The sequence below is a fragment of the Nonomuraea sp. NPDC050547 genome (genome assembly GCF_044457345.1).
Taxonomy (GTDB): Bacteria; Actinomycetota; Actinomycetes; order Streptosporangiales; family Streptosporangiaceae; genus Nonomuraea.
In genome coordinates, this window is the sequence record NZ_JBITGW010000023.1 from 57672 (window position 1) to 113862 (window position 56191).

The window sequence follows — 56191 nt, forward strand, 5'->3', positions numbered from 1 at the left end:
CCGCCTTCGCCGGTCGGGAACGCGGCGACCGAGAGCTTCGCGGCAATGCGGGCCTCATCGATTCGGTCCAGCGTCCAGTGGGCCCACGCCAGGTTGTACTGGGTCATCCCGAGGATGCGGGGGATCTCCACCTGCTTGCCCTCGTCGTTGGCCTGGCGGAGTGACGACAGAGCCGCCTCGACCTGGCCGAGGCCCAGTTGCGCGATGCCCAGGACGTTGCGCGCGTAGCCGAGAGCCTCCGGCACGCGGGCGGTCTGGTAATCGGCGATGCCGGCAGCCGCGCTTTCGGCGGCGGCGGCCCACCTGCAGGCCACGATGTAGGCGGCGCTGCGGGCATCATGCGCACGCGCCCGTGTCATGGGATCTCCGGTCTCGGTGGCCAGGGCGGTGAGACGGTCGGCGACCTCCAACGCGGGCTCGATCCGCTCCAGGTAGGAGTACGTCAGGCTCAGGCAGAGCAGGGCATGGTCCTCGTGGAAGCGTTCGCCGATCTCGTGGGCGACGGCGACGGCACGCTCCAGGAGCGTGGTGGCGTCGCGCAGCCGCCGTGACTGCCGGAAGAGGTCGCCGAGGGCGAACAGCGCGCGGGTGAGCTGCAGTTTGCGGCCGGGAGAGAGCTCGGCCAGCCGGATCGCGGTCTCCAGGATGGCGATGCTGTCGTCGGTGGGGCCGCCGACATGATGGGCGAGTCCCTTGCCGACCAGATGGGCGAGCAGCGCCTCCTCGTTGTCGAGCCGCCCGTCGATGGCCTCGTGCATGCCGAGGACTTCGCGCACCGAGCCCTGCCAGAGCAGGAACTCGCCGATCTCGTCCAGCAGGAACGCCGCGGCGTCATAGTCCTCCGCACGGACGCGGTGCTCGAACTCCAGACGGTGCTGGACCAGATCGTCGGCGGAGGTCCAGGGCTGGGGGGCACGTTGAGTGGCGTACCAGCCGGCCACGCGGCGCTCCAGTACGCGGCGGCCCCAGGGGTTCTGGTCGTCCAGCGCGGCGTAGGCGATGTCGGCGTCCAGCGGGTGGAGGGCGAAGGTCCGCGATCGAGGGTGGCGCGTGACCATGTAGATGTCGGCCAGCCTGGCCAGCGCCCGCGAAGGGTCCAGGCCGGGGGAGAGGGGCCGCATCACCCACTGCACGGCTTCGGGTGGTGCCGGGCTGCGGAAGACCGCGAGCACGTCGAGGGTCAGGCGCTCCTCCTCGCTCAGCTCGTTGAGGTTGTGCTGGGCGAGCTGCTCGACGATGTTGCCCCGCGCGGAGTAGTCGCTGATGACGTCCTCAAGCGTGGGCAGCGTCAGGTGGTCGTTGACGATCGCGCCGATCGCCAGTTCCAGCGCCCGGGGGACGCCATGCAGGCGCTGCGCTGCGGCTTCGAGGTCGGCGCGTGAGGCCGCGGACAGGCCGGCCGCGCCGTCGTGGTCGAGTTCGAGCAGCAGGTCGGCGCTGTCGGAGACCGGAAGCCCCTCCCGAAGGTGGACGCGGGACTCGAAGCGCAGCAGCGCGGGATCGAGGGCCAGCGGAATCTGGGAGGTGAGCAGCACCCGGGGCGCGTTGGGCACGCGGAACACGGTCTCGAAAAAAGGCACCAGGTCGTCGTCGCGCAGTTGCCCGTCGCTGCGCAGGTGGTCCTCAAAGTTGTCGAGCACGACCAGGACGCGTCGCTCGTGCCCGAGGACCTCGAACAAATCGATCAGCTTGTCGTATGCCGACTGCTGCCGCCCCCAGAGCGCCTGAAGCGCCTCCCGTTCGCCGGCCGGGACAAGCCGGCAGCAAGCGAAGAAGATGCGTTCGACGGTGATCGCGCCGTCGACCCTGCTGCTGAGGTTGACGAACCCGTGGAAGGTCGCGGCCTGCGCCGACAGGGTATCGACCACCTTCGCGCCAAGGGCGCTCTTTCCGATGCCCCGGCGGCCGAGGATGCTCACCATTCGGATACCAGGTCGCGCCAGTGCCTCGCACAGCCGGTCGAGTTGCTCGGTGCGGTCCTTGAACAAGTCAAGCCCATATCCGATGGGCGGTCCCACGACCGTGGGCGAAGGGGCCATAGATCCTTTTACCATGTCCCTGGACGTTCCCGTGGAAAAGGAGTTCGGGTTGGCCGAAAAGGAAATTCCGACCCGGCAAGAACGAGTTATGAAGACCGTCCGCGACAGAAGCGTACAGGTCCTCACCTGGGTGACCCTGTGTGGCGTTGCTTTCGTCGGTACTGGCTGGATCATGGACGGCGCGGCATACGTGCCAGGGCTTCTTCTGGAGCTCGGAGTTTCGCTCGTGTTGCTGGTTCCGTTGGCGCTTCTGGGTCTCATGCTGGAGAAACGGCTGCGCAAGACCGAAGAGCACATTCGCGATGCCACCGCGCGTCTTGACGCACTGAGCGCGGTGACGAGGGAGCGGCTGATCGAGCACCGTCGCCAGCGTGCCGACCTCTACCAGGACGCGGAGCGCAACCCCACGCAGGCTCTGCTGCGCGAGCTGCTCCAGGACGCGGTAGCGGTCGGCGCGGTCGCGAGGGAAGGGCCGCGGGTCCGTGTCGCGGGCACCACGTTACGGCTGCGCCTACGCATGCGGGCACAGGACCAGAACACACTCGAAGCCATTGTGGAAGAAGCCGGCGGCCGGGCAAGAAATCATCTCTCGTGGCCGGCGGGTGAAAGTGCCGAGGATTTCGCCGAACGACTGGCCGAGATATTGAGAACGGACCATCTTTATCCGGGTGACCAGGCCTACGACCCGTCCGACCTGCTCCTGCGGTTCGTAGAGCTTCTGCACACCGCCGTCGAGGCGAGGACCGGAGAAAGCGAGCACGACCTGGGAACCGTCCTGGAAATACCCAATACACAATGGGTGGTCAGTCGTGAGGGGCTTTACTGCCTGGATCGGCATTACCACATTCCGGCGGCACGGCTGACCGGCTTCACCGACTGGCCCACCTACATGGCAGGACAGGAATGGGCCGATCGTAGGCGGTTCGGCGAAGCGTTCCGGCTGGCCCGCTCACTGCTGAAGTGAGCGGGGGATGTGGACGAGGGTGGTGAGGAGGCGGTCGAGTTCGGTGTCCGGGTCGTCGGTGAGGCCGGCGTGGACGGGGCCCGTCTGGACGATGGTGCTTCTGGGGGCGGTCAGCCAGCGGAAGCGGGCGCCCAGGGGCTGGCTGGACAGGGGTCCGGAGGAGGCGTCGCAGGTGAGCTGGTAGGCGGCCAGTGCCTGGCGGAGCGCGGGGATGTCGGCGGACGGGTCCAGGGCGTGCAGGCGGGATTCGTCGAGGTCTATCCGGGCGCAGAGGTAGGAGCGGGGCTGGCAGTACAGGAGTACGCCGACGTTGATCTGCTCGCCGCGCTCCACGCGCGGGATCACGCGGATGAGGGCGTACTCGTAGGCGTCCCTGCTCATCGTTCGCTTCCTCGCCAGAACTCGCCGACCGAGGCCGGGCCGGGCTTCGTCCGGGGTTCCTCGCCGCGGATCAGCCAGGTGGCGGGGCCGTGGGCGCGCTGGAGGAGGTGGTCGACGTAGGCCTGGCGGACGTCGGCGGCCGAGTCGAAGCCGGGCTCGCCGTCCAGCCACTCGTCGGGGACGAGGGCGGTGACCTCGCGCAGGAGGGCGGGGGTGATGCGGGCCGACAGGTCGGCGGCGGCGGCGTCGAGCTGGGTGGCGTAGGCGGCCAGGACGTGGTCGCCCGCGTCGAAGCGCCGCTGCGGGTCGGCGGTGCGCCAGTTGTGGTGGAACCAGAGCGCGGCGCCGTGGTCGATCAGCCAGACGGTGTTGTGCCAGACCAGGAGGTTGGGGTTGCGCCAGCTGCGGTCGATGTTGTGGATCAGGCCGTCGAACCAGACCACGCGCGAGGCGAACCCGGGGTCCGGCGGCCAGGCCAGCGGCTCGAAGCCGAGCGCACCGGGCAGGAAGTCGACGGCCAGGTTGAGTCCGGCGCTCTTGCGCAGCAGTTCCTGGACCTCCTCGTCGGGCTCGCGGTCGCCGAACTGCGGGTCCAGGTCGATGAGCTTCAGCTCGGGGGTACGCAGCCCGAGCCGCCTGGCCAGCTCGGCACAGATGATCTCGGCCACCAGCACCCGCCTGCCCTGACCGGCTTCGCGGAACTTGACGGCGTATGTGCCGAGATCGTCGGCCTCCACGACCCCGGGCAGTGACCCGCCCTCCCTGAGCGGCGTCACATACCTCGTCGCCACGACCGTTTCCACGTGATCGAGGTTACCGCCCTTTCCCTCCGTTACGGCTCGCGCCCGCCCACCCGCACCGCCGCCCCCGGCGCGCGCCCGTCGAGCGATGGTCGTGAGGGCTCACGGACTTCTCGCCGTGACAACTCCGCTCCCGGCACGTGTGGGCGGAGCCCTTCACTCGCCCAGGAGTTCCGCCAGTGCCAGGTCGACCAGGGCGGCCGTGTCCTCGTGCATGATGCCCAGCCGCCGCAGCGCCGCCACCCCCAGGTAGCTCGCGTATCCGGCCAGTACGCGGCGCTCCGCGGCCTCCTCGCCGATTCCCGTCTGGGCGACCGTCGCCGTCATGAACGCCAGGCGGCGCTCGTTCACCCGTCTGGCCACTTCGGCCACGGCAGGGTCGTCGGCCTCGCTGATCAGGCGGAACGACACCGCCGCCTCCGCCGCGTCGGCGAACGCGAGCTCCAGCAGGGTCCGGAGTCGTTGGCGGGGATCGGGGATCTTCTCCAGGCCCTGGATGATCTGTTCGGTGCCGCGTTCCCAGAAGGCGAGGGCCGCCTCGACCAGGGCCCGCCGGTTGGCGAAGTGCCAGTAGAAGCTGCCTTTGGAGACGCCCAGCCGTACCGCCACAGGTTCCACGGCGACGGCGGCGAGGCCGCCTTCGGACAGGGCCGCGAGCGCGGCCCGCGCCCAGTCGTCGGCGTTCAACTTACCCACCCGCCAAGCCTGCCATACGGTGGCGTATAGTCGGACCATACGCAGCCGTATGGAGGTCGTGACATGGTCTACAACGTGCATGAACGGGTCATCGCCGGCTCGGTCGAGGAGGTGTGGGCGAAGCTCGCGGACGTCGGGCGGATCTACCCGGCGAGCAGTGGGACCTTCGAGCTGCCCGAGGGGCTCTTCGAGGGCGCGCCGGTCCGGCACGACCGTGCCCGCTACCGGGTCGCGGTCGTGGAGCCCGGCCGTAAGCTCTGGTTCGACCTCGGCAAGACGATCAGCGGCGGGCACGGCTTCGAGCTGTTCCCCGTCGAGGGCGGCACACTGGTGCGCCATCACCTCAAGGGGCGGCTGTCGGGGGTGTTCGCGCTGATGTGGCCGCTGATCATCCGGCGGCATCACGACAAGGCGCTCGAAGGGCTTCTCGACAACCTTGAGCGCGAGGTCGCACATGCCGACGCTGGCTGAGGGGTTCATCCCGGTCCCCGACGCGTCCGAACGGCACGCGATCGTGATCGCCGCGCCCCGCGAGCGGGTGTGGGAGGCCATCAGGCGGCCCGACCCCTCCGACATCCGCCTGGTGAAACCGCTGTTCGCGCTCCGGAACCTGATCTCCAGGCTGCTGAACGGGCACGAGCAGCGGGATATGCCCACCTTCACGCCGCTGGCGGAGGAGCCGGGCCGCGAGGTCGTGCTCGGCACCGTCGGCCAATGGTGGCGGCTCGGCCGGTCGAAAGGGGTCGACGCGGTCGGCACCGCCGAGCAGTTCACCGCCTTCGACCGCCCCGGATACGCCAAGGGCACCTTCAGCTTCGTGCTGGAAGAGGCCGGGCCGGGGCGGATCAGGCTGGTGACCGAGACCAGGGTGGCGGCCACCAGCCCTGACGCCCGCCGGGCCTTCCTGCGCTACTGGGCGGTGATCCGGCTGGGCAGCGGGCTGGTGCGCTGGGCCATCCTGTCGTCGATCAAGGCTAGAACTTCGCGATGACCTCCTCGGCGAAGCGCTCCATGGTGGCGATCTTGAGTTCCAGGGTGCCTTCGCCGTGCTCGGCCTTCTCCTCGGGCGTGGCCAGCCACCACGGGGCGGCCATGGTGGCGGTGACGCCCTTCGCGGCGAAGCGCCGGTAGACGGCGGCGTCCGGCATCACCGCCAGCGGCGCGACGACCTCGAACGGGCGATCCTTCGGCAGCTTGGCCAGGACGGGGTCGAGCTGTTCCTCGGTGTAGATCCGGTTGCCGATCCACCCGTCGCCGAGCCGGGAGGCGCGGGTGAGCGCGGCCTCGCTGTCCCCGCCGACGTAGATCGGGATGTCCCCGGACGGCGTCGGGCAGATGGACAGCTCGGGCAGGCCGTCCAGCTTGACCGCGGAGCCCGTCCACAGCTCCCGCAGGGCCGGGATCATCTCGTCCAGGCGCCGCCCCCGGGTGTGGAAGTCCTGGCCGGTCGCCTGGAACTCCTCCTTGCACCAGCCCACCCCGACCCCGAACGTCACGCGCTCGCCCGACAGCACCGCCGCCGTCGAGACCTGCTTGGCCACGGTGAACAGGTCGCGGGCCGGCGCGATGTAGACGTTGGGGGAGAAGCGCAGCGTGCTGGTCGCCGCCGCCATCGCGCCGATCGTGACCCACGTGTCCGGCCAGTGGGTGCCGGCGTTCCAGCGCGGCCTGCCGCTCTTGGAATAGGGGTACGGCGAGGCGAAGTCGGCGTAGAAGATGTGGTCGGAGAGCGTCAGCGTGTCGAACCCGCAGCGCTCGGCGGCCCGCGCCAGCTCCACGAACTGGTCGGTGGGGACGAACGAGGCCCCCAGCCAGAACCTCACTGGAACTCCGGGATGACCTTGGTGGCGAACATCTCCAGGTTGCGCTTGACCGTGTCGAGCGGCAGCACGCCCTGCTGGCCCTGCATGTACAGGCCGAACCACTCCAGGTCGGGCATTCGGTCGAGCATGCGCTGGATGCCGCGCTTGACGTCGTCGGGGGTGCCGAACAAGGCCATCTCGACGTCGTTCATGCGCTTGGCGTCGCCCTTCTCCGGGGAGATGGGCTTGTGCTTCTCGTCCTCCTTCTTGCGCAGCACCTCCAGGTAGCCGAAGGGGCCGAAGAAGGCGGCGAAGTCCTTGGGGATGCTGCGGCCGAAGGTGTTGATGGCCTCCTCGGTCGTGTCCGCGATGCCGACGATCTTGAGGATTCCGGTGTGCTCGCCCAGCTTGTAGTCGCGGCCCTGCCGGGCCGACTCCTCCTGGTAGAGCTTGGCCTTGGCGGCGTGGTCGTCGGGGTTGGGGGTGAACATCCAGGGCAGGATGTTCTCCTGCGCGGCGCGGATGACCGAGCGGTCGGAGATCGTGAACGGCTGCCACAGCTCCGGGTGGGGGTTCTGGTACGGCCGCGGGCAGACGGAGACGGCCTGGACCTTCCCGTCCTCGTCGAGTTCCCCGGGCGCGCCGAACGTCTTCGTCCACTCCTGCGCCGGCCAGCCCTCGATGCCGTCGAAGGGGAAGGGCACCTCGTAGTCCAGCACGTCGGACTTGTAGCGCAGCGTCTCCTGGGTCCAGGCCATCTTCATGATCTTCAGGACCTCGCCGAACACGTCGAAGTTGCGCGTGTCCGACGCCGAGCCGTCCGAGCGGGCCGCGGCGGCGTGCCAGCGCTGGCCCAGGACGTTCATCCAGCGGTTCTGGTAGCCGCGGGCGACGCCCAGGCGCAGCCGTCCCTTGGAGAACTGGTCGAGCAGCGCCACGTCCTCGGCGGCCCTGATCGGGTCCCAGGCGGGCAGCACCATGCCGAGCGGGGCCAGCAGGATGCGTTCCGTGCGGGCCGCGAGGTCGGTGAGGAACATCAGCGGGTTGACCGAGAACTCCATCCCCTCCGAGTGGAAGTGGTGCTCGGTCATCATGAGCGCGTCGAAGCCGATCTGGTCGGCGTGGACGGCGATCTCCCGCACCTCGTGCAGCAGTCGCTGGTATGACTCGGTGTCCCGTCCGATGGGCCGCTTGGCTTTGGCGTTCTCCTCGGCGGCATATCCGGAGCCTGGAATCTGCGGGTTCAGGAAGATGGAAAACTTCACCGGGAGTCCTCTTTCCGCGGGGCGTTTCTCTGACCGGCAAGCTACTCTAAGAATCTTAGCCGAGCAATCGCTTGGTTGACATGGGAGGTCGGCAATGCGGCTGGGCGTCACGATGTTCTCCACCGATCTGGCGATGCCGGTGCCGGAGCTGGCGCGGGCCGCCGAGGAGCGCGGCTTCTCCTCGCTGCTCCTGCCCGAGCACACGCACATCCCCGTCTCCCGTCGTACGCCGCCGGCCGGCGGGCAGGCCGTGCTGCCGGAGGAATACAAGCGCACCGTGGACCCGCTCGTCGCCCTCGGGGCCGCGGCCGCGGTGACCACGCGGATCCGGCTCGGCACCGCCATCCTGCTGGCCGCACAGCGCGAGCCGATCGTCACCGCCAAAGCCGTGGCCACACTCGACCACCTGTCCGGCGGGCGGGTGATGCTCGGCATCGGGTTCGGGTGGAACGTCGAGGAGATCGAGAACCACGGCGTGCCGTACCGGGAGAGGCGGGAGGTCGCGCGGCGCAACGTGCTGGCGATGCGCGCGCTGTGGAGCGAGGAGGTGGCCTCCTTCGAGGGGGTCGAGGCGTCGTGGTCGTGGCCCAAGCCCGTCTCCGCGCCGCCCGTGTACGTGGGCGGCGCGGCGGGGCCCAAGATGTTCGCGCACGTCGCCGAGTACGCCGAGGGGTGGATGCCGATCGGCGGCAAGGGCATCAAGGCGGCCCTGCCCGCGCTGCGCGAGGCCTGCGAGAAGGCCGAGCGCCCCATGGCCGAGGTCATCCCGATCGGGACCCTGCCCACCCGGGAGAAGCTCGACTACTTCGCCGGGCTGGGCATCGAGGAGGTCGTGGCCACTCTGCCGAGCGGGCCGGCCGGCCGGGTGCTGCCGGTGCTCGACTCCTACGCGGAACGCTTCCTGTCATAATTACGCGCTATGTCGCGATTGGCGGAGCTTCGGGCGGGCGATCCGCGCCGGCTGGGCTCCTACCTGCTGGCGGGCCGCCTCGGCCAGGGCGGGCAGGGCGTCGTCTTCCTCGGCCGGACCCCGGCGGGCGCGCAGGTCGCGATCAAGCTGCTGCACGCCAGCGTGGCCGCCGACCCCGAGGTGCGCCGGCGCTTTCTCGGCGAGGTGGAGGCGGTGCGCCGGGTGGCGCCGTTCTGCACGGCGCAGGTGCTCGACGCCTCCCTTGAGGACGACCGCCCGTACATCGTCAGCGAGTACGTGGACGGCGTCTCCCTGCGCGACCACGTCGTGGCCAAGGGGCCGAGGACCGGCGGCTCGCTCGACCGGCTGGCCATCGGCACCGCCACCGCCCTGAGCGCCATCCACCGCGCCGGGGTCGTGCACCGCGACTTCAAGCCGGGCAACGTCCTGCTCAGCCTGGACGGGCCGAGAGTCATCGACTTCGGCGTCTCCCGCCTCATGGACAGCGCCGCCACCACCAACCAGATGCCCGTCGGCACCCCCGCGTACCTGGCGCCCGAGCGCATCGAGGGCGAGTCCGCCGGCCCGCCCGCCGACATGTACGCCTGGGCCCTCACCCTCGCCTACACCGCCAACGGCCGCCACGCCTACCGCGCCGACACCTACCAGGAGATCCTCGCCCGCATCCTGTACGGCCGGCCCGACCTGGGCACGCTGACCGGCCGGCTGCGCGAGATCGTGGAGGCGTGCCTGGCCCGATCGCCCGGCGAGCGGCCCCGGGCTGAGGAGGTCCTGAGCCTGCTGCTCGGCCACGAAGGCCACGAAGGCCACGAAGGCCGGGACGACCGGGACGTCCTGACCTCGGGGGCCAGGGCCGCCGTCGACACCACCGACCCGAGAGCCGGCATGCCGGCGGGGAACGTCCCGGCCTCGGGCGAGGGCGACACCCTCCCCATCGGGCCGGAGGACTCCACCCCGACGGCACCCGGACCAGAGGATGCGCCCCAGCCCGGCCCCGGGGCGGGCCGCCCGGGGCGTGGCCGGCGGCGGGTGGCGAAGTGGCAGATCGCCGTGGCCGTCCTGGGGGTGCTGGCCGGGGCCGCGGGGTTCGGGTTGTGGCTGCGTGGCGCGCAGAGCCCCGGGCTGGCGGGGACCTGGACCGGGTCGGCCGATCACCCCAGCGCCGGCCGCGTGTTCCCGGTGGAGATCAAGCTGGTGGGCGAGGGCGACTCCGCCATGCGGTGGGGCGCCGACCTGCGCTGCTCCGGCCGCCTGGCCAGGACCTCCAGCGCGATGGTCTACACCCTCGACCACGTACGCGGCGCGGAGTGCTACCCCGGCACCCTCCGGATGTTCCCCAGCGGCGGCGACGCCGACCAGGCGGTGATCAGAGTGACCCGCCGAGGTGACACCGATGTCACCTACTCGGGCAAGGTGAGCCGCCCGTCCTGACCGGATGTGTCACGGTCGTGTGCCGATTGGGCGGCCCGCGTTGACTGCCCGGCATTGGTTGCTTTCAGTGGAATGAGTACCGGGTGGCGGCGAGGGGAGGCCCTTGTGCCTGACACGCAGCCGCTCAAATCGGGGGACCCGCGGCAACTGGGCGACTACACACTGTCCGGCCGGCTGGGCGAAGGTGGCCAGGGCGTGGTGTTCCTCGGGATGAGGGGCGAGGAACGATACGCGATCAAACTGCTCCACGGGCCGGTGGGGGACGAGCAGGCGGCGTTCTTACGCGAGGTGGAGCTGGCCAAGCACGTCGCGCGATTCTGCACCGCCCAGGTGGCGGACGCCGGGTTCGACGACGGCCGGCCGTACATCGTGAGTGAGTTCGTCGACGGTCCTTCGCTTTATCGGGAGGTCGCGCTCACCGGGCCCAGGAGCGGCGGCGCGCTGGAGCGGCTCGCGGTCGGGACCGCGACCGCGCTGGCGGCCATCCACCGCGCCGGGATCGTGCACCGCGACTTCAAGCCGCAGAACGTGCTGCTCGGCCCGGACGGGCCCCGGGTGATCGACTTCGGGCTGGCGCGGGTGCTGGACGCCGCGGCCACGCAGAGCGGGCGCGGGGTGGGCACGCCCGCCTACATGGCGCCGGAGCAGATCACCGCCGCGCTGGTCACCGGCGCGGCCGACGTGTTCTCGTGGGGCGCGACCATGTGCTTCGCGGCCAACGCCAGCGCGCCGTTCGGGCAGGACTCCGTGGCGCCGGTGCTGCACCGCATCCTCACCGCGCCGCCGGAGCTCGGGCGGCTGGACGGGTACCTGCGCGACCTGGTGGCGGCCTGCCTCGACAAGGACGCGCGCAACCGGCCGTCGAGCCGCGACCTGCTGTACGCGCTGCTGGGCGACTCCGACGGGGTGCCGGCGGAGGTGCTGCGCTCACCTCCGCCGCACCTGCTGCGCTCGGGGGCGGCCCCGATGGCCGAGCCCGAGACGACAGGGGCGGCCCCGGACGTCTACCACCTGCCCGCCGCGCCGGTCGCCGCCGCCGCGAGCGGCCCGGCAGCGGTGAGCCAGGACACGCAGGACGTACGCGCCGGTCAGCGGGCCAGCGCCGCCAACCGCGCGGGCCTCGCGGTCTCCTGCGCGCTGCTGGTGAGCGCGGCGGTGCTGGTGACGCTGCTGGTTCCGGCCTTCCGCTCCGGCGACGGCCCGGCGCCCCAGGCGGCCGCGCAGCCCAGCGGCTCCGCGCCCGCGCTGCTTCTGCCGCAGCTCGCCGAGCCCTCCCCCTCGCGTGAGCGGCAGGAGTCGAAGGTACGCGGGGGCGCCACCGAACCGGCTCCGCCACCGCCGAGGGTGGAGCCGGCGGGGGTGGGGGTGCCGAGCCTGGTGGGGCTGGATCGTTCCGCGGCGGTGAAGGCGCTCAGGCGGGCCGGGCTCAGCGCGGGGACGTTCAACGAGGTGGACTCCAAGCTGCGGATCGGCCGCGTGCTGGCCAGCCGTCCCGCCGCCGGGGCGCTGCTGGCCAAGGGGGCGGAGGTCGATCTGGACGTGTCGGCGGGGCTGGCCGTACCGGAGCTGAAGGGGCTGGGCAGGAAGGCGGCGGAGCTCGCGCTCGGGCGGGCCGGGCTGGAGACCGGTGTGGTGAGCCGGGCCTGCTCGGCGCAGCCGGGCGGGCGGGTGCTGTCCTCGGAGCCCGCCGCGGGTACCCGGGTGGCGGGCGGGAGCGCGGTGGCGCTGGTCGTCACGCAGCACGGGGCCGAGGTTCCGGCGGTGATCGGCAAGGGCAGGGAGAGCGCGGTCACGGCGCTGAAGGCGGCGGGGTTCGCCGTGGAACAGCGGGTACAGATCGTGACCGAGCCCGGCGAGGTGGACACGGTGCTCGCGCAGAACGTGCCGGCGGGCCGGTGCGCCCAGCCCGGCAGGACGATCGTCATCACCGTCGGCGTCGAGGGACAGACCGGCCCGGACCCCGGTGAACCCGAGCCGGATCCCACCCCCACCCCGTCATAGCGCCCGCTTCTCACGCGGCGGGCGCCTCGACGGCGGGGTGCTCGGTGTTGCCGCCGCGTACGCGCGCGGCGTTGACGAACACGGCGACGAAGGAGTAGAGGCGGTCGGCGTAGACCTGCCGCATGGCGCTGAGCTGGAGTCCGGCCTCGTCCGCGCGGGCGCCGACGGCGAGCGGCGGCACGGCCCGGGTACGGAGCCCGACCTTGGCGCCGCTGGTGGACGTGGCCTGGTAGAGCGGGTGGGCCTCGGTGTAGCCGGGGTCGATGTCGCAGACGATCAGCGTTCCGCCCGGCGCGAGCAGGCCGGCCAGACGCCCGAAGTCTGGCATCTCCGGCATCGAGGACAGGACGAGGTTGAGCAGGATCACATCCTGCGACCGGGGCGCGATGCGGTCGCGGACCCGGTTGATGTCCTCGACAAGGATCTTCGTGCGCTCGTAGAGCGGCTGACCCGCCAGATGACGCTGGAACTGCTCGGCCATGCCCGGACAGAAGTCCACGTAGGTCCAGCGCATCGAGGTGTCGAGGAAGAAGTGCGTCGCGACGTTCTTGCCGGAACCGCCGCCCAGGTCGAGGACGCGGAGGCTGGGCTTGGCGTCGCGGAGGCTGACCAGCAGCCTGATGACCGCCCGATGGGTCTCCAGCAGGTTGGCGGAGTTGCGCTGGTCGTAGTTGGGGGCGATCGCCTGGTAGAAGTCGCGCGCCTGCGTGGTGTCGAAGAGCTGGACGGCCTCGTCGTCGTTCGCCGCCGCCGGGGCGAGCGCCTCCTCGCGCGGTCCCACCCGCGGCGGCCAGAACTCGATCGACCTGCCCTGCCGGTACGCGCCGACGAGGACGACCAGAACGATGGCGGCCACCCCGGCCACCAGATATCCCGAGCTGCTGCCCAGGGCGTCGAACACGTGCTTCAGATCCATCCCGGAACCTCCTTACCTGCGTCCATGAACGCTCGCGCGCGCCTGTCCCGCCAGAGCGGTGGACAAGATCGTGCTGGATCCGCGCCACGCGCGGATGGGACAGGACACGCGGGGACGCGGCCGCGGAGAATAGGTCAGGCTTTTCCCCGCGATAGCGGTCACATAAATGCGGAGTGGGTGCTAAGGGACGGACAATTCGCGTACTGTTGCGGACAAGCTTGGACAATCGCGGACAGCTCAATGAGGCGTTATGGGAGAAGAGTCGGTTGACCTTGTCTCTGCGGTGACAAAGGTCGCGACAAAGGAAGACTTGGCGCGACTTATGCGGATACTGCGGGCTCGCGCGGATATGCCGGCCTATCGCGATCTGGAGAAACGCGCGGTCTCCGCCGGTGGCTCGCTGCCCCGCACCACGCTGGGGGAAGTGCTCAACGGGCGTAAGTTCCCAACGAAGGCCTTTCTGATTACCTTTCTCAACGTCTGTGAAGTGCCGCCCACCGAGCAGATGACCTGGCTCGAGGTGTGGAATCGGCTGGCCGCCGAGTACAACGCCGGCGCCGTCACGGACGGCGCCCGCGCGGCCGACGGAGAGCTGCCGCTGAGGGAGGCCAGAGAGCTGGCCGACCGCCTGGGCGAGGACCTGGTCCGGGAACGGCGCCGGTTGTCCGAGCACGGCGCGCGGCTGGAGGAGATTGTCCCGATCTTGCATCAGGCGGTGTCCGTCCTCGCCGAGTCCGGACAACACGAACTGGCCGAGCAGATCTCCAGCGGCGTCGTGGAACTGTGCCGGGGCGCCGCCCGCGACAAGTCGCCCGCGTGCCTGAGCCTGCGCCACGAGCGGGCGATGATCCTTGCCCAGCGCGGCGCCCCCTCCGCCCCGTCGCTGCTGGGGGAACTGCTGGCCGACTGCAGGGAGACGCTCGGCGACGCCGATCCGCTCACCGCCACGGTCGAGGCCGCGCTCGCCCGCTACGCCACCGGTGCTCCGCCCGCGACCGGCATGCTGCCCACCGTCTGGAACGTCGAGCCGCGCAACCCCGAGTTCACCGGCAGGGAAGAGGTCATCGCCGAACTGGGCCGCCGCTTCCGCACCGGCGGCCTGGCCAAGGTCCAGGTGCTGCGCGGATGGGGCGGCGTGGGCAAGACGCAGATCGCGATCGAGTACGCCCACCAGTTCGCCGCCGACTACTCCGTCGTGTGGTGGATCGACGCCGAGGACCCGATGCTGATCGGCAAGCAACTGGCGGAGCTGTCGGTCCAGTTACGGCTGGCGATCCCCGACGTCGACTCCGGCAGCGCCGTCGCCCTGCTCAAGGCACACCTGCGCCAGCACTCCGGCTGGCTGCTGCTGATCGACAACGCCGAGGACCCCGGGCTGGTCCGCCGGTGGCTGCCAGGAGGCCCCGGCCACGTGGTGATCACCTCCCGGGTGGGCGGCTGGGAGCACCTGGCCGTCACCGTCCCGGTGAACGTGATGGAACGTGCCGAGTCGGTCCAGCTGATCCGCAGCCACGGCCCGGACCTGCGGGGTTCCGAGGCGGCGGCGCTGGCCGCCGAGCTCGGCGACCTCCCGCTCGCGCTGGTGCAGGCCGGTACCTTTCTCGCCGAGACCGCGACCGCCCCGGCCGACTACCTGGGGCTGCTGCGCTCACGGCCGAAGGAGGTGCTGAGCGAGGGCGCGGCGGGCGAGTACCCGCACTCACTGGCCGCGGCCGTGGGCCTGACCATCGAACGGCTGGCCAGGCACGAACCGGTCGGCCTGGCGCTGGCCCGGATCTGCTCCTTCCTCGCGCCGGACACGATTCCCGTCGAATGGCTGGTCGGCGCGCACCCGGCCGCGGCCGGGAAGGGCCCGCTGGACGGCTTGACGGCGGCCGAGGACGACGCGCTCGCCCTGCGCCGGGGCGTCGGCTCGCTGAGCCGCTTCGGCCTGGCGGTCGGCGCGCGCGGCGGGCTCCGGCTGCACCGGCTGACCCAGAGCATCATCCGCGATCACCTGCCGCCGGCCGAGCAGGAGATCGTCCTGGAGCACGCCAGGGCGCTGCTGGCCCGCTACCGGCCCGACGACCCGGAGGACCCCGCCGGCTGGGCCGCCTGGTCCCGTATGGTTCCGCACCTGTTCGCCGTCGCCCCGGACGCCTCCGGTGACCACGACCTGCGGGAGATGGCCTGCGACGCCGGCTGGTACCTGATCGAGCGGGGCGAGGCCCAGGCCAGCGCCAGGTTCTCCGCCCAGTTGTACGCCCAATGGCAGAAGACCCTGGGACCCCGGCACGCGCAGACCCTCGCCGCCGCCCGCGACCTGGCCAGGGCGCTGCGCGAACAGGGCGACTACGCGGACGCGGCCCGGCTCTACGAGCGGGCGACGGGCGAGGCGGAGGCGGGGCTGGGCCCCGACGACCCCCTGGCCCTGCGGCTCAAGCACGGATCCGCGATCAATCTGCACCTGCTCGGCCGCGACCGGGAGGCCTACGCGTTACAGAAGGACGCCTTCGAGCGCTACGAGCGCGTGCTCGGCCCGAGGCACCCGCACACGCTTCACTCCGCCAACCACATGGCGGTGGCGCTCCACGCGCTCGGCCGCTTCGAGGAAGCCCGCGACCTGCACGAAGAGACCTACGCCCGGTACCGGGAGGTGCTGGGCGACGATCACCCCGACACCCTCCGCTCGGCCAACAACCTCGCGGTCGACCTGCGGACCCTGGGTGACCACGACCGGGCCCACACCCTGCAGATCGAGGCGCTGAGCCGCCGGAGGCGGACCCTCGGCGAAGATCACCCGCACACGCTGCAGTCGGCCACGAGCCTGGCCGAGACCCTGCACACGATGGGACGTTCCGAGGAGGCCTTCCGCCTGCAGAAGGAAACCCGCGACCGCAGCATCAAGGTTTTGGGCGCGCATCATCCGGACTCCCTGCACGCGAGCCGAAACCTTACTAACATCCAGGAGTCCCTCCGCCATTCCTCATAGACATCTGCCCTAGAGAATCGTTGCCCGCGCCCAAGTGTCATGGTTCTATAAGGGCGGCCGATTTCCAAAGGACGGATGCACATGGCTCATGCGCGCATTGCCTTGGTGACCGCCAGACCGCGACCAGAAGTCAATCCGGATTTGGATATGCCGCTGCTGCACGCGGCCTTCGACGAGGTCGAAGCCGAAGCGGAAATCACCCATTGGGACGATCCAGAAATCGATTGGTCCTGTTTCGATCTCGCCGTCGTCCGCTCTCCGTGGGACTACTCCTGGCGTTCGGCCGAGTTCCTGGCATGGGTCGACCGCTGCGCGGAGCGCACCCGCGTGGCCAACCCACCGGAGATCATCCACTGGAACGCCCGCAAGGAGTACCTGCTCGAACTGCGGGAGCAGAAGGTTCCCGTGGTGCCGACCACCTACCTGCTTCCCGGTTCGGCCGCCGACCTGCCCGCCGGGCACGACTTCGTCGTCAAGCCGGCCGTGGGGGCGGGAGCGCGCTTCGCGGCCCGCTACACCCCCGCCGATCGCGACCGGGCCGCCGCCCACGTCGAACGCATCCATGCCGACGGAGTCACCGCGATGGTCCAGCCGTACCTCTCGCGGATCGACGTGAGCGGGGAGCGGGCGCTGGTCTTCGTCCGCAACCGCTTCCTTCACGCCATCCGCAAGCGGGCGGTCCTCGCGCCCGGCCTGCGCTACGACGAGCCCAGGGACGCGCACCCCGGCACCGAGCCCTGGCAGCCGACCGCCGCCGAACGGGACCTCGCCGATCGGGTGCTGAGCACCGTGCCCGACGCGGACAAGCTCCTGTACGCCCGGGTCGACATGGCCGACGACGCGGCGGGAAACCCCATCCTGACCGAGCTCGAACTGGTCGAGCCCGGCCTGTACCTGCGCTTCCACCAGGACTCGATTCCCGCGTTCGTCGAAGCGATCGTGAACGTCGCCGAGGCGCTCCGGCCGGCGGGGAGCGGCCGTACGAGCTGAGCGGCACCGCCAGAGAACCTTCCAGCCAGGGGGCCGCGCCGTGTCAGAGGAGTTCGGGCCGATGCCCTTCACGGCGCCCACTCCCTTCGCCGAGCCTCCCGAGTTCGAGTGCCTTCGCGCTCGGGAGGGTCCCGTCCGCGTGCGCACCGCCGCGGGGGACGCCGGCTGGCTGGTGACCCGCTACTCCGACGTGCGAGCGCTCTGCGCCGACCGGCGCATCGGCCGGTCCCACCCCGATCCCGCGTACGCGCCGCGCCTGTGGCCGGCGCGGCTGTTCGATCCGCCGGGCGACGTCGACGGCGAGATGGCCGACCACCGGCGCCTGCGCGCGCTCCTGGTGCCGGCGTACGGCAGGCGCCGGGTGGTCGCGGAGCGGGCGCGGGCCCAGGCGGTGCTCGACGAGATCCTTTCGACGCTCGTGGCCCGAGGCTCGGCCGCCGACCTGTATGCCGAGCTGGCCCTGCCGTACGCCATGCGGGCGGTCTTCGGCTTCGTGGGCGTGCCGGAAGCGGAGTGGGAGCTCTACCGGTGGCGTTCCCGCTGGTTACGCGCGCCGGGGCGGATGGCGGAACAGCCGGGCGGGATGCGCGCGGCGATGAGCCGGATGGTCGAGCGGGAGCGGGGCAGGGCGGGGGAGGACATGATCACCCGGCTGGCCGCGCTCGGCACCGAGGCGGCCACCGATGTCCTGTGCGGCCCTGTGGGTCTGGTGGAGTACGAGACGGTCGCGGCGCGGATCGGCTACGGGCTGCTGTACCTGCTGGCCGATCAGGAGCAGCGGCGGCGGCTGGTGGCCGACCCCGGCCTGGTTCCCTCCGCGGTCGAGGAGATCATGCGGGTGGCGGTGCCGGGGGGCAGCTGGATCCCCCGGTACGCGCTGGCAGGCATCGACCTGGGCGCGGCCAGGATCCGCGCGGGGGACCTGGTGGTCCTGTCGATGCAGGCCGCCAACCGGGACGCGCGCCGGTTCCGCGATCCCGGCGCGTTCCTCATCGACCGCGTGCCGAACCCGCACCTCGGCTTCGGGCACGGCAAGTTCTTCTGCCTGGGCGCGCATCTGACCCGGATGCTGCTGCACCAGGTGCTCACGACGGTGTTCCTTCGCCTGCCGGCGTTGCGGCCGGCCGTACCGGTGGAGGAGGTCGAGTGCGATCGTTCGTCGGTGACCGGCGGGGTGCGGGCGTTGCCGGTCAGCTGGTGAGGTCTACTTCAGGGCGCCTGCCGTCAGGCCGGCGACGATGCGGCGCTGGAAGAACAGGACCAGCACGACCAGCGGGATCGTCACCAGGACGCCGGCGGCCATCTGCGTGCCGAACGGGGTGTCGAACTTCGCCGCCCCGGTGAACTGGGCGATGCGGACCGTGGCGGTCTGCGTCGCCTGGTCGTTGACCATGGTCACGGCGATGATGAACTCGTTCCACGTGCAGATGAAGGCGATGATCGCGGTGGTGAAGACGCCGGGGGCGGCCAGGGGGAGCAGGACGCGGCGGAAGGCGGCGAAGGCCGTGCAGCCGTCGATCATGGCGGCCTGCTCCAGTTCCAGGGGGAGCTGGCGGAAGAAGACGGTCAGGTTCCACACGGTCAGCGGCAGGGCGAACGACATCGAAGGGACGATCATCGCCTGATAGGTGTTGATCCAGCCGATCGTGGTGAACAGCTTCAGCAGCGGCACGATCAGCAGCGCACCGGGGAACATGGACACGGCGATGATCAGGGCGAGGATGAGGTTCTTGCCGCGGAAGGTCAGGCGGGCCAGGGCGTACGCGGTCATCGTGCCCACGAGCAGCGTCACCGCGGTCGTGACGGCGGCGACCAGCAGGCTGTTGCCCAGCGCGCGGCCGAAGCCCATGCCCTCGGCGAAGACGGCGGCGTAGTTCTCCAGCGACCACGGCATCGGAACCGGCGACTTGTCGTAGATGTCGGAGGTACGCCGGAAGCTGGAGACCACCATCCAGTAGAAGGGCACCAGGCAGTACAGGGCGATGCCGGCCAGGCCCGCTCTACGCAGCAGCATCGCGCGACTCCTTCTTGCGGGCCCGGACGTCGCTCAGCAGGTCGGCGCCCAGCAGCTTCACGAACACGAACGCGATCACCGCGATGTAGACGAACAGGGCGGTGCCGTAGGCGGAGGCGGGGCCGTAGTGGACGCGGGTGGCCTCGTCCCAGATCAGCCCGGACAGCGTCTCGACCGACGCCTTGCGCGGTCCGATGAGCACGTACGGCAGGTCGAAGACCCGCAAGGCGTCCATGAGCCGGAACAACACCGCCACCAGCAGCGCCGGTTTGACCAGCGGGAGCGTGATCCGCCAGAACCGCTGCCCGGCCGACGCGCCGTCCACGCGGGCGGCCTCGTACACCTCGGCGGGGATGATCTGCAGCCCGGCCAGCACGAGCAGGCCGACGAACGGCGACGTCTTCCACACGTCGGCGATGATCACGGCCAGCTTGGCCCACACGCCGTCGGCGGTCCAGAGGATCTGGGTGCCGAGGATCGCGTTGGCGACGCCGTCCGCCTGGAAGATCCACTTCCACATGAGGCCGGAGACCGCGGTCGGCACCGCCCACGGCACCAGGATGCTGGCCCGAAGGAACGCCCGCCCGCGGAAGGCGCGGTGCATGACCAGCGCCATCGCGACGCCGAGCACGACCTCCATCGCCACCGTCGCCACGGTGAACAGCGTGGTGTTGAGCGTGGCGTTGAGGAAGCGCTCGCCGAGGACGCCGGCGTAGTTGGCCGCGCCGGCGAACCGCTCGCCCTCGACCACGAAGCCGTCGGCGTCGAGCGTCTGACCGCTGGTGTAGAAGGATTCGCGCATCGCCGCGACCAGGGGATAGAACACCACCAGCGCCAGGACGACCAGCGTCGGCGAGACCATCCCCCAGCCGAGGAGATTCTGCCTGGTGCGGATCACTTGAGCAGGGGGCCCAGAGCGGACTGCATCTCGGCGAGCGCCTGCTCGACGGGCTTGGTCCCGGAGACGATCGCGTACGCCGACTCCTGGATGGCCGCGGTGACGTCACCGTACTTGACCGCCGAAGGCCGCGGCTTGGCGGCCAGGATGCCCTCCTTGAGCGCGGGCAGGTACGGGTACTTCTTGATCAGCTCGGGGTCGTCGTAGAGCGAGGCCCTGGCCATGGGCGTGGAGTTGATGAGCGCGAACGCCTTCTCCTGTTCGGCCGAGGTGACGAAGGCGATGAAGTCCTTGGCCGTCTCCTTGTGCTTGGAGAAGGCCGACAGGGCCAGGTTGTTGCCGCCGAGCGTGCCGGCGCCCGGCCCGTTCAGTCCCGGGATCGGCGCCACGTCGAACTTGCCGGCGACCTTGCTGGAGCCGTCGGTCTTGTTGGCGGCCTCGTACATGTAGGCCCAGTTGCGGTAGAAGAGCAGCTTGCCCTCCTGGAAGGCGACGCGCCCCTCTTCCTCCTTGTACGTGACCGCCTCCTTGGGGATCATCCCGGAGGTGAAGCCGTCGGCCAGGAACCGCGCGGCCTGCTTGGCCGAATCGCTGCTGACCTCGGGGAACCGGCCGCCGGCCGAGTTGACCGCCTCGGCGAAGTTGACGGTCAGGCCCTCGTACTTGTCGAACTGCCCGCCGTAGCAGGACATGCCCTTCTGCTTCGGCAGCACCTCGGCGCAGATCTTCTTCATCTCGTCCCAGGTCTTGGGCGGCGTCTTGACCAGGTCCTTGCGGTAGTAGAGCAGCCCGGTGCCGGTGAACAGCGGCATCGCGTAGAGCTTGCCCCGGTACTTGCCGGTCTCGACGGACGGGGGCAAGAAGCCGGTGACGTCGAAACGCGGCCCGGTCAGCTCGTCGGCCCAGCGGTTGGCGGCGAACTCGCCGGTCCACACGGCGTCGATGAGCAGGACGTCGAAGGCGTCGGACTTGGTCTGGGCGTTCTGGATGAGCTTGCGGCGCTGCTCGTCGGCGCTCTCCGGCAGCAGGACCGAGGTGACCTTCTCGTTCGGGTGGGCGGCGTTCCAGGTGTCGACGATCTTCTGCGTGGCCTCGGCCTCGAACTTGCCGCTGGCGAAGGTGAGCGGGCCGCGCCCGCCGTCGGCCGGCTTCTGCGTGCTGGGGGATCCGGCGTCCTGCCCGCCGCAGGCCGCCAGGCCGAGGCCCAGCAGTCCCGCGACCAGAGCGGCCGGGATCTTCTTACCGTGCATTATCGGGGGGTTCCTTCCAAGGTGACGGTGGTGCCGTCGAGGCGGGACCTCTCGGCCGCCCAGGCGATCAGGTGGCTGTGCAGGCTCTCGCCGGGCGAGGACAGCACGGCCGAACGGTCTCCGGTCTCGACCGCGCTCAGGAACGCCGCCATCAGACCCTCGTCGCCGCCGCCGTGACCGCCGTCGGCCGTACCGTCGCCGGTGGCGGAGCTGTCGACGACGGACGTCTCGCCCGTGACGAAGTCGGTCACCTTCAGCAGCACGCCGTCGCCCTCGATGGAGCCGTGCGTGCCGAAGATCCGGGTCTGGCGGTGCTGCTGGGGGGTGAAGGCGGTCATGGTGAACGCCGCGCTCGCGCCGCCCTCGAACTCCATGTTGACGACCTGGTGGTCGACGACGTCGTTGTCGCAGGCGTAGACGCATCTGCCGTACGGGCCGGTGCGCAGCGCCTCGCGCACGCCCGCCGCCGAGACGTCCTCGGTGATCACGGTCAGCGGCCAGCTCTCGCGCCCGGCGAGCGGCAGGTAGAGGCGGGGCGCGGAGTAGGGGCAGGTGCTCTCGACCGCGCAGTCCAGGCAGCGGTCGGCGGCGCCCTCGGGACGGTTCTCCGGGCGGAAGTGCTTGAGGCCGCCGAAGGAGGAGACCCGGGTGACCTGCCTGCCCATGATGTGCACGAGCCAGTCGAGGTCGTGGCAGGACTTGGCGAGCAGCATGAAGGTCGACTCGTCGGTACGCCGCCAGTTGCCGCGCACGTAGGAGTGGGCCTGGTGCCACCAGCCGACCGGTTCCAGGTGCTGCACGCTGACGATCTCGCCGATGGCGCCCGCGTCGAGCAGTTGCTTGAGCGTCCGGGTGTAGGGCGTGTAGCGCAGCACGTGGCAGACGGCGAAGACGGTTCCGGCCTTCTCGGCGGCGGCCACGATCGTGCGGCAGTCCTGCTCGGAGACGGCCATCGGCTTCTCCAGCAGGATGTGGTAGCCGAGCTCGGCGAAGCGGACCGCGGGCTCGACGTGGTCGGCGTCCATGGTGGCGATGATCACGGCGTCGGCCTGGCGGGGGAGGGCGGCCAGCTCGCGCCAGTCGGCGTAGTGGGCGGCCTCGGGGAAACGTTCGCGGCGGGCCGCCAGCGGGTCGGCGACGGCCACCACGCGTGCCCTGCCCTCGGCGCGGCGGGCGTACCCGGACCCGCGTGAACCCGCGCCGACGACGGCGAGAGTGACCATCAGTCCTCCAGATATGTAACCAATTCACGTATGTCGGCTGATGCTAGGATTCGAGGTCAAACAGGTCAATAGGTGGAGTCGGTCACAGTTATGAAACGGAGTCACATAAGTGGCGGGTGACGCTTCGCTCCTGCGACGGGTGAACACCCAGGTCACGCTGAACGCGCTACGCCGCGAAGGCGTGGCCACGCTCACCCGGCTCGGCCGGATCACCGGGCTGTCCCGGCAGACCGTCGAGACCGTTCTGGACGAACTGGCCGAGCGCGGCTGGGTCAGGGAGATCCCGCCGGACGAAGGCGTCATGGGCCGGCCAGCCCGCAGGTTCGGCTTCCGCGCCGACGCCGGATACGTGCTCGGCGTCGACATCGGCGCCAACAAGATCCTCGCAGCGCTCGCCGACCTCAACGGCGAGGTCGTCAGCTGGCACCGCGTGGCCGTCTCCGACGGCGCCCCCGCTCCCGAACGCCTGGAGGCCGCCCGCCAGGCCGCGCTGGCCTGCGTCGACGTCGCGGGCGTGGCCCGTACCCGGGTGTGGGCGGTCTGCGCGGGCACCTCGGGCGTCGTGGACCGCTCGGGCCGCGTCTCCCTGTCGACCGTGCTGCCCGGCTGGACGGGCGTGGACCTCGCGGGGCTGGCCGGGGGCTGGTTCGGGTGCAAGGGCCTGGCCGCCAACGACGCCAACCTCGCCGCCCTGGCCGAGCACTGGCGCGGCAGCGCGCAGCACGCCGCCGACGTCGTCTACGTCCTGGTCGGCCATCGCGTCGGCGCGGGCATGCTGATCGGCGGCCGGCTCCACGGCGGCAGGACCGGCGCGGCCGGCGAGATCGGCGCGCTGCGCCAGGTCGGCTGGGAGGACGCCGCCGCGGAACTCGACACGCACGGCGAGGCGGCCGCCGTCTTCAAGGCCGCCGGCGACGGCGACCCCGGCGCCGCCCGCGCGGTGGAGCGCTTCGCGGAGAAGCTCGCGATCGGGGCCGCCGCCCTCGTGCTGGCCGTCGACCCCGACCTGCTGGTGGTCGGCGGGGGCTACTCCCGCGCGGGCGACGTCCTGCTCATGCCGTTCCGCCGCCATCTGACCGACCTGTGCCTCGGCGTGCCCGAGGTGGTCACCTCCACGTTCGGCGACGAGAGCGTCGCCCTGGGCGGGGTACGGCTGGCCCTCGACCACGTGGAAAGGGAGATCCTCGGGCTCTAGACCATGTACTGGTCGTGCTGCTGATAGAGCTCTGTCCACTCCTCGTCGCTCAGCTTGCGGCCGGAGGTGGCGAGCTCGGCCAGCGCCTCGAAGTACGCCTCCCGCGGCGCGCCGGGCGTGAACAGGATCAGCATGGTCACCCGCTCGCCCGACTCGTTGCGGAAGCCGTGGTGGCCGCCGGGCGGCACGTACAGGAAGTCGCCGGGCCGGCCGTCCACCCACGTGTCGCCGCTGTAGAGCTTGACCGAACCGGAGATCACGTAGAACGACTCGGAGATCGTCCGGTGGAAGTGCGGGGTGGCGCCGCCGGGCCGCACGCCCATCTCCCACCGGTACAGCCCGAACTGCCCGTCGGTGGTGGCGCCGGTACCGAGGTAGTGCACCTCGGTGCCACCGGCGCCCATGACCAGGTCGGGGGCTTGATCGCCCGGGCGGAGCACACCGCTGTGCTCTCCCGAGTCGCCTTTGTACCTAACTTCGGGATACGACATGGGGCTCACTCTTCCAGACCCGCGGCTCCTCGTCGTCCTCGTGACCTTCGACGGAGAGGTTGGGCAGCAGCCGGTCCAGCCAGCGCGGGCACCACCAGTTGAGGCGTCCGAGCAGCACCATGGTGGCGGGGACGAGGAAGCCGCGGATGATCGTGGCGTCCACGGCGATGGCCACCGCCAGCCCCACGCCGAACGTCTTCACCAGCGGGTCCGGATAGGCGATGAAGGCGACGAACACCGCGACCATGATCAGGGCGGCGGAGGTGATGACCCGGCCGGTCGAGCCCAGCCCCTCCGCCACCGCCCGCCGGTTGTCGCCGTGTTTGAGGTACGCCTGCCGTACAGCCGTGAGAAGGAACACCTCATAGTCCATCGAGAGCCCGAACAGCACCGCGAACAGCATCAACGGCACATAGGGCTCAATGGGCACGGTGAAGAAGAGGGTCTGCAGGTAGGAGGCGTCGGCCGGTGGGTCCATGCCGACCAGCTGGCTGCCCAGGCCGTAGGAGAAGACGATCGCGAGCGCGCCGAACGCGGCCCCCAGCGACACCAGGTTCATCAGCGCCGCCTTCAGCGCGACCACCGGCGCGCGGAACGCCAGCAGCAGGAGCATCGCGCTGAGCAGCACCACTACGCCGATGACCAGCGGAGTGTTGCCCGAAATGCGGTCCGCTGCGTCGGCGAGCGCGGCCACCTCTCCGCCGACGTGCACGTTCACGCCCGGTCTGTCCAGCGCCCTGACCGCCTCGACGACGGCGGGCGCGCGCTCGTCACTGGGCGCGTAGTCGGGAATCGCCTGGATCAGCACGGTACGGCCGGCGTCGTTGAGCTTGGGCGGGCTCACGTGGGCAATGCCGTCGATGTCGCCCACATCCCTGGCCAGGCCTTCGACGATCGGGTCGGTGGCCTTGGCGACCTTGCCGCCCAGTTCCGCCACGACGACCAGCGGGCCGTTGCTGCCGGGGCCGAAGCCGGTGGCCATCAGCTCGTAGGCGCGGCGGGGGGCCGAGCCCTGCGTGCCGTACCCGTCGTCGAGCGGCCCGAGCTTGAGCGCGAGCGCGGGCGCGGCGAGCGCGCCGAGCGCCAGGACGCTGGCGAGCAGGACGCTCCACGGGCGCTTGGCGACCCACGCGCCGAGCCCGGCCCAGCCGCCGGAACCTTCCTTGCGGCGGCCCAGGAACGGCACCTTGAGCGCGTTGACCTTCTCGCCAAGGACGCCGAGCAGCGCCGGGACCAGCGTGATCGAGGTGAGCACGGCGAAGACGACCGAGATGCCGGTGATCCAGCCGAGCGTGCGCAGCAGCGGGAAGCCGCCGAGCACGAGCGCGCTGAGCGCGATGATGACCGTGCCGCCCGCGAACACGACCGCGCCACCGGAACTGGACACCGTCCGCCGCACCGACTCCAGCACCGGCACCCCGTCGGCCAGCAGCTTGCGGTGCCGCGAGAGCAGGAACAACGCGTAGTCGATGCCCACGCCGAGCCCGATCATCGTGGCCATGATGCCCGCCTGCTTCGGCACGTCGACCACATGCCCGAGCAGCCCGATCACGCCCAGGCCCGCGGCCACGCTGACCAGCGCCGTGAAGATCGGGATCAGGGCGGCCACGAGCGTGCCGAAGGCCAGCACCAGGACGAGCAACGCGCACGTGACGCCGATGATCTCACTGGGGCCGGTCTTGATCTCCTTGTCGGCCGGCGTCGAACTGTCGGCCGGAACCACCTCGATGCCCATCGCCCGCGCCGGATCCGCGGCCTTCGACAGCGCCTGCGTGGTCTCGGCGACCTTGGCGCTGTCGTGGCCCTCCATGCGGACCACGATCAGGCCGATCTGCAGGTTGGAGGCTATGCCGCCGCGCCGGTAGGGCGTCTCGACCTGCTCGACGTGGGGGAGGTCGCGGAGCTTGTCCATGGACCTTTCGACGGCCTGCTTCTTCGGCTCGTCCGTGAGCGGTCCCTTGTCCGAATAGAGCACCAGTTGCACCGTGCCGCCCGGCGCGTACCCCGGGCCGAACCCGTCGCGCATCAGGTCGTGCGCGCGCTGCGCGTCGGTGCCGGGAATGGTCACGTCATTGCTGACCGGCCGGCCGGAGACCAGGCTGCCGACCATGAGGCCGGCGGCCGCGATCACCCATAACGCCAGTACCAGCCGCCCGTGCCGTGCACACCAGCTACCGAGCCGCCCGAGAAACCTCGTCATTGTTTACGCCCGTCCTGTACGCTCGTACAGCGTCTACGATGCCGAGATTAGACGGGAAATTTCCGGAAATCCCGTGCTAGACCGGAAATGAGATGATGACCACAATCGACCCCGGGAACGACACCCGCAGCCGCATCCTCGCCGCCGCCCAGCGCCTGTTCGCCGAGCGCGGCTACGCGGCCACGTCGCTGGCCGACATCGCCGCCGAAGTGGGACTCACCAAAACCGCGGTCGCCTACCACTTCCACCCCAAGGACCGCCTGGCCGCCGAACTGCTCGCGCCCGCCGCCGACGACGTGTTCGCCCTGCTCGGCACCCGCGACGACTTCGTACCGGCGCTGGTGGACTGCGTGGTGCGCAACCGGGCGGTGATCCGGCTCCTCATGGAAGACTTCGGCACCGCCGACTCCGCCCCACCCGGCACCCCTGGCGAGGCCATCCGCACCTTCCGTGACGCCATCCACGAACGCCTGGTCGGCCCCAACCCCTCAGAACGGGACCGGATCCGTGGATGGGCCGTGCTGGGGGCGTTGCAGTGGGGCGTCGTCCACACGATGGACCTGCCGGAGGACCTCGTCCGCACCGAACTCCTCCACCTCGCCCAACCCCCTGAGCCATCGCATCCCAGCTAGCCTCCCCACCTCTTCCGCGCCGCCACCCCTCCCGGGCCGCCAACACCCCGGCCTACCGACGCCCCAGGTTGCTGATGCCCCGGCCCACTGATACCCCGGGTAGCCGACACTCCCGGGCTGCCAACACCCTTAGCCGCGGGCACCCAGGGCCGCCGACGCACTGAGCGCCACTCGCCCCCTGAGCCACTGGCGCCCTGAGCTCCCGATCTCTGGGCCGCTGCCGTCCTGGTCGGCTGCCGCCTGGGCCGCTGAACCCGGCCGCCCTATGGATTCGCGCTTATCCACAGGCTCTCGACCGAGCGTCGCCGTTATCCACAGAACCGCGTTCTGCTCCCCATCGCCCACCCCGGCTGAGCGATGCTAGGCCCTCCAACCCGCAGCACCCCTTGGAGCCGCCACATGCACGCCCGCCTCCACTACCTCAGCGTCATCGCCGGGGCACTCACCGGAGTCGCCGCCCTCACCGCCACGCTCGCCTCCCCGGCCGCCGCCACCCTCGCACCCGCCACCCAACCCACGGCTGCCTCCCAGGTCACGACCCAAGCCAAGCCGGCACCCCGGACCACGACCAGCCCCACGCCTTCGCCTTTGCCCGCCGCACGAGCACCCCTGGCCTCAGCTCCCGAGAACGCAACACCTCAGCGAACCCCCGAGCCACCCATCGACGGCCACACCCACCGCGACGCCGACCCTGACGAGTACCGCCCCCGCTCGGCCTGAACCACCCTCGCCCTCCCGGCCAGGCCTGGGCCTGGAACAGCGGTGGACCAGGTCGGCCGTCTGGACCAGGCCGGGCCGGGCAAGGTGGTGGACGGGCCTGGCCCAGGTAAGCCGTTTGGACCAGGCCGGGCCGGGCACGGCGGTGGGCCGGGTCAGCCCAGGTAAGCCGCTCGGACCACCGGGTTCTCCCGGATCTCCGCCGGCGTGCCGAGGGCGATGACCTTGCCCAGGTCGAGGACGACCAGCCGGTCACAGGTGCCCATGACGAAGCCCATGTCGTGCTCGACCAGCAGGATCGTGGTGTCCAGCGCGGCGACGACCTGGCGCAGCCGTACCGTCTGGTCGTGGTCGAGACCCGAGGTGGGCTCGTCGAGCAACAACAGGCGCGGACGGTCGGCGATCGCCCGCGCCAGCTCGACCAGCCGCCGCTGACCGACGGGGAGAGCCGCGGCGTAGGCGTCACGAAGCTCAGTAAGCCCGCACAACTCCAGAACCTCCGCCACCCGCCCGGCTCGTTCGCGTTCCAACCGCCGCCGAGTCGGCCACCCGACCAGATCGGCAGGCAGCCCACCACCACCCCCACGCCAATCAAGCGCAGCCAGCACATTGCCCGCGACAGTGAGCCGCCCGAACACCTGCGTACGCTGAAAAGTACGGCGCAACCCCGCCCTTGCCCGCCGAAGCGGCGACAGCGCGGTCACATCAGTGCCATCCACCCCGACCCGCCCGCTCAGCGGCCTGCGCAAACCGCACACGACATCGAACAGCGTCGTCTTCCCCGCACCATTCGGCCCGATGACGCCACAGATCTGGCCCTCCGGCACCTCGAACGTCACCTCCGACAACGCCCGCACCCCGCCAAAGGCAACCGACACGTCCTCGATCGCAAGCATCACAACACCCCCGAGCAGACACCGACGAACCGATCGCGGTGCGCTCTGGCCGTGGTGAGCGGTAGGTCAATGGTTGTGAGCATCAACACCCCCAGGCAGGCTGGTGGTTGGGCATCAGGGGGCTCCCAGGTAGGTGGCGGTGAGGCGGGTTGGGTCTACCTCGGAGCGAGGGCCGGTCCAGGTGATGCGGCCCAGGCTCATGAACGCGACCCTGTCGGCCACCGCCAGGACCTCGGTCGCCTTCTCCTCGACCAGGAGCAGTGCCACGCCGCGTTCGCTGAGTTCGACGAAGATCTCGAAGACCTGCTGCACGATCAGCGGTGCCAGGCCGAGCGAGGGTTCGTCGGCGATCAGTACTGCCGGGGGTTTGATGAGGGCTGGGGCGAGTGTGAGCAGTTGCTGTTCGCCGCCGGACAGGGCTCCCGCGGCCAGCGTACGGCGGGCCGCGAGCTGTGGCATCCGGTCGTAGACCGCCTCCGGGTCGGGGAGCCAGGTGCGCAGGTTCTCCTCAACGGTGAGGCCGGGGAAAACGCCGCGGCCCTCCGGCGCCAGCAGGATGCCCTCGCCGACCCGCCGGTGCGCGGGCCATCGGGTGACGTCGATGCCGTTGAGCAGCACCCGGCCCGTGCCGACGGGCAGGTCTCCGGCTGCCACGGCGCAGGCGGTGGACTTGCCGGCCCCGTTCGCGCCGAGCAGGGCGACGACCTCGCCCTCGTGCACCTCCAGGTCCACGCCGCGCAGCACGGTCGTGTCGGCATACCCGGCCACCACGTTGTCCAGCCGGAACAACGGCGTGGCATCCCATTCCCCCGCCCCACCCACCGGCCCACCCGGACTCCGCGGCCCCGGCACCGCCACAGCCCCGGCCGCAGCGGGTCCGGGCCTGGCCGCGGGCGTTTCCGCTCCGGCCGTGGTGCGCGCCGACGCGGGTGAGCTGCCTGCGGTCGTCCCATGAGTCCCATGCGTCCCATGCGCGCCTGTGCCGGAACCCGCCGCTGCTGCAGCCGACGGTGCCGGTGCCGTTGCTGGTGCTGGTGTGGGCGCGGTGGGTTCTGACGTGGTGTCGGGTGCGGTTTGGGGGTGGGGGAGAGCCGAGGCAGAGGTGGCCGGGGTGGGCGTGTGAGCCGGGTCAAGGGCGGTTGGGGTGGGCGTGTGAGCCGGGTCAAGGGCGGTTGGGCTGAGGCTGGAAGTCGGGGTGATCTGGATGTGGGGGAGAGGTGGGGTGAGTGCGGGCGGGGTGGGTGTGGAGGGGAGAAGGTCTGAGGTGGAGGGGAGGTGGGCTGGGGTGGGATGGGTGGGGTTTGGGGTGGGATGGGTGGGGTCTGGGGGGTGGGTGAGGAGGTGGGCTGGGGTGGGATGGGTTGGGAGGTGGGCTGGGGTGAGGTGGGCTGGGGTGGGGTGGGTTGGGAGGTGGGCTGGGGTGAGGTGGGCTGGGGTGGGGTGGGAATGGTGGCGGTGGTGGTGGCGGGTTTGGGCTAGTTGGGTGAGGATGCCGTCCGGGTGTTTGGCGAGGATTACGCCGCCTGCTCCGAACAAGATGGCGCCTACGTGGGCGGAGATTTCCCAGGCTGAGAGGATTTCTGGGAAGGCGGCGGCGATTAGGCCGCCCAGTACGGCCCCGCCGATCCGCCGGACGCCCTGGAGGACCACCACGGCCAGCCATACGAACCCGGCGAACGCCGGCAGGTCGGTGGCGGTGATGGAGCCCTTGGAGACGGCGAACAGCACTCCGCCGAGCCCGGCGATCCCCGAGGCCAGGGCGAAGAGCATGATCTTGGTTCGGGGGCCGGAGATGCCCGAGGTGGTGGCGGCGGCCGGGGCGGAGCGGACGGCGAGGATGGCGCGGCCGGAGGCGGAGCGTTCGAGATTGCGCACCAGCAGGGCGACCAGGCCGATGAGGAGCAGGAGGACGACGACGCGTACGCGGGGATCGGAGGTGTCGGCGAAGCCGAAGCCGAGGGCGGGCAGTTGCCAGCCGATGGTGCCGTTGCTGAACGCGTCCACCTGGAAGAGCACCTGGTCGGCCAGCAAGGCGAGGGCGAGCGTGGCCAAGGTCAGGATGCGGCCGCCCAGGCGCAGGGCGGGCAGTGCCACCAGCATGCCGACGGCTGTCGCCGCCAGGACTCCGAGCACGATCGCCACCGCGAACGGCAGGCCGGAGGCGAAGGCCCAGCCACAGGTCAGCGCTGCCATCGAGGCGAACGCGGCCTGGGCCAGGTTGACCATGCCGCCGATCCCGGTCACCACGACGAAGGAGCAGAAGATCAGCGCCAGGACGAGCCCGTGGGCGGCGATGCCGACGTAGTACTCCTGGGCGGTGAAGGTGAAGACGACCAGTACGGCCAGCGAAACGGCCCACGGCAGGCGGCGCCGCCAGGCCGGGATGCCCGCGAGGTAGTCGGGTGGCGGCGCGTCCTCGGCCGCGCTGCCGGCGACGCGTTCGCGGGATCGGTTCAGCAGGATCAGGCCGGCGAAGAGCAGCAGGACCGGCACCGCCGTACGCAGGCCGGTGATCTCCGACAGGAAGTCGGTGTATCCGGCGACCAGGTTCTGCACGACGCCCAGCCCGAGCCCGGCCGCGAACGTCCACGGGATCGAGCGCAGCCGCCCGAAGACCGCGGCGGTCGCCGAGGCGAACAGCAGCACGGTGTACGCGGTCGCGTCCAGCCCGATGATCGAGACGGCCAGGACTCCGGCCAGCCCGGCCAGGCCGGAGCCGAGCATCCAGGCCAGGCCGGAGGTGGCGTCGGCGTCGATGCCGCGCAGGGTGGCCAGGCGCCGCCGGTCGACGCTGGCGCGCATCCGCAGGCCGTACGGCGTGTGCCGCATGAACGCCCACAGCCCGAGCGCGGCGACGGCGGCGAAGGCGAACGTGATGAGCTGCCCGGAGTCGAGCGGCACGCCGAGCACGGTGAAGGAGGTGGCCGGGAAGGGGCCGAGGCCGCGGGGGAGGGAGGTGGCGTCGGCGCTGGGGAGTTCGAGGAGGTCAACGAGGAGCAGCCCGGTGGCGGGCAGCGCGATCGTCAGCCCGATCGTGCCGACAATCTGCGCGGTTTCCCCCGCCTGCGCCAAACCCCGAAACATCACCCGGTGCAGGAAATATCCGAGCAAAGGCGCAAAAATCCCAACAGCCACCACCGCACACACCCACGTCGGCAGCCCCAACGCCACATTGAGCTCGTAGTACACCAGAGCCGTCAGAAAGCCGACCGCCCCGTGCGCGAAGTTGAAGACCCCGGTGGCCGCATAGGACAGGGTCAGCCCCGAGCCCATCACCGCGAAGATCGCGCCCGTGACCAGGCCGCTGAGAACGTAGCCCAGGATCATTTGAGCGGCACGTTGTCGAAGCACTTCATGTTCTTGGCCACCTGGAACGCGCCGCCCTCAAGCTTGACCAGCGCGCCGCAGCCGTTCGGCTCGGCATGATCCTTGGGGTACCGGACCCTGCCGAAGCCCGCGTTCTCGTAGCTGTAGGAGCCGTTGCCCACGTCGAGCACCTTCTGCCGGGTGAGGTCCTTGCCGGCTTTGCCGGCCATGTCGAGGAAGATGTCGGCCGACCAGTAGCCGATGGCCAGGTGCTGGGTGAGCGGGGTGCCGGGGGCGACCTTCTCTACGTCCTGCCGCAATTGGGCGATCTCCGGCGCGGTCGACTCGAAGGGCTCGAACATGGGCGCGGCGATCACGCCCTCCATCGCCTGCGCGGTGGCCGGGTCCTTGAGGATGGCCACGTCGTAGCTGGTGGCGTCGCTGAGTGTGCCCTTGTAGCCGGCCTTCTTCAACGCCGTGTAGAGCCCGACGTTGAATTTGGTCCCGGCGATGATCGAGACCACGATGTCGGGCGCCTGGCCCCCGTCGGAGGTCATGATCTTGTTGACGTACGGCAGCCAGTCGGGTGGTGGCGCGGCGGCGGGCAGCGCCGAGTTGAGGCCGACGAGCGTGAACCCGGCCGCCTCGAAGGACTGGGAGATGGTCTTGCCGCCGTACTTGCTGCCGCTGGAGTCGGAGGTCTGCACGTAGACGGTCTTGCCGTCGGCGCCGCCGAGCAGGTCGGCCATCTGCCGTCCCCACCAGGTCTGGGAGCCCGCGCCCGTTTTGGGGGCCAGGCAGCCGCTGTAGCCGAAGCCGGTCTTGGTGCCGCACCACTGGGGTCCGGTGGCCCAGCCGTACCAGGGGACGCCCTGTTGTTCGAGGAAGGCGGCGCCGCCGAAGTTGGGCGCGTGCACCGGCAGGACGGCGAAGACCTGGTCCTTCTGGACGAGCTTCTTGGCCGCCGCATCGCCCTTGGCCGCGTCCTGGCCGTCGTCCTCGGCGCCGACGAACTCGATCTTCCGGCCGTGGACGCCGCCCGCGGCGTTGGCGCGCTCGAAGCGCGCCTTCGCGCCGATCTCGGCGTCCTTGGTGGAGTAGCCGCTGGCGCTGGTCTTGGTCAGCACGCCGCCGATTCTGATCGTCGTGTCCGTCACTCCGGGTACGGCGCCGCCCGCCGCACCGGGGGCCTTCTGCTGGGCGGCGCACCCCGCGAGCGCCACCAGCACGGCCACCATGATCCCGAGTTCCCGCCGCAACAGGGCCATCACCGCTCCATTTGGCCTAGCGCTCGCTTGGTTTCGGACAGCGTAAGCAGCGGTTTCCTGCACGTCAATGTTCAAGCAAGCAATTGCTTGATACGGTCGGCGCATGCTGATGCGAGCGGCCGTCCTGACCGAGTACGGCAAGCCCATGGAGATCCACGAGGTGGACATCTCCGACCCCGGACCAGGCGAGGTACGCGTCCAGGTCAAGGCCTCCGGCGTCTGCGGCTCCGACCTCAAGGCCATCGACGGGAAGAGCCCGGTCGTCTCGCGACTGCCGTTCATCCTCGGCCACGAGAGCGCCGGAATCGTCGAGAGCGTGGGCGCGGGCGTGAGCGCGGTGAAGCCCGGCGACCACGTGGTCGTCTCGATGAGCGGCCCCTGCGGCAGATGCCCGGCCTGCGGCGCCGGCCGCTTCCACCTGTGCTCGGGCCCGGACCGCCTCGCCACGATCATGGGCGGTCCGCCCCGCGTGCGTCTGGACGGCGCGGAGACCCGCCGCTTCATCGGCATCGGCTCCTTCGCCGAGTACGCGGTCGTGCGCGAGCCCGCCTGCGTGAAGATCGCGAAGGACGCCCCCTTCGACGCGATGTGCCTGCTCGCGTGCGGCGTCATCACCGGCGTCGGCGCCGTGCTCAACGTCGCCCGGGTACGGCACGGCGCCACCGTCCTGGTCGTCGGCTGCGGCGGCGTCGGCCTGAACGTCATCCAGGGCGCCGTCCTCGCCGGAGCCACCACGATCATCGCCGCCGACGTGGCCGAGCGGAAGCTCAAGCTCGCCCAGCGCTTCGGCGCCACCCACACCCTGATTCCCGCGGACCTGCCCGCGCAGGTCGCCGAGATCGTCCGCGGCGGTGTGGACTACGCCTTCGACGTCACCGGCGTCCCCGGCGTCCTGGCCTCCGCCTTCGCCGCCACCGCACCCGGCGGGACCACCGTGATGGTCGGGAGCCCGCCCCAGGGGCAGCCCGCGCAGATCGAGCCCGGCCTGCTGTTCGCCTCCCGCCGCCTCATGGGCACCCAGGGCGGCGACAGCGCGCCCCACCGCGACCTGCCCATGCTCGCCGCCCTCGCCCAGCAGGGCCGCCTCGACCTGTCCGGCCTGATCAGCGAACGGCTCCCGCTGGAGCGGATCAATGAGGCCGTCGAGCACACCCGTCAGGGCGCCGTGGCCCGTACCGTGATCAGCTTCTAGAGCACTTTGCCCGGGTTGAAGATGCCCGCCGGGTCGAGCGCCCCCTTGACCGAACGGTGCAGGGCCAGCACCTCGGGGCCGAGTTCGGCGTGCATGCCGCGCATCTTCAGCAGCCCGACGCCGTGCTCGCCGGTGACCGTGCCGCCCAGCGCGATCGCGTCGTCGAGTATCGACTCGAACGCCCGCTGCGCGCGGGCCCGCGCGGCGTCGTCGCCGGCGGGCACCACGATCAGCGGGTGCAGGTTGCCGTCTCCGGCGTGGGCGATGTTGGCGATGTGCACGTCGTTCGCCTTGGCGTGGCCCTCGATCCTGGCCAGCATCTCGGGCACCAGGCCGCGGGGGACGCAGACGTCCTCGGTGAGCACCGGGCCGAGCCGTTCCAGCGCGGGGTAGGCGAGCCGGCGCGCGGCGAACAGCGCTTCGGCCTCCTCCGCGTCGGTGGAGCGGGTGCTCCAGCCCGCGCCGGCCGTGTCGAAACAGCGCTGCAGCTCGGCGGCCTCACGCTCGTTCCCGCTGTCGATGCGGCCCAGCAGCAGGACGTCGCCGAGGTCGGCCAGGCCCATGTTCTTCCAGTCGTCCACCGCGCGCAGGCAGTAGCGGTCCACCAGCTCCAGCGCGGCGGGGGTGACGCCGCTCGCGGCCACGCCGGCGACGGCCCGGCCCGCGGCGACCAGCGAGTCGAACGCGCCCACGACGGTCGTGGGCGCGCCGGAAGGCGGGCGCAGCAGCCTGACGGTGATCTCGGTGATGACGCCGAGCGTGCCCTCGGAGCCCACGAACAGCGCCGTCAGGTCGTAGCCCGCCACGCCCTTCCTGGTCCTGCGGCCGAGCCTGACCAGCTCGCCGGTGCCGGTCACGACCTGAAGGCCGAGCACGTAGTCGCGGGTCACGCCGTACTTGACGCAGCAGACGCCGCCCGCGTTGGTCGCGGCGTTGCCGCCGATCGTGGACCACGGGGAGCTGGCCGGGTCCGGCGGGTACCACATGCCGTGCCCGGCCACCTCCGCGCGCAGCCGGTCGTTGACCACGCCGGGCTGCACGACCGCGATCTGCTCGGCGGCGTCGATGTCCAGGATGCGGTCCATGCCGTCCATGGCCAGGATGACGCAGCCGTCGACGGCGTTGGCGCCGCCGGACAGGCCGGTGCCGGCGCCGCGGGTCACCACCGGGACCCGGTGCTCGGCGCAGACGGCCACGACCGCGCGTACCTGCTCGGGGTCCTGGGGCCGCACGAGCGCGGCCGCGCGCCCCTGCGGCGCCCAGGCGGCCTGGTCGCGGGAGGAGGCGGCGATCACGTCGGGGTCGCGGACGATCCGGCCGGCGGGCAGGACGGCGGACAGGGCATCGAAGAACGGCACGTCCCGCACGTTACGTGAACAACTGCCCGGAGTTCACGTCGACCGTGGCGCCGGTGATGGCGCCGGCTTGGTCGGAGGCGAGGAAGATGACGGCCCGCGCCACGTCCTCCTCCGTCGCGATGCGGCGCAGGGCCATGGCCCGCAGGTCTCGCTCGCGGATCTCGTCGAAGGTCACACCCTCGGATGCGGCTCTGGTACGCATCCAGTCGTCCAGCACGTCACTGGCGATCCAGCCCGGCGCCACGCAGTTGACCCGGACCCCCGAGGGCCCGAGCTCGTCGGCCAGGCAGTGGGACAGGAGATGGGCGCCCGCTTTGCCCACGGCGAAGTCGGAACGGCCGGCGTAGCCCTTGCGCGAGGACATGGAGGTGACGTTGACGATCGAGCCCGATCCCTGGGCCACCATGTGCGGAGCGATGTAGCGACAAGCCACTAAAGTCCCATAAGTCCCGATATCTACGGCTTCACGCCACGACCTGAGGTCATCTGGGGACATGTCCAGGACGTTGCGGCGATGCGTGCCCGGGAAGGCCGCGTTCACCAGCACGTCGATGCGCCCGAATCGGGCCAGCGTCCTGGCCGCCAGCCCGCGCATGTCGGCGGGCACGGTGACGTCGGCGGCCACCGCGATCGCCCCGGGGACCGGCCGCCCGGTCCTGGCCGCCGCGACGACCTCGGCGCCCTCCTCCCTCATCAGCCCGGCCAGCGTGGCGCCCAGGCCGGGCCCGGCGCCGGTGATGATCGCGATCTTGCCGTCGAGCAGCATGGCCGGATCGTAACAAGCGCTTGGCTCTCTGTCGCGCCTGCCTGGCCGGGAAACCAAGCGTGCGCTAGGTTGGGTAGCGTGGATCTCGACTTCACCCGGGCCGAGCAGGACTTCCGCACCGAGATACGCGGCTGGCTGGCCGATCACGTGCCCGCCCCGCTGCCGTCCATGGACACCGCCGACGGCTTCGCCGCCCACCGCGCGTGGGAGGCCGAACTGGCCGCCGCACGGCTGTCGGTCGTCTCCTGGCCCATCGAGTACGGCGGGCGCGCCGCCTCACTGATCGAATGGCTGATCTTCGAGGAGGAGTACTGGGCCGCCGGCGCTCCCGGCCGCGTCACCCAGAACGGAATCTTCCTCCTCGCCCCCACCCTGATGCGCTTCGGCACGGAAGCGCAGCGCACCCGCTGGCTGCCCGGCATGGCCACCGCCGAACACGTCTGGGCCCAGGCCTGGTCAGAACCCGAGGCGGGCAGCGACCTGGCCGCCCTGACCTCCCGGGCGGAACGCGCCGACGGCGGCTGGCGCCTGTTCGGCCACAAGACCTGGAGCTCCCGCGCCGCCTACGCCTCCCACGGCTTCGGCCTCTTCCGCACCTCCGGCGAACGCCACCGCGGCCTCACCTACTTCCTCTTCCCGCTCGACGAGGTCGAGGTCCGCCCGATCGCCCAGCTCGACGGCGAGCACGGCTTCGCCGAACTCCACTTCGACGGCGTGTTCGTGCCCGACGACATGGTCCTCGGCGAGCCCGGCGAGGGCTGGCGCATCGCCATGGCCACCACGTCCTCCGAACGCGGCCTCGCCCTGCGCAGTCCCGGCCGCTTCCTTGCCACCGCCGACCGCCTCCTGCGGCTCGCCGCGCCCGACCCCGTCCTCGCCGACCGGGCCGCACGCTGCTGGATCGACGCCGAGGCCTACCGCCTGCACACCTTCGCCACCGCCCGCCGCCTGTCCGAAGGCGCGGAGACCGGCTCGGCCACCAGCATGGGCAAGGTCTTCTGGTCCGAGCTCGACCTGCGCATGCACACGCTCGCCATGGAGCTGCTCGGCGAGCGCGCCGCGGCCACCACCTGGCACGACGGCTTCCTGTTCGCCCTGGCCGGGCCCATCTACGCCGGCACCAACGAGATCCAGCGCTCCATCATCGCCGAACGAGTCCTGGGGCTGCCCCGATGAACTTCGCCTTCACCGACGACCAGCTCGCCCTGGCCGCCACGGTCCGGGACGTCCTGCGCGCCCACTGCCCGCCCCACGCCCTGCGCGCCGAGCGCGCCCCGGGCTGGGCCGAACTGGCCGCCACCGGCTTCTTCGCCGCGCTGGTGCCGGACGCGGCCGGCGGGCTAGGGCTGGAGCTCATCGACCTGGTCCCGGCGCTGGAGGAGACCGGGCGCGCGTGCCTGCCCGGCCCGGTGGTGGAGACCGCCGTGGCGGCGCCGTACCTGCTGGAGGGTCGTTCCGAGCTGACCAAGCTCGGCGCGCTCACGGTGAGCGCCGCCCGCGACGGACTCGCGCCCGACGCCGACCTCGCCGACCTCGTCGTGGCCGGGCCCCGCGTGGCCACCCGTGATCGGGTACGGCTGGCGCCGGCCCCGGGCGCCGACCCCTGCCGCAGGATGTTCGAGGTGAGCCTGACCGGCTCGGAGGAACTGCCAGGATCCTGGGCCGCCGCCCTGCCCAGGGCGACCGTCGCGACCGCCGCCCAGCTCATCGGGGTGGCCCGCCACCTGCTGGACACCTCGGTCGGCTACGCCCGCGCCCGCACCCAGTTCGGCGGCCCGATCGGCGCCTTCCAGGCGGTCAAGCACATGCTGGCCGACGTGGCGATCGCGATCGAGTTCGCCGCGCCGCTGGTGAGCCGGGCGGCGCTCACCCTGGAGCGGCCCAGCGCCGTCCGGGACGTCAGCGCGGCCAAGGCGGCGGCCGGTGAGGCCGCGGCGCTCGCCGCGCGCACCGCGCTGCAGGTCCACGGCGCCATCGGTTACACCTACGAGCTGGACCTGCGATTCTGGCTCGCGCGGGCCTGGTCGCTGTCGGCCGCGTACGGCGGCGCGGCCGAGCACCGCGCGATCGTGCGCGCCGAACTGCCCGGCGCGGCGAGGTTCCCATGAGGTACGGCGTGCCGCTCGGCCTCATCCACCCCGCCGCCTGGAAGGACGTGGCGGTGGCCGCCGACGAGCTCGGGTTCGAGTCGGTGTGGCTGCCCGAGCACCTCGTGTTCACCACCGACCTGTCCATGGCGGCCTATCCGGGCGGCGCGAACCCCGGGATCAAGCCGGCGACGCCGTTGTTCGACGCGCCCGCGTATCTGTGCTTCCTGGCCGCCTGCACGCGGCACGTGCGGCTGGGGACGGCGGTGCACCTGTTCGCGCTGCGGCACCCGCTGGTCTCGGCGCGCGCCTTCGCCACGCTCGACGTCGTCTCGGGCGGGCGGGCCATCTGCGGGGTGGGCGCCGGATGGTACCGGGGGGAGTGGGAGGCGGCGGGGGTGCCGTTCGCGGCACGCGGGGCCCGGCTGGACGAGGCCCTTCTGGTGGCGCGGCGGTTGTGGAGCGAGCCTGTCGTGCGTCACTCCGGGCGCTTCTACGACCTTCCCGAGGTGGCCTTCGAGCCCAAGCCCGTGCAGGCGCGGCTGCCGGTGTTGTGCGGCGGCGAGTCGGCGGCGGCGCTGCGGCGGGCGCGCACGCTGGGGGACGGGTGGATCAGCATGCCGCACACCCTGGAGTCGGTCCGGCCCCAGCTCAAGGTGCTGCGGCCGCCCGCTGACCGGGACTTCTCCGTGACCGTGCACGCCTACCGCCTGGCCTCGCCCGAGGAGGTGCCCGCCTGGGCGGCCCTGGGCGTGGACCGGCTGATCGTGCGGCCGTGGTCGCGTACGCGCGACGCCGTGAGCGGGCTGACGGCCTTCGCCGCCGCCTACGGCGTCACGCGCTGACCCGCCCGCCACCGCCCCGCCCGCCACCGCCGGGCCGGAGCGTCACGCGTTGACGTGGCGGGAGGCTTCCGTGCGGCGGTGCCGGCGGCCGCGGAGCGGGGCCTCCTGGGTGAACGCCTCGGGAGTGTCCAGGATGTCGCCCACGAAGGTCGCGCGGGCGGAGGCGCGGTGACGTCGTCCGCGGGCCGGGGCGTACTGGGCGTTCTGGGCGAAGGCCGTGTCGAGCTCGGTGGGGAACGCGGGGCGGCGGCGCCTGCCGTGGTAGGAGCCCGTCTTCTTCGGCGCGGACGTGCGTGGGGTGAACGGGTCGAACGGCTCGACGGCGCGGGCGGTGGCGGCGTCGAGGTTCTCCAGGGCCTTGGCGGTGAGCCGGTCGAGGTCGAGGCCGGGCTCGGGCTTGTCGAAGATGCGGGGGAGGGCGCCGGTGTCCTCGGAGAACACGTAGTGCGAGGTGTCCACGGCGGGCTGCCCTGTGTCCACGGCGGGCTGTCTCGTGTCCACGGTCGGAGGCTGGGTGTCCAGGGCGTTGGCCGTGGCGGCCATCTGGGCGCTGATCGTGTCGATCGGCCGGTCCAGCACCGCGCCGGTCCGCAGGGGGAGTTCCAGCTTGGCCGGGGCGGTCTCCAGGCCGGCGAACGTCAGGTCCAGTGGCCTTTCCGCGACTGAGGTCGCCTCGGTCGTCAGGGTGACCTCGGAGGTGGCCTGCAGGGCGATCTGGCCGCGGCGGGGGCGGCGGCGCCTGCCGCGCTTGGGGGCGGGCTTGGCCGGGGTGGCGGCGGCGGGCCGTACACGGAGCTGGCGGGTTTTGGTGACGGCGAGCACCGCGAGGGCGGCGATCAGGGCCGAGCCGATGAACGCGGGGGTGCCCAGGGCGGTGGTCGTGTCGGCGGGTTTGGAGTCCACGATCACGGGCAGCGGCGCGGTGGTGGCGGCGTTCGTGTCGGCGGTGGCGGGCTTGGCGTGCTTGCCCTTCTTGATGGCCTTGCCGGCTTCCGGGGTCGTGCTGGCGACGCCGGGCCTGGCGGCCTCGGGCCGCTCCTCAGTGGGCCGGTTCGCGCCGGATTTGGGCGCTGCGGGGCTTTCTGCGGTCTTCTGGGGTGAAGGGGCGGACAGGGGGGCGTGCGCCTGTTCTGGGGCCGTCTGGGGGATCAGCGCGGTCAGTCCCTGGTCCGGCAGGCCGTCACCGTCGGACGGGTGGCCCGTCGAGGCCTTGACCTCTTTCTCGTCGCGCTTGCGCGCGGCCTCCTTGTCGAGGCGGGCCTTGATCTTCTCCGGATAGCCGTAGCCGACGACCTTGCTGGTGTCACGTTCCTTGCGCTTGGCGACACCGCCGTCGATGTTGCCCTCGATCGTGTAGATGGTGTCGCCCTCGACCCGGGTCACGATGCCCACGTGGTCGATGCCGTCGACGTCGTTGCCGCCGCGCCAGTCGTAGAAGACGAACGCGCCCGGCTTGGGCGTCTTACCCCAGGCGCCCTGCTCCTGGAACCACTCGGCGTGCGCCACGGTCCAGGCGAACTGTCCTACCCAGTCCTCGTAGCCCAGCTTGGCCGCCGCCCAGGAGAGGTACATGTCGCACCAAGGTGCCGAGCTGTAGTCGGCGTCGAACTCGATGTTCTTGCCGTACCAGTCGCCGAACTTGGTGTACGCATCGGCCTTCTCGGAGTACCCGAGTTCCTTCTCCAGCAGGTCGATGAACTTCTTCATCTCTGGGGTCATGTACGTGCTGCGGACCTTCCGGGCAGCCCGGGTACGAGGGAGCAACCCGGGACGCTAGTGACGACAGTGGGGGGCTGTTGTCTTCCGTGAGGAGTGAGGCTACCTCGCCAAAAGGCCAGGTCAAGCATGAGCCAAGAAACCGCCAAGTGCAGCTCGGTATCAAAACCGCAGGTCAAGAGGCTGCCAGAAATTTCACGAAATCGCCGGAAAAGGGGGAAAAGATCTACCGAACATAGTTCGGTATGCTGCTGGTCATGACGATCGAGGCGGCCACCGTCGAACCCCGGCTCCAGGCGCTCTGCGAGCTGTCCGCGCAGGTACGCGACCTGATGGACGCCACTGCTCTCACCGACGTCCAGGAACCCGAGCTCGCCGCCGTCACCGCGATACTCGCCGAGGCCACCGCCCGCCTGCGCGCCGCCACCCGCGACACGCCGCAGCCGTTCGAGATCGGGCCCGACGGCGGCCTGCGCCACCTGGGCAACGCCGTCACCGGCGGGGCCAACCCGCACGCCCTGCCCCTCATCGTCGAACGTGACGGCGCCGCCGTACACGCGCGGCTGTCCTTCAGGCCCATGCACGAGGGCCCGCCCGGATCCGTGCACGGCGGGATCAGCGCGATGATCCTCGACCACCTGCTCGGCCAGGCCGCCGCCGCGGCGGGCGCGGCCGGGATGACGGCCTCCCTGACCGTCCGCTACCTCAAGCCGGTCCCGTACGGCACGCCCCTGCTGGCCAGGGCGGAACACGTGCGGGCCGAGGGGCGCAAGTCCTGGTCGGAAGGCCGGATCACCACGCCGGACGGCACCCCGCTGGTCGAGGCCACCGGCCTCTTCATCACCCCCACCGGCTGGACCACCCGCCCAGCACCCCACCCCTGACCCACCCCCAGACCCCCGGCATGCCGACCCCCTGGGCTGTCACCCCTCGGTAGGCCCTTCGGGTTGTCACCCCGCGGGAAGCGCCCTTGGGCTGTCGCCTTGCGGGAAGTGCGTGGGCCGTCGCCCGCCGGGATGGCCCCAACCTGTCACCCCCTTGGCGCCCTGCGGGCTGTCGCCTCTCGGGGAGGGTTGGGGTGCTGGCGGTTGGGAGGTTCTGGGGGGGGGGCTGGTCTTCGCGGGGAGGGCGGGGCGGGGGGAGACCGTAGGGTTGGGGCATGTCCACGGCCCGGGAGACCGTCCACGCCACGCTCAAGGAGCGCATCATCGAGGGTGACCTGCACCCCGGGCAGCGTCTCATCGAGCGGGACCTGGCCGCCGAGCTTGAGGTGTCCAGGGTGCCGGTGCGGGAGGCGCTCGGGCGGCTGGAGGCGGAGCGTCTGGTGGTGCTGGTGCCGCGGCAAGGGGTGCTGGTCAGCCCGTTCACCCCCCAGGACGTGGCGGACTTCTTCGACGTGCGGGAGAGCCTGGAGGTGCTGGCGGCCCGGCTCGCGGCTCAGCGGGCCGACGGGAACGGGCTGGCGGCGCTGCGGGCCGTACTGGATCAGGCGGACGAGGCCACCCGGCGCGGGGACGCGCGGGCGATCGCGCTGGCCAACGCCGCGTTCCACACCGCGGTGGTGGCACTGTCGGGCAACGCGCTCCTGGCCGACATGATGCGCCCGCTGGAGGCCAGGCTGCGGTGGTTGTTCCGGCTCACGCACCATGATCCGGAACAGCAGTGCGCCGAGCACCACGAACTGTATGAGGCCATCGCGGCCCACGACCCTGACGCCGCCGCTGGCCAGGTGCTGCGGCACATCCACGCGGGCCGCGCCCGTTCGGTCGAGCTGGCCGCCACCTGGACCGCGGTCGATCCGGTGGCCGCCACCCGGACGCGGCGCCGCCGTACCTGATCAGTAGCCCGCGCCGGTGGTGAGCCCGCCGTCGACGGTGAACTCGCTGCCCGTGCAGTACGACGCCTTGTCCGAGGCCAGGAAGGCCACCAGGTGCGACACTTCCACGGGCTTGGCGAAACGCTTGATGACCATGGACTTCACGAAGGAATCGGCGTCCACCTCGTTCATCATGTCCGGGTCCAACGCCATGGGCGTGTTGATCGCCCCCGGATGGACGGAGTTGACGCGAATCTTGTACGGCGCGAGCTCCCTGGCCGCCGATTTCGTCACTCCCCGGATGGCGAATTTCGAGGCCGCGTAGGCGGAAAGCCCGGCCGCTCCGATAAAGCCCTCGATCGAGGAGATGTTGACGATCGCCCCCCGCCCGGCGGCCCGCATCGGCTCGATGACGGTTTTGACGCCCAGCCAGGTCCCTTTGAGATTGACGTCGACCACCCGGTCGAACTCCTCCGGCGCCATGTCGGCGATCCGCCGGAACTTGAGAATTCCCGCATTGTTGACCAGCACGTCCAGCTTCCCGTAGGCCTCCACGGCGGCGTCGGCGGCGCGCGCCCATTCCTCCGGCCTGGTCACGTCGTGCCGGACGTAAACCGCCCCGGTCTCCTCCGCGAGCGCCTTTCCCTCGTCGTCGAGCACGTCCCCGAACACCACCCGCGCGCCCTCCTCGAGAAACAGGCGCACATGTGAGGCGCCCATTCCCCGGGCGCCGCCGGTGATCAGCGCCACTTTCCCGTCAAGCAGTCCCATGACGCCCTCCAGCCGCGACGGCCACGGCCGCCGCCTCCATCGACCGATAAACCGGAATCCCCGCCACGGCGACGATCCGCCTGACCTCTTCTTCGACCCCGCCGGGCGCGCATTCCGCGTTCCGCACGACCAAAGTCACCCGCGCCCGCACGTCCTCCTGCGCCGCCGCCAAAGCCCGCGCGTATTCCAGCAGGGGCTCCGCCCGCGTGCCGTAGGTGAAAAAGCTCTGCGCGTTCACATGCGCGACCACGTCCCGGTACGGCTGCCACCGCACGATCGCCCCCACCACCTCACGCACCAGTTCGGCCCGCCCGCGCGGCCCCACCGGAATCTCCAGCGGATTGGCCAGCGAACTGCCGACCCCGACCCCGAGCCCGCGCAGTTCGCCCGTGGCGTCCTCGGCCAGCGGATCCAGTCGCAGCCCCGCCCGATCGAGCACGTCCGCCGCCAGCACGCTCGCCCCGCCACTGGGCCCCACGACCAGCACCCCGCCCGCGTCACCGAACGGCAGGCGGCGCGCGTGCGACTGGAAGTAGGACAGCACGCCGATCAGGTCGTCCTGACTGGCGACGAGCGTGGTGCCGGTCTGGTCGGCGAGGGCCTGCCAGACGCGTCCGTCGCCGACCAGGCCGCCGGTGTGGGAGGCGGCGGCGCGCCGCCCCTGGGCGCTGCGCCCGCCCACCAGCATGACCAGGGGCTTCCGGCAACCGGCCACCGCCTCGAAGAGGGCACGCCCGTCGCGGGGATCCTCCAGGTACAGGCCCACGGCCGTGGTCTCCGGATCGGCCGACAGCCAGCGAAGAAGCTCGGCGGGGGTGACGTCGGCCGCGTTGCCCACCGTGGCCACGCGGCTGAACCGCAGCCCCCGCCGCTCGCCGACCTTGATCACCTCTCCGGCCAGCCCGCCGCTCTGCGAGACCAGCGCGATGCCGCCGGGCTCGCCCAGCCCGCCGCCCACGAACGTCTGGCGGCCCCGGGGGCTGTAGACCCCCATGCAGTTCGGGCCGAGCAGCCGCGTCCCGGCCGCGCGGGCCGCCGACACCAGTTCCGCCTCCAGGTCGTGCTCGCCGATCTCGCCGAAGCCGCCGCTCATCACCTGCACGTACGGCACGCGGCCCGCCTGCCGTACCACGTCGGGGCATCGGGCGGCGGGCACGGCCACGAGGGCGTAGTCGACGTCGGCGGCGTCCAGCGACAACACGGCGGGCACTCCGGCGATCTCACCGGCCGTCGGGTGGACGGCCACGACGGGTGTCCCGGCGGCCTTGTAGAACTCCAGGAACATGTTCCCGAAGTTCGGCCGGGTGGTGGAGGCGCCGACCACGGCGACCGCCCTGGGCTCGAACAGCGGCAGAAGGTCGGGTACGGGGCGCCTTTGAGCGGCCTCGTGCACGCCGGGGATGTAGCGGGCGTCCACGGCTACGGCGCCGTCGGCCGTGGCGATGACCGGGTTGAGCTCGAACTCGCCCAGGTTCAGGCGTTCCCAGAGTCCGCCTGCTCCGCCCATCGCCAGCAGGATCTTGACCACTGCATCCACGTCCACCGGGTCCGCGCCGCGGTAGCCGTACAGGAGAGGCGCTCCGCGCAGGGAGGCCAGCATCTGGCGCGCGTCGGTCTCCGTGATCGGGCACAGGCGCAGGGCGGTGTCGCGGAGGGCCTCGGTGAAGACGCCGCCCAGGCCGGTCAGCAGGACCGGGCCGAACCCGGGATCGTGGACGAGGCCGGCGATCAGCTCGATGCCGGGCGCGGACTGTTCCTCGACGAGGTAGGCGTCGAGGCCGGCCCGCGCGGCCATGGCGGTCGCTTCGCCGGGCAGGTCGGCGTGGGCGAGGCCGAGGCGGACCGCGCCGACGTCGGACTTGTGGAGCGGGCCGACGCCCTTGAGGACCAGGGGCGCCGTCAGGCCGGCGGCGGCGGAGAAGTCGCCGTCCCGCACCACGACGCCCCGCGGCACCGCGATCCCGGCCGTCGCCAGCAAAGCCTTGGCCTCAGGCTCGGTGAACGAAGGAGAGGGTTGCGAAGGGTCGGGCAGTGCCGGGTCAGGCTGGGTCACCGTGCTCCACCAGGTGTCCGTAGGTCTCGCGGATCTCGCGGCGCAGCAGCTTGCCGGGCCCGCCGGAGGCGTCCTGGAAGTGCGGCAGCGCGTCGGCGACCACGATCGTGTCCGGCCGCTGGTGCGGCGCGAGCGTGTCGGCCAGGGCGAGCGCGATCTTCGCCGGGTCCAGCGAATGCCCGGCCCGTGGCACGACCGCCAGCAGGACGCGCTGCTCGGAGGCCCCTTCCGGAACGCCGACCGCCCCGGCCTCCGCCACCCCGTCGAGCGCGGCGGCCGCCTCCTCGACGGTGGCGGGCTGGGTCCACCGGCCCGACTTCAGGATCGCGTCCTCGCGCCGCCCGAGCACCCGCAGCACGCCTTCGGGAGAGAGGGAGCCGAGGTCGCCGCCCACGTACCAGTCGCCGCGCAGCACGTCGGCGGTCTGACCGGGCTCGCCGTCGTAGCCCGCCATGCGGTGCGGCCCGGCCAGGTTGATCTCGCCGGTCTGCCCGACGAGCCGCTCGCCGGACGGGCCGGTGATCCGTACGGCGTTGCCGGTGCGGGCACGCCCGGAGTCGCCGAGCGGGGTGGAGCCGTCGTCGACGCGGCCCATGCAGGTGTACGGGGCCTCGGTCTGGCCGTAGTAGGAGTAGACCCCGGCCTCCGGGAGGCGTTCCTTGATCTTCTGGAGCATGGGCGCGGTCAGCGGCTCGCCGCCCAGCATGATCACGCGCAGGGAGGACAGGTCGACGCCGGCGTGGTCGTCGCCGCCGAGCAGCGCCGCGTAGAAGGAGGGGATCTGGGAGACGTGGGTGACCTTCTCGCGGGGGACGACCTTGAGGAAGTTGGCCGGGCCCCAGTCCTGTTCGAGGACGAGGCGCATCCCGGCGTACAGGGCCGGGCCGACGATCGCGGGGAAGCCGATGCCCCAGATGATCGCGCCGGTGCCGAAGACGGAGTCGTCGGCGCGCGGGACGTCGAGCCAGATCTGGGCGGTGGCCAGCGACGAGGCGTGCGTGTGGACGACCGCCTTGGGCAGGCCGGTGGTGCCCGAGGTGTAGTAGAGCGCGAGCGGGTCGTCGTAGTGGCCGCCGAGCGGGGGCTCGCTCTCGTCCTCGTGCTGAAGGGCGGCCGCGCTGATCCAGGTGGTGACGGCGGGCAGGCCGGGGCGGATCCGCTCGACGACCTCCTCGACGGTGGAGTCGTAGACGAAGGCGGTGCAGCCGGAGCGCTCGACGACGGCCTGGAGGGTCTCGACGGGCCAGTACGGGTTGAGCGCGGCGGTGATCGCGCCGATCTTGGCCTGGGCGAGATAGACCTCGGCCACCTGGAGCGTCTCGTTGAGCAGCGCCGCGACCCTCTGGCCAGGCTCGATGCCGGCGGCGAGCAGGGCGTGGGCGCGGCGGTTGACGATCCGGTTCAGCTGGTCGTAGGTGAAGCTCTGCTCGCCGCAGTAGGTGAGCGCGACCCGGTCGGGGGTGCGCAGCGCGCCGGCGGTCAGGATCGCGTGGCCGTAGTTTCCGTAGGGTGATCGCGCCATGGGGAGGCCTCCGGTTCAGAGGGACGTGTACAGCACGAAGACGTTGCCCGAGGGGTCGCGCAGGACCGCCCTGATCTCGTGGGGACCGGCCGCGGGCGGCGCGAGGACGGTCGCGCCGCGGGCTTCCAGATCCCGTACGGCCCGCCGTACGTCATCGACCTTGTAGGACGGCGCGCAGGCGTCGGTGACGTGCTCGGCCGGAGCGGCGAGTGCCAGCGTGACCCCGCCGCCGTCGAGGGCGGCGAAGCGGTCGCCGTCGCGGAACTTGACCGGCAGCCCGTAGAAGGCGATCGCCTCGTCGAGGTCCTTGACGGGGATGAACACGTTGCCGAGCTTCACGCTGGCCTCCACTGGGGTAGGTCGTCGACGAGGGTCATCCGGACGGGCATCCCGACGCGCACTCTGCCGGGCGGACAGTCGATCACCTGGCCGAACGCGCGGGTCCCGTCGGGCAGATCAACCCAGGCCAGCACGTACGGCTCGCGCCCCCGGAACTCGGGCACGAACGAGCGGTACACCACGGTGAACGTGCAGACGGTGGCATGCTTCATCGCTTGCCAAGCTAGCGCACGCTTGGTTAGTCAACAAGAGCCTCGGAAACCGGCGGCGGGGAAGAAGACTCCGGGGAAGAAGGCTCCGAGGGAGGAGCGGAAGGAGGCGAGGCGGCGCCGCGCGAGGGCGAGGAGGACGACGGCGAGGCCGACGGGCAGGCCGGGCCGTCCATGGCGACCTCGCTCACCTGCGGTCCGTTGGCGGCGGCGGGCGTCGTCAGGACCACCACGCCGAAGTACGCGCGCTCACCGCAGCCCACGTCACCGAGGTCGCGGGTGAAGCCCGAGGTGTAGGAGGTCTGCCCGCTGAGCGTGGTCGTCTCCCTGTGCACGACGCGGGAGCTCCCGCCGTCCTCGCGCCGCGTGTAGGAGACCGTCAGGCGTACCGGCCCGGCTCCGGAGGCCGCGACCCGCACCGCTCCGGCCGACCCGCTCCAGCCCATGATGCTCGCCGACCGCACGGAGGTGCCCGGCAGCCCACGGCCGGTCGGCGTGGGCGCCGGTGCGGACGTCGGCGCCGGCGGAGGCGTGGACGCGGGCGGGGTGGATACGGGCGGGGTGGACGCGGGCGGGTTGGGCGGCGGCGCGTCGGTCGGCACGCCGGGCGGGCTGACGCCGCGAGTGGCGGTGCGCGCCGGCCGGCCGGTCGGCGAGGTCTTCGGGGAGGCCGGGGAAATGGAGCGCGAGGGGGCGGGCTTCCTGGCGGAGGTCGCGGGACTCTGCGCCACCCCCTGCGGGGCCTCGTCCGGGGGGACGAGCAGCATGCCGGGGCCGGGCGGCAGCCGTCCGCCCGACAGCATGAGCCCGATCAGGACCGCGGCCACGGCTCCGCCCGCCACCCACAGGTGCGGGGGCAGCCGGGGCAGGCTCACCTTGCGGCGCTCGCGGCGCGCCTCCGGGGCGCCCGACGGGGCGGCGTCGGCGTCCGGCTTGGCCAGCGGGAAGCGCAGCGCCAGCAGCGTGGCCAGCTCGGCCAGGTGGCGGCGGCCCCGCTGCTCCCAGCCGGGGCCGTATCCGGCGACCGCGTCCTCCTCCAGCTCCGCCGCGAACTGCCGGGCGGAGGCGTAGCGCACCGCCGGGTCCTTGGCCAGCCCGCGCCGCAGCAGGTCCCGCAGCGTGTCGGGGACGACCTCCACCGGCACCGGCTCCACCAGGTGCTTGTCGCGCAGGGCCGCGATGTCGTCGGCCCGGAACGGCGGCCGCCCCTTCACGCACTCGAACAGCACGCAGGCCGCGGCGTACAGGTCGGCGGGGATGCCGGCCGTACCGTGGGTCCAGAGCTCCGGCGACATGTACGGCGGGCTGCCCGCGGGCACGCCGGGCTCCTCGGCGTGCACCACGACGCCGAAGTCGGCCAGCTTGGCGGCGCCGTCGGCCTGCACGAGGACGTTCTCCGGCTTGACGTCCCGGTGCGCCACGCCCTTCTCGTGGGCCGCTGCCAGCCCCAGCAGCGTGCCCTTGAGCAGCACGAGCGCCGCCTCGGGGCTGGTGCGGCCGTGCTCGGTCAGCAGCGTGCGCAGCGAGACGCCGTCGACCACCTCCATGACCACGGCGGCCCTGGTGGCGGTCTCCACGTACTCGTAGAACGTGACCACGTTCGGATCGTCGATCTCGACGAGCCGGGGGGACTCCGCGCGGAAGCGGGCCATGAACTCGTCGTCCCTGCGCAGGGTGGCGTTGAGGTACTTGATCGCCACATAGGCGCCGGTGGCCTGGTAGGTGGCGAGGAACACACGGCCGGTGCGGCCGGCGCCGAGCTGGCGAACTTCGCGGTAACCAGGGACCAAAGCGAACCCCCATAACACAGCCGTCTCCGGTTCGACGGTCTCACCCACGGTTCCGGTTGTCACGCGACGCGATATTTCGCCCTCCGTTATTGGGGTATGACGCTGCGTAATGAGAACGCACAAGCCAGATGTCCCGTTGTTCGCGATCGCCGTGGTTCTGCTGCTCGGCGTCGTGATCTGGGGCGCCGTCAACGCCGCGTCGCTGAACGCCGTCGGCGCGAGCGCCCTGGGCTGGGTCCTGACCAACTGCGGCTGGGTGTTCGTGGTGGCCGCCGACTTCTTCCTGGTGCTCGCGCTCGTGCTCGCCGCCAGCCGCTATGGCAAGGTACGGCTCGGCCGCGACGACGACACCCCCGAGTTCACCACGCTGGCCTGGATGGCGATGATGTTCGCCGCCGGCATGGGCATCGGCCTCATGTTCTACGGCGTCGCCGAGCCGCTCACCCACTACTTCAAGCCGCCGCCCGGCATCGGCGTCCAGACGGGCACCGCGGACGCCGCGCGCACGGCCATGGAGTACACGCTGTTCCACTGGACGCTGCACCCCTGGGCCATCTACGCGATCACCGGTCTCGCGCTGGCGTACTCGACCTTCCGCAAGGGGCGGGGCAACCAGTTCAGCGCCGCGTTCGAGCCGCTGTTCGGCCGGCGCAAGGGCATCGGCCGGGTCCTGGACCTGCTGGCCATCCTCGCCACCGTCTTCGGCACCGCCACCAGCCTCGGACTCGGCGCCCTCCAGGTGGAGTACGGGCTCAACGAGCTCTTCGACTTCAGCGGCCGGCGCGCCGAGGTGATCATCATCATCGTGCTGACCCTGTGCTTCGTGATCTCGGCGGCGACCGGGGTGCACGGCGGCGTGCAGTGGCTCAGCACCGTCAACGTGTACCTGGCGCTGGTGCTGGCCCTCGTCATCTTCGTCTTCGGCCCCACGGTCGCCATCCTCGACCTGGTGCCCGCCTCGATCGGCGGCTACCTGTCCGACCTCATCGCCATGTCCACGCGGACCGGGGCGTTCACCAGCAAGGAGTGGCTGGGCGCCTGGACGATCTTCTACTGGGCGTGGTGGCTGTCGTGGGCGCCGTTCGTCGGCGCGTTCATCGCCCGCATCTCGCGCGGGCGCACGATCCGCGAGTTCATCGTCGGCGTCATGCTGGTGCCGAGCGCGGTCAGTGTCATCTGGTTCTGCGTGAGCGGCGGCAGCGCGCTGACCATGCAGCGCGCCGGGACCGCCGACTTCGCCCCCGCCATCGCGAAGGGTTCGGAGGCCGCGCTGTTCGCCCTGCTGAACAACCTGCCGCTGGCCGCCGTCACCACCGTCGTGGCCGTGGTGCTCATCGCCCTCTACTTCGTCAGCGGCGCCGACTCGGCCTCGCTCGTGCTCGGCTCGCTCTCCACCCGCGGCTCCCTGCACCCGCCGCGCACCCTGGTGATCGTGTGGGGCGTGCTGATCGGGGCGGTGGCGGTGGTCCTGCTGATCTCCGGCGGCCTGACCGGGCTGCAGCAGGCCACGATCATCATCGCGCTGCCGTTCGTGGTGGTGATGATGCTGATGTGCGTCGCGCTGGTGAAGGAACTGCGGGTGGATCCGGGCGCGGGACCTTTGCCGGTGCGGGGGCATCCCTATGGGCTGTGGGTGGCGATCAAGCGCGTGGTGGGCGACGAGGACGCCCCGTCCTCCCAACTGCCGCGCGACTGACCTTCCTCCGTGCGACCGGCCTGCTTCCGCGCGACTGACCTTCCTTCGCCCGACTGGCCTTCTTCCCTGCGGCTGACCTTCCTCCGCCCGGCCGGCCTTCCTCACGCGGGTGATGTTAGGCTCCTTGGCAAGCAAGCGCTTGGCTGGAGGTCTGGATGGGCGGAACGGCTGTGCTGGTGATGGAGATGCAGCGCGGTGTCATCGGCGATCTCACGAAATTTCCGGAACTGGTCGCCGCCTGCGACAAACACGACGTCGTCGCCAACACCACGGCCGTCTTGAACGCCGCGCGGGCCGCCGGGATGCCCGTCATCCACTGCACCGCCGCCTTCCGCCCCGACCGGGCCGGCTCGCACACCGACAACTGCCCGTTCATCGCCGGGCTGCTCCGCGATCCCGGGCACATGCTGGAGGGCACCGCGGCCGTGGAGGTCCTCGACGGCCTGATGGCCCCCGGCGACCTGGAGAACCGGCGCCACCACGGCTTCTCGCCGTTCACCGGCACCTCGCTCGACATGACGCTGCGCTCCCTCGGCGTCACTACCGTCGTGGCTACAGGGGTGTCGCTCAACCTCGGCATCCCCGGCCTGGCCCTGGAGGCGGTCAACCTCGGCTACCGCGTGAGCGTGGTCAAGGACGCGGTGGCAGGGGTGCCGGACGACTATGCGGCAGCCGTACTGAAGCACACACTGGGACTGCTGGCCACGCGCGTGAGTGCCGCGGACCTCGTCGCGGCGTGGGGCGGTGCTCCTGAGCGGAAGAGGTGAGGGAGATGGAAGGACTGCGGCTGGACGGACGGCGGGCGGTGGTGACCGGCGGGGCCGGGGCCATCGGAGCCGCCATCTGCGCGGATCTCGTGTCGCTCGGCGCGCACGTGGTCGTGGCCGACGTCCAGCAGGAGACGGCGGACAAGGTGGCGGCCGAACTGGCGCACACGTTCCCCTGGGTCGTGGACTCCGGGGGGACCGCCTGGACGGAGGGGCCGGGACGGGCGGAGGCGCGCCGGGTGGACCTGGCCGACGCCGGTTCCGTCGGCGAGTTCTGCGCTGAGGTGGGGGCGGTGGACATCCTCGTGCACAACGCGGGGGTGTCGATCGTGGAGCCGTTCGTCGACAGCGATCCTGCCGCCTGGGACCTCATGTGGCTGGTCAACCTGCGCGCCCCCATGCTGCTCACCAAGCTGCTGCTGCCGGGGATGCTCGAACGGGAGTGGGGGCGGCTGGTGTTCGTCTCGTCGGACGGCGCGCGGGCCGGTTCCGGCGGGGAGGGCGCGTACGCGGCTACCAAGGCGGGCCTGTTCGGACTGGCCAAGACGCTGGCCAGGGAGGCGGCGCGGGGCAACGTCACCTCCAACGTGGTCTGTCCCGGGCCGACGGACACCCCGATGCTGCGCCGGGTGGCGGAGGAGAAGCCCGGCCTGGTCGAGAAGATCGCCAAGAGCATCCCGCTCCGCCGCCTCGGCGAACCGGCCGACGTGGCCGGGCTGGTCGCCTACCTGTGTACCGATCGGGCCGCCTACGTCACCGGGCAGACGCTCTCGGTGAGCGGCGGCATCACCATGCATTGAACCCGTCAAAGGCAGGCGTAGACGGCCTCGGCCAGCCGGTACGCGCGCAGGTTGCCCGTCACGCTGCCGGCCAGGCGGTTCATGACGTAGGCCAGGGCCAGTCCGCGGGCCGGGTCGCCGAGGCCGAGGGAGCCGCCCAGGCCGCCGTGGCCGAACGCCTCCACCGCCTTGGGCGGGGTGAGGAAGGTCGTCGAGGGGCGGGAGAAGCCGAGGCCGAAGGAGCTGTCCAAGAGCAGCACCCGGTCCGGTCCCTCCACGCGGCGGCGCAGCGCGTCCTTCAGGCGGTCCAGAGGGAGGAGGTCGCCGGCGATCAGGGTCCGGTAGAAGCCGGCCAGGGCCTTGGCGGTGGTGACCACGCCCGCCGCCGGCCAGCCGGCGCGCAGGACGACGGGGTGGTTGGCGCCGCCCTTGAGCAGGTTCATGCCGGGGTTGCCGAGCGCGCGGTTCATGAGGCTGTCCGGGTCCAGGGCCGCCTGGGCCGCCGGGGTGTCGGGGGGCATCGCGGTGGCGGGAGCCGTACCGGATGGGGGCCGGGTGGTGAGGCGGGCGGCGCGGTCGATCACGTCGTCCGGGGCGCCCACCCAGAGGTCCAGGGCGTGCGGGCCGGCGATCTCCGAGGCCACCAGGGAGCCGATCGAACGGCCGCTCACGCGGCGTACCACCTCGCCGACCAGGAAACCGTAGGTCAGCGCGTGGTAGCCGTGGGCGGTGCCGGGCCGCCAGAGGGGCCGCTGGCGGGCGAGGCGGCCGGCGATGGCGGGCAGGTCATCGAACGACTCCACGGGGACCGGGTCCTCGATCACCGGCAGGCCCGCCTGGTGCGTGAGCAGGTGCTCCACGGTCGTCTCCGGCGTGGCGAACTCCGGCCAGAAGCGGGTGACGGGCGCGGTGACGTCGTCGACCACGCTCAGCGCGACGGCGGCGGTCAGCGCCTTCGTGCAGGAGTAGGCGAAGACGGGTGTGTCCGCCTCCCACGCGCGGCCCGTGTGGCGGTCGGCGGCGCCGCCCCACAGGTCCACGACGAGTTCGCCGTCCAGATAGACGGCGAAGGCCGCCCCAAGTTCCTCGCCGTCGGCGAACTGCCGCTCGAACACCTCGCGCACCCGCGAGAACCGGGGATCGCAGTGCATCAGACCTCCGCATGAAAGGAAGCGCTTACTTGGTTTCCGAGCCTAACAACTGGGGCCGCTTCGGCCCAGACGATCAGCGCGGCACTCTCAACCTCCTGAACGGCCCCGCCGTCCTGAGCGCGCTGCGCGCCGCCGTCACCGGCCAGGTGGTCAGCCTGGCCGCCCCGATCGGACGCCGCGGGCCCCACCTGCGCGGCAGGCCGCTGCCGCAGCACTACATGTCCATCGACGGCGCCGACTTCGCCGCGGGCGCCCGGCCGGTCGGCGCGGGCCTGCGCATGGCGGACGATGCGCTGATCGTCTCCGCGCACGGCACCACCACCCACATGGACGCGCTGTGCCACATGTGGTCGGGCGAGGAACTGTACAACGGGCACCCGGCCGCCGAGGTCCGCTCCTACGGGGCCAAGAAGTGCGGGATCGACCAGGTGGGCGGCGTGGTGGCGAAGGGCGTGCTCTTCGACGTGCCGCGTCACCTGGGGGTGGAGCACCTTCCCGCCGGGCACCGGATCACGCCCGGGGAACTGGCCGCCGTCGCCGACGTCTCGCCCGGTGACGTGGCGGTGATCCGTACCGGGTGGCCGTTGGTGTGGGGGCGCTCGCCCGAGGAGTACTGGTCGGGGCAGCCCGGCCTGTCCGCCGATGCGGGGCGGTGGCTGGCCGCGCGCGACGTGGCCGTCGTGGCCTGCGACAACGCGGCGATCGGCGGGCTGAACGAACGTCAGCTCGCCGACGAGGAACTAGAGGACGATCTCCACCTGATCCTTCTGCACCGCCACGGCATCCATCTCGTCGAGATGTTGTGGCTGGAGGAGCTCGCGGCGGCCGGCCGTACCGACTTCGTCTTCGTGGCGGCGCCGCTGCGGCTGGAGGGCGGCACCGCGAGCCCGCTCAACCCGCTCGCGATCCTCTAGGACCAGGTCACGGGGATGCTGACCGCGCCGAACACCACCGCGTCCGTCCGCAGCACGACCTGCTCGGAGGGTACGGCCAGCCGGAGCGCCGGCCGGCGCGCGAACAGCTCCCGGTAGGCCACGGCCATCTCCATCCGGGCGAGGTTGTGGCCGAGGCACAGGTGGGCGCCGTGGCCGAAGCCGAGGTTCTCGCGCGCCTCGGGGCGGGCGAGGTCGAGACGTTCGGGGCCGGTGAACACCTCGGGGTCGCGGTTGGCGGCGGGCAGGCTGACGGTCACCGTCTCGCCCGCCCGGACCATGACGCCGTCGAGCTCCACGTCCTCCAGCGCGACCCGGTTGGGCGCGCCCAGGTGCAGGATCGACAGGTAGCGCAGCAGTTCCTCGACGGCCGAGTCCATCAGCTCCGGATCGGCGGCCAGCGCGGCGAGCTGGCCGGGATGCTCCATCAGCGCGAGCACGCCGAGCGAGATCATGTGCGCGGTCGTCTCGTGCCCGGCGGTCAGCAGGCCGAGGCCGATGTTGGCGAGCTCCTCGTGGGTGAGGCCGCTGCCGTTCTCGATCAGCTCGGCCAGGACGCCCTCCGCCGGCCCGCGCTCGACCAGCCCGCGGATGTAGCCGGTCAGCCGGATCATGGCGGCCTGGGCGGACTCCGGCTCGTAGGCGGCGACGATCGCGGTCTCGGCCTCGAAGAACTCGTGGTCGGCGTACGGCACGCCGAGGATCTCGCAGATGACCCGGGACGGAAGCGGCATCGCGTAGTCGCGGACCAGGTCGGCCGGGTCGTCCATGGCGTCCAGGAGCTCGCGGGCGATCTCGGTGACCCGGGGTTCGAGCTTCCTGAGGTTGCGGGCGGTGAACCAGGTGTGCAGGTGGCGCCGGTACCGGGTGTGCTCGGGCGCGTCCATGGCGGAGAACCAGCCGGGCGCGGCCGGCTCGCGGGGCCCGTTGACCCGCACGGGCCGGAACATCGGGCGCCGCAGTTCCTGCCGGGCGCTGAAACGCGGGTCGGCCAGCACCTGCCTGACCGTGGCGTGCCGGGTGACCAGCCAGCCGGGGTGGCCGTCGTAGGACGCCACGCGGGTGATGGGCAGCTCGGGGCGGTTCGTGAAGGTTTTCGGGAATTCCATAATTTCGAGAGTAGAC

General features: G+C 71.4%; 49 protein-coding genes (1 of these 49 running past the window's edge). 22 read left to right on the top strand and 27 right to left on the bottom strand.

The window, feature by feature from the left end; genetic code table 11:
- Nucleotides 1-2039, bottom strand: partial view of an AAA family ATPase gene (locus ACIBHY_RS44565; protein WP_397309891.1) — the 5' portion only. 187 nt of this gene lie to the left of the window's left edge; only the first 2039 of its 2226 coding nucleotides appear in the window; the start codon lies at nt 2037-2039; its stop codon lies beyond the left edge, outside the window.
- 13 nt (nt 2040-2052) lie between these two features.
- Here ACIBHY_RS44565 and ACIBHY_RS44570 point away from each other — a divergent pair, with 13 nt between their 5' ends.
- A complete protein-coding gene (locus tag ACIBHY_RS44570) occupies nt 2053-3003 on the top strand; it encodes a hypothetical protein (protein WP_397258825.1) in 951 nt (316 codons plus the stop codon).
- Here the strand turns inward: ACIBHY_RS44570 and ACIBHY_RS44575 are convergent.
- The 3 genes from ACIBHY_RS44575 to ACIBHY_RS44585 all read right to left on the bottom strand — a co-directional run bounded on the left by ACIBHY_RS44575 (nt 2989) and on the right by ACIBHY_RS44585 (nt 4880).
- Nucleotides 2989-3384 (bottom strand): DUF3037 domain-containing protein, encoded by a 396-nt coding sequence (locus ACIBHY_RS44575; protein WP_397258827.1) that lies wholly within the window; start codon nt 3382-3384, stop codon nt 2989-2991. The two genes, ACIBHY_RS44570 and ACIBHY_RS44575, sit on opposite strands and share 15 nt — an antisense overlap.
- Entirely contained in the window at nt 3381-4187 is an 807-nt protein-coding gene (locus ACIBHY_RS44580) for a HipA family kinase (RefSeq protein ID WP_397309892.1), read from the bottom strand. Before ACIBHY_RS44580 ends, ACIBHY_RS44575 begins: the two co-directional genes overlap by 4 nt.
- Nucleotides 4188-4340: 153 nt before the next feature.
- Nucleotides 4341-4880: a TetR/AcrR family transcriptional regulator gene (locus tag ACIBHY_RS44585; RefSeq protein WP_397258831.1), complete on the bottom strand. Its 540-nt coding sequence runs from the start codon at nt 4878-4880 to the stop codon at nt 4341-4343.
- 63 nt (nt 4881-4943) lie between these two features.
- On the opposite strand from ACIBHY_RS44585, the gene ACIBHY_RS44590 reads away from it, so the two are divergent.
- Nucleotides 4944-5351, top strand: a complete 408-nt coding sequence (locus ACIBHY_RS44590; protein WP_397258832.1) for a hypothetical protein — start codon at nt 4944-4946, stop codon at nt 5349-5351.
- Nucleotides 5335-5871 carry a hypothetical protein gene (locus ACIBHY_RS44595; RefSeq protein ID WP_397258834.1) on the top strand — a complete coding sequence of 179 codons (537 nt, stop codon included), beginning with the start codon at nt 5335-5337 and terminating at the stop codon, nt 5869-5871. The genes ACIBHY_RS44590 and ACIBHY_RS44595 overlap by 17 nt, the downstream gene beginning before the upstream one ends.
- Here ACIBHY_RS44595 and ACIBHY_RS44600 read toward each other — a convergent pair.
- Entirely contained in the window at nt 5855-6703 is an 849-nt protein-coding gene (locus ACIBHY_RS44600) for a TIGR03619 family F420-dependent LLM class oxidoreductase (protein ID WP_397309893.1), read from the bottom strand. The genes ACIBHY_RS44595 and ACIBHY_RS44600 overlap by 17 nt on opposite strands.
- Entirely contained in the window at nt 6700-7947 is a 1248-nt protein-coding gene (locus ACIBHY_RS44605; protein ID WP_397309894.1) for an LLM class flavin-dependent oxidoreductase, read from the bottom strand. Before ACIBHY_RS44605 ends, ACIBHY_RS44600 begins: the two co-directional genes overlap by 4 nt.
- A gap of 94 nt (nt 7948-8041) precedes the next feature.
- Between ACIBHY_RS44605 and ACIBHY_RS44610 the strand changes: the two genes are divergently transcribed.
- The 3 genes from ACIBHY_RS44610 (at nt 8042) to ACIBHY_RS44620 (ending at nt 12310) form a co-directional block, all read left to right on the top strand.
- Entirely contained in the window at nt 8042-8857 is an 816-nt protein-coding gene (locus tag ACIBHY_RS44610) for a TIGR03619 family F420-dependent LLM class oxidoreductase (RefSeq protein WP_397258840.1), read from the top strand.
- Nucleotides 8858-8866: 9 nt separating this feature from the next.
- Nucleotides 8867-10309, top strand: coding sequence for a serine/threonine-protein kinase (locus tag ACIBHY_RS44615; RefSeq protein WP_397309895.1), 1443 nt, complete (start codon nt 8867-8869; stop codon nt 10307-10309).
- A 105-nt stretch (nt 10310-10414) separates the two neighbouring features.
- Nucleotides 10415-12310 (top strand): PASTA domain-containing protein, encoded by a 1896-nt coding sequence (locus ACIBHY_RS44620; RefSeq protein WP_397309896.1) that lies wholly within the window; start codon nt 10415-10417, stop codon nt 12308-12310.
- A gap of 10 nt (nt 12311-12320) precedes the next feature.
- Here the strand turns inward: ACIBHY_RS44620 and ACIBHY_RS44625 are convergent, their stop codons facing one another.
- On the bottom strand, nt 12321-13226 hold the full coding sequence (locus ACIBHY_RS44625; protein ID WP_397258845.1) for a class I SAM-dependent methyltransferase: 906 nt from the start codon (nt 13224-13226) through the stop codon (nt 12321-12323).
- A gap of 487 nt (nt 13227-13713) precedes the next feature.
- Here ACIBHY_RS44625 and fxsT point away from each other — a divergent pair, with 487 nt between their 5' ends.
- The 3 genes from fxsT to ACIBHY_RS44640 all read left to right on the top strand — a co-directional run bounded on the left by fxsT (nt 13714) and on the right by ACIBHY_RS44640 (nt 18388).
- Nucleotides 13714-16197: an FxSxx-COOH system tetratricopeptide repeat protein gene (fxsT, locus tag ACIBHY_RS44630; RefSeq protein WP_397309897.1), complete on the top strand. Its 2484-nt coding sequence runs from the start codon at nt 13714-13716 to the stop codon at nt 16195-16197.
- 147 nt (nt 16198-16344) lie between these two features.
- Nucleotides 16345-17187 (top strand): RimK family alpha-L-glutamate ligase, encoded by an 843-nt coding sequence (locus ACIBHY_RS44635; RefSeq protein ID WP_397248037.1) that lies wholly within the window; start codon nt 16345-16347, stop codon nt 17185-17187.
- Between the two features lie 40 nt (nt 17188-17227).
- Complete coding sequence (locus ACIBHY_RS44640; RefSeq protein WP_397248039.1) at nt 17228-18388, top strand: cytochrome P450; 1161 nt, start codon at nt 17228-17230, stop codon at nt 18386-18388.
- Between the two features lie 3 nt (nt 18389-18391).
- On the opposite strand, the gene ACIBHY_RS44645 is transcribed toward ACIBHY_RS44640, so the two are convergent.
- Genes ACIBHY_RS44645 through ACIBHY_RS44660 form a run of 4 tightly spaced genes read right to left on the bottom strand, consistent with a single transcriptional unit; the run spans nt 18392 to nt 22572 of the window.
- Nucleotides 18392-19201, bottom strand: a complete 810-nt coding sequence (locus ACIBHY_RS44645) for a carbohydrate ABC transporter permease (RefSeq protein ID WP_397248041.1) — start codon at nt 19199-19201, stop codon at nt 18392-18394.
- Nucleotides 19188-20099, bottom strand: a complete 912-nt coding sequence (locus ACIBHY_RS44650) for a carbohydrate ABC transporter permease (RefSeq protein ID WP_397248043.1) — start codon at nt 20097-20099, stop codon at nt 19188-19190. The genes ACIBHY_RS44645 and ACIBHY_RS44650 overlap by 14 nt, the downstream gene beginning before the upstream one ends.
- Nucleotides 20096-21349, bottom strand: coding sequence for an ABC transporter substrate-binding protein (locus ACIBHY_RS44655; protein WP_397309898.1), 1254 nt, complete (start codon nt 21347-21349; stop codon nt 20096-20098). Before ACIBHY_RS44655 ends, ACIBHY_RS44650 begins: the two co-directional genes overlap by 4 nt.
- Nucleotides 21349-22572, bottom strand: a complete 1224-nt coding sequence (locus ACIBHY_RS44660) for a Gfo/Idh/MocA family protein (protein WP_397309899.1) — start codon at nt 22570-22572, stop codon at nt 21349-21351. The genes ACIBHY_RS44655 and ACIBHY_RS44660 overlap by 1 nt, the downstream gene beginning before the upstream one ends.
- A 109-nt stretch (nt 22573-22681) precedes the next feature.
- Between ACIBHY_RS44660 and ACIBHY_RS44665 the strand changes: the two genes are divergently transcribed.
- Nucleotides 22682-23767: an ROK family transcriptional regulator gene (locus ACIBHY_RS44665; protein WP_397248049.1), complete on the top strand. Its 1086-nt coding sequence runs from the start codon at nt 22682-22684 to the stop codon at nt 23765-23767.
- Here ACIBHY_RS44665 and ACIBHY_RS44670 read toward each other — a convergent pair.
- Together ACIBHY_RS44670 and ACIBHY_RS44675 are read right to left on the bottom strand one after the other, a co-directional pair.
- Nucleotides 23764-24258 carry a cupin domain-containing protein gene (locus ACIBHY_RS44670; protein ID WP_397309900.1) on the bottom strand — a complete coding sequence of 165 codons (495 nt, stop codon included), beginning with the start codon at nt 24256-24258 and terminating at the stop codon, nt 23764-23766. The genes ACIBHY_RS44665 and ACIBHY_RS44670 overlap by 4 nt on opposite strands.
- On the bottom strand, nt 24239-26458 hold the full coding sequence (locus ACIBHY_RS44675; protein WP_397248053.1) for an MMPL family transporter: 2220 nt from the start codon (nt 26456-26458) through the stop codon (nt 24239-24241). The genes ACIBHY_RS44670 and ACIBHY_RS44675 overlap by 20 nt, the downstream gene beginning before the upstream one ends.
- Nucleotides 26459-26550: 92 nt before the next feature.
- Here ACIBHY_RS44675 and ACIBHY_RS44680 point away from each other — a divergent pair, with 92 nt between their 5' ends.
- Both ACIBHY_RS44680 and ACIBHY_RS44685 read left to right on the top strand, forming a co-directional pair.
- The gene (locus tag ACIBHY_RS44680; RefSeq protein WP_397248055.1) at nt 26551-27090 is read left to right on the top strand and encodes a TetR/AcrR family transcriptional regulator; all 540 of its coding nucleotides are present in this window, start codon (nt 26551-26553) and stop codon (nt 27088-27090) included.
- A 399-nt stretch (nt 27091-27489) separates the two neighbouring features.
- Nucleotides 27490-27810, top strand: coding sequence for a hypothetical protein (locus ACIBHY_RS44685; protein WP_397309901.1), 321 nt, complete (start codon nt 27490-27492; stop codon nt 27808-27810).
- Between the two features lie 152 nt (nt 27811-27962).
- On the opposite strand, the gene ACIBHY_RS44690 is transcribed toward ACIBHY_RS44685, so the two are convergent.
- The 3 genes from ACIBHY_RS44690 to ACIBHY_RS44700 all read right to left on the bottom strand — a co-directional run bounded on the left by ACIBHY_RS44690 (nt 27963) and on the right by ACIBHY_RS44700 (nt 33277).
- A complete protein-coding gene (locus ACIBHY_RS44690; RefSeq protein ID WP_397248059.1) occupies nt 27963-28703 on the bottom strand; it encodes an ABC transporter ATP-binding protein in 741 nt (246 codons plus the stop codon).
- A 114-nt stretch (nt 28704-28817) separates the two neighbouring features.
- Entirely contained in the window at nt 28818-32030 is a 3213-nt protein-coding gene (locus ACIBHY_RS44695) for an ATP-binding cassette domain-containing protein (protein ID WP_397309902.1), read from the bottom strand.
- Complete coding sequence (locus tag ACIBHY_RS44700) at nt 32027-33277, bottom strand: ABC transporter substrate-binding protein (RefSeq protein ID WP_397248063.1); 1251 nt, start codon at nt 33275-33277, stop codon at nt 32027-32029. The genes ACIBHY_RS44695 and ACIBHY_RS44700 overlap by 4 nt, the downstream gene beginning before the upstream one ends.
- Before the next feature lie 103 nt (nt 33278-33380).
- On the opposite strand from ACIBHY_RS44700, the gene ACIBHY_RS44705 reads away from it, so the two are divergent.
- Nucleotides 33381-34469 (top strand): alcohol dehydrogenase catalytic domain-containing protein, encoded by a 1089-nt coding sequence (locus ACIBHY_RS44705; RefSeq protein ID WP_397309903.1) that lies wholly within the window; start codon nt 33381-33383, stop codon nt 34467-34469.
- Here ACIBHY_RS44705 and ACIBHY_RS44710 read toward each other — a convergent pair.
- Together ACIBHY_RS44710 and ACIBHY_RS44715 are read right to left on the bottom strand one after the other, a co-directional pair.
- Nucleotides 34466-35827: an FAD-binding oxidoreductase gene (locus ACIBHY_RS44710; protein ID WP_397309904.1), complete on the bottom strand. Its 1362-nt coding sequence runs from the start codon at nt 35825-35827 to the stop codon at nt 34466-34468. The genes ACIBHY_RS44705 and ACIBHY_RS44710 overlap by 4 nt on opposite strands.
- A gap of 10 nt (nt 35828-35837) precedes the next feature.
- Nucleotides 35838-36593 (bottom strand): SDR family oxidoreductase, encoded by a 756-nt coding sequence (locus ACIBHY_RS44715; protein WP_397248069.1) that lies wholly within the window; start codon nt 36591-36593, stop codon nt 35838-35840.
- 78 nt (nt 36594-36671) lie between these two features.
- Between ACIBHY_RS44715 and ACIBHY_RS44720 the strand changes: the two genes are divergently transcribed.
- The 3 genes from ACIBHY_RS44720 to ACIBHY_RS44730 are packed head-to-tail and all read left to right on the top strand — an operon-like array spanning nt 36672 to nt 39525.
- Nucleotides 36672-37769 (top strand): acyl-CoA dehydrogenase family protein, encoded by a 1098-nt coding sequence (locus ACIBHY_RS44720; RefSeq protein ID WP_397309905.1) that lies wholly within the window; start codon nt 36672-36674, stop codon nt 37767-37769.
- Nucleotides 37766-38701 carry an acyl-CoA dehydrogenase family protein gene (locus tag ACIBHY_RS44725; protein ID WP_397309906.1) on the top strand — a complete coding sequence of 312 codons (936 nt, stop codon included), beginning with the start codon at nt 37766-37768 and terminating at the stop codon, nt 38699-38701. Before ACIBHY_RS44720 ends, ACIBHY_RS44725 begins: the two co-directional genes overlap by 4 nt.
- On the top strand, nt 38698-39525 hold the full coding sequence (locus ACIBHY_RS44730) for a TIGR03619 family F420-dependent LLM class oxidoreductase (protein ID WP_397309907.1): 828 nt from the start codon (nt 38698-38700) through the stop codon (nt 39523-39525). The genes ACIBHY_RS44725 and ACIBHY_RS44730 overlap by 4 nt, the downstream gene beginning before the upstream one ends.
- 42 nt (nt 39526-39567) lie before the next feature.
- Here the strand turns inward: ACIBHY_RS44730 and ACIBHY_RS44735 are convergent, their stop codons facing one another.
- A complete protein-coding gene (locus ACIBHY_RS44735; protein ID WP_397309908.1) occupies nt 39568-41232 on the bottom strand; it encodes a CHAP domain-containing protein in 1665 nt (554 codons plus the stop codon).
- Nucleotides 41233-41498: 266 nt separating this feature from the next.
- On the opposite strand from ACIBHY_RS44735, the gene ACIBHY_RS44740 reads away from it, so the two are divergent.
- Both ACIBHY_RS44740 and ACIBHY_RS44745 read left to right on the top strand, forming a co-directional pair.
- Nucleotides 41499-42125, top strand: coding sequence for a PaaI family thioesterase (locus tag ACIBHY_RS44740; protein ID WP_397309909.1), 627 nt, complete (start codon nt 41499-41501; stop codon nt 42123-42125).
- Nucleotides 42126-42400: 275 nt separating this feature from the next.
- Nucleotides 42401-43078: a GntR family transcriptional regulator gene (locus ACIBHY_RS44745; protein ID WP_397248081.1), complete on the top strand. Its 678-nt coding sequence runs from the start codon at nt 42401-42403 to the stop codon at nt 43076-43078.
- Here ACIBHY_RS44745 and ACIBHY_RS44750 read toward each other — a convergent pair whose 3' ends face one another.
- The 6 genes from ACIBHY_RS44750 to ACIBHY_RS44775 are packed head-to-tail and all read right to left on the bottom strand — an operon-like array spanning nt 43079 to nt 49741.
- Nucleotides 43079-43828, bottom strand: coding sequence for a glucose 1-dehydrogenase (locus tag ACIBHY_RS44750; protein WP_397248083.1), 750 nt, complete (start codon nt 43826-43828; stop codon nt 43079-43081).
- Nucleotides 43815-45881, bottom strand: a complete 2067-nt coding sequence (locus ACIBHY_RS44755) for an acetate--CoA ligase family protein (RefSeq protein WP_397309910.1) — start codon at nt 45879-45881, stop codon at nt 43815-43817. Before ACIBHY_RS44755 ends, ACIBHY_RS44750 begins: the two co-directional genes overlap by 14 nt.
- Nucleotides 45868-47403, bottom strand: coding sequence for a class I adenylate-forming enzyme family protein (locus ACIBHY_RS44760; RefSeq protein WP_397309911.1), 1536 nt, complete (start codon nt 47401-47403; stop codon nt 45868-45870). Before ACIBHY_RS44760 ends, ACIBHY_RS44755 begins: the two co-directional genes overlap by 14 nt.
- Before the next feature lie 15 nt (nt 47404-47418).
- Nucleotides 47419-47742 carry a VOC family protein gene (locus ACIBHY_RS44765; protein ID WP_379620627.1) on the bottom strand — a complete coding sequence of 108 codons (324 nt, stop codon included), beginning with the start codon at nt 47740-47742 and terminating at the stop codon, nt 47419-47421.
- A complete protein-coding gene (locus ACIBHY_RS44770; RefSeq protein WP_397248089.1) occupies nt 47739-47954 on the bottom strand; it encodes a Zn-ribbon domain-containing OB-fold protein in 216 nt (71 codons plus the stop codon). Before ACIBHY_RS44770 ends, ACIBHY_RS44765 begins: the two co-directional genes overlap by 4 nt.
- Before the next feature lie 26 nt (nt 47955-47980).
- Complete coding sequence (locus tag ACIBHY_RS44775) at nt 47981-49741, bottom strand: serine/threonine-protein kinase (RefSeq protein WP_397309912.1); 1761 nt, start codon at nt 49739-49741, stop codon at nt 47981-47983.
- Nucleotides 49742-49850: 109 nt separating this feature from the next.
- On the opposite strand from ACIBHY_RS44775, the gene ACIBHY_RS44780 reads away from it, so the two are divergent.
- From ACIBHY_RS44780 to ACIBHY_RS44790, 3 genes are all read left to right on the top strand, one after another.
- Nucleotides 49851-51437, top strand: coding sequence for a BCCT family transporter (locus ACIBHY_RS44780; protein WP_397248093.1), 1587 nt, complete (start codon nt 49851-49853; stop codon nt 51435-51437).
- 155 nt (nt 51438-51592) lie between these two features.
- The gene (locus ACIBHY_RS44785) at nt 51593-52204 is read left to right on the top strand and encodes an isochorismatase family cysteine hydrolase (protein ID WP_397248095.1); all 612 of its coding nucleotides are present in this window, start codon (nt 51593-51595) and stop codon (nt 52202-52204) included.
- Nucleotides 52205-52209: 5 nt separating this feature from the next.
- The gene (locus ACIBHY_RS44790; protein WP_397248097.1) at nt 52210-53004 is read left to right on the top strand and encodes an SDR family NAD(P)-dependent oxidoreductase; all 795 of its coding nucleotides are present in this window, start codon (nt 52210-52212) and stop codon (nt 53002-53004) included.
- 5 nt (nt 53005-53009) lie between these two features.
- Here ACIBHY_RS44790 and ACIBHY_RS44795 read toward each other — a convergent pair whose 3' ends face one another.
- Nucleotides 53010-54134, bottom strand: coding sequence for a serine hydrolase domain-containing protein (locus ACIBHY_RS44795; protein WP_397309913.1), 1125 nt, complete (start codon nt 54132-54134; stop codon nt 53010-53012).
- A gap of 29 nt (nt 54135-54163) precedes the next feature.
- On the opposite strand from ACIBHY_RS44795, the gene ACIBHY_RS44800 reads away from it, so the two are divergent.
- Nucleotides 54164-55048, top strand: a complete 885-nt coding sequence (locus ACIBHY_RS44800) for a cyclase family protein (protein ID WP_397248101.1) — start codon at nt 54164-54166, stop codon at nt 55046-55048.
- On the opposite strand, the gene ACIBHY_RS44805 is transcribed toward ACIBHY_RS44800, so the two are convergent.
- On the bottom strand, nt 55045-56175 hold the full coding sequence (locus tag ACIBHY_RS44805) for a cytochrome P450 (protein ID WP_397248103.1): 1131 nt from the start codon (nt 56173-56175) through the stop codon (nt 55045-55047). The two genes, ACIBHY_RS44800 and ACIBHY_RS44805, sit on opposite strands and share 4 nt — an antisense overlap.
- Nucleotides 56176-56191 lie beyond the last annotated feature (16 nt).

Excerpts from the sequence above, each read along its gene's own strand:
- ACIBHY_RS44795 (WP_397309913.1), bottom strand. The coding sequence starts at position 54,134 with ATGCACTGCGATCCCCGGTTCTCGCGGGTGCGCGAGGTGTTCGAGCGG.
- ACIBHY_RS44785 (WP_397248095.1), top strand. The coding sequence starts at position 51,593 with ATGGGCGGAACGGCTGTGCTGGTGATGGAGATGCAGCGCGGTGTCATC.
- ACIBHY_RS44575 (WP_397258827.1), bottom strand. The coding sequence starts at position 3,384 with ATGAGCAGGGACGCCTACGAGTACGCCCTCATCCGCGTGATCCCGCGC.
- ACIBHY_RS44610 (WP_397258840.1), top strand. The coding sequence starts at position 8,042 with ATGCGGCTGGGCGTCACGATGTTCTCCACCGATCTGGCGATGCCGGTG.
- ACIBHY_RS44760 (WP_397309911.1), bottom strand. The coding sequence starts at position 47,403 with ATGGCGCGATCACCCTACGGAAACTACGGCCACGCGATCCTGACCGCC.
- ACIBHY_RS44675 (WP_397248053.1), bottom strand. The coding sequence starts at position 26,458 with ATGACGAGGTTTCTCGGGCGGCTCGGTAGCTGGTGTGCACGGCACGGG.
- ACIBHY_RS44700 (WP_397248063.1), bottom strand. The coding sequence starts at position 33,277 with ATGGCCCTGTTGCGGCGGGAACTCGGGATCATGGTGGCCGTGCTGGTG.
- ACIBHY_RS44735 (WP_397309908.1), bottom strand. The coding sequence starts at position 41,232 with ATGAAGAAGTTCATCGACCTGCTGGAGAAGGAACTCGGGTACTCCGAG.
- ACIBHY_RS44730 (WP_397309907.1), top strand. The coding sequence starts at position 38,698 with ATGAGGTACGGCGTGCCGCTCGGCCTCATCCACCCCGCCGCCTGGAAG.
- ACIBHY_RS44740 (WP_397309909.1), top strand. The coding sequence starts at position 41,499 with ATGACGATCGAGGCGGCCACCGTCGAACCCCGGCTCCAGGCGCTCTGC.
- ACIBHY_RS44790 (WP_397248097.1), top strand. The coding sequence starts at position 52,210 with ATGGAAGGACTGCGGCTGGACGGACGGCGGGCGGTGGTGACCGGCGGG.
- ACIBHY_RS44635 (WP_397248037.1), top strand. The coding sequence starts at position 16,345 with ATGCCGCTGCTGCACGCGGCCTTCGACGAGGTCGAAGCCGAAGCGGAA.
- ACIBHY_RS44625 (WP_397258845.1), bottom strand. The coding sequence starts at position 13,226 with ATGGATCTGAAGCACGTGTTCGACGCCCTGGGCAGCAGCTCGGGATAT.
- ACIBHY_RS44595 (WP_397258834.1), top strand. The coding sequence starts at position 5,335 with ATGCCGACGCTGGCTGAGGGGTTCATCCCGGTCCCCGACGCGTCCGAA.
- ACIBHY_RS44590 (WP_397258832.1), top strand. The coding sequence starts at position 4,944 with ATGGTCTACAACGTGCATGAACGGGTCATCGCCGGCTCGGTCGAGGAG.
- ACIBHY_RS44660 (WP_397309899.1), bottom strand. The coding sequence starts at position 22,572 with ATGGTCACTCTCGCCGTCGTCGGCGCGGGTTCACGCGGGTCCGGGTAC.
- ACIBHY_RS44805 (WP_397248103.1), bottom strand. The coding sequence starts at position 56,175 with ATGGAATTCCCGAAAACCTTCACGAACCGCCCCGAGCTGCCCATCACC.
- ACIBHY_RS44750 (WP_397248083.1), bottom strand. The coding sequence starts at position 43,828 with ATGGGACTGCTTGACGGGAAAGTGGCGCTGATCACCGGCGGCGCCCGG.
- ACIBHY_RS44670 (WP_397309900.1), bottom strand. The coding sequence starts at position 24,258 with ATGTCGTATCCCGAAGTTAGGTACAAAGGCGACTCGGGAGAGCACAGC.
- ACIBHY_RS44680 (WP_397248055.1), top strand. The coding sequence starts at position 26,551 with ATGATGACCACAATCGACCCCGGGAACGACACCCGCAGCCGCATCCTC.
- ACIBHY_RS44745 (WP_397248081.1), top strand. The coding sequence starts at position 42,401 with ATGTCCACGGCCCGGGAGACCGTCCACGCCACGCTCAAGGAGCGCATC.
- ACIBHY_RS44570 (WP_397258825.1), top strand. The coding sequence starts at position 2,053 with ATGTCCCTGGACGTTCCCGTGGAAAAGGAGTTCGGGTTGGCCGAAAAG.
- ACIBHY_RS44645 (WP_397248041.1), bottom strand. The coding sequence starts at position 19,201 with ATGCTGCTGCGTAGAGCGGGCCTGGCCGGCATCGCCCTGTACTGCCTG.
- ACIBHY_RS44725 (WP_397309906.1), top strand. The coding sequence starts at position 37,766 with ATGAACTTCGCCTTCACCGACGACCAGCTCGCCCTGGCCGCCACGGTC.
- ACIBHY_RS44615 (WP_397309895.1), top strand. The coding sequence starts at position 8,867 with ATGTCGCGATTGGCGGAGCTTCGGGCGGGCGATCCGCGCCGGCTGGGC.
- ACIBHY_RS44695 (WP_397309902.1), bottom strand. The coding sequence starts at position 32,030 with ATGATCCTGGGCTACGTTCTCAGCGGCCTGGTCACGGGCGCGATCTTC.
- ACIBHY_RS44690 (WP_397248059.1), bottom strand. The coding sequence starts at position 28,703 with ATGCTTGCGATCGAGGACGTGTCGGTTGCCTTTGGCGGGGTGCGGGCG.
- ACIBHY_RS44705 (WP_397309903.1), top strand. The coding sequence starts at position 33,381 with ATGCTGATGCGAGCGGCCGTCCTGACCGAGTACGGCAAGCCCATGGAG.
- ACIBHY_RS44685 (WP_397309901.1), top strand. The coding sequence starts at position 27,490 with ATGCACGCCCGCCTCCACTACCTCAGCGTCATCGCCGGGGCACTCACC.
- ACIBHY_RS44770 (WP_397248089.1), bottom strand. The coding sequence starts at position 47,954 with ATGAAGCATGCCACCGTCTGCACGTTCACCGTGGTGTACCGCTCGTTC.
- ACIBHY_RS44655 (WP_397309898.1), bottom strand. The coding sequence starts at position 21,349 with ATGCACGGTAAGAAGATCCCGGCCGCTCTGGTCGCGGGACTGCTGGGC.
- ACIBHY_RS44715 (WP_397248069.1), bottom strand. The coding sequence starts at position 36,593 with ATGCTGCTCGACGGCAAGATCGCGATCATCACCGGCGCCGGGCCCGGC.
- ACIBHY_RS44780 (WP_397248093.1), top strand. The coding sequence starts at position 49,851 with ATGAGAACGCACAAGCCAGATGTCCCGTTGTTCGCGATCGCCGTGGTT.